We start from the raw sequence: 57,671 nt of genomic DNA, 5'->3' as shown, positions 1-57,671 counted from the left end.
AAAGGTGGCGTTGAAGTCATGACACGCTACCTTGCAAAAGAACTCGGCTCCCGCGGAATCCGTGCCAACGTCGTCGCGCCCGGTCCTATCGAAACCGATTTTGGAGGCGGACGCGTGCGCGATTCCAAAGAACTGAACGAGCAACTTTCGGGAATGACTGCTTTGGGTCGCGTCGGTTTGCCGGACGACATCGGAAGCGTGGTAGCCTTCCTGTGCTCGGACGACGCCAAATGGGTAAACGCCCAACGCATCGAAGTTTCCGGCGGATTGCTGATCTAATCAAGATTTAAACCTCAAAAAACCTCAAACCTCAAACTTTAAACCCTAAACTTTTAAACTTCAAACCTCGTTTTTCCAAATCAATTTGTTTGATTTTCATAACTTCGCATTATGAAGACAGCTGAAACACTGGAAGACTTTTACCGACAAAAACTCAACGGCCTTCCGGCGGATTACCAGCAAGGAATAGGACACTTCAACGTTTTCCGTACCGAAGATTGCTACAACAACGGGCAGGTCACCGTGCATTACAACCGACGCGATTTTTACAAGGTGGCGCTGGTTCGCGGCAACAACCGTTACCATTATGCCGACAGGAGCATCGACGTGGACGGCTCGACCTTGATGTTTTTCAATCCTCAGGTTCCTTATACGTATGAGCCGTTGTCCGAAACGAAAGATGGCGTTTTTTGCATTTTTACTGAATCTTTCTTCAAGGAAAAAATCAGGGGAAGTTTGTCGGACTGGCCGATGTTTGGGTTGAACGGAAAGCCTGGCTACGTGCTCTCCGCCGAGGAAGACGCCGAAGTCTCTGCGATTTTCGACAAGATGCTCAACGAAATCGCATCTGATTATACATACAAATTCGATCTGTTGCGCAACTATGTCCTCGAACTCGCCCATTTCGCGATGAAGCGGCAGCCTACGGAAAACCTCTATAAACATCCCGATGCCAACTCTCGTATCACGACGGTTTTCATGGAACTTCTCGAGCGTCAATTTCCCATCGAGAATCCCGCTCAGCGATTGTCAATGCGGTCCGCTAACGATTACGCCAGCCAACTTTCCGTACATGTGAATCATTTGAACAGGGCCGTCAAATCGACTACGGGAAAGACCACGACCGCCATCATCGCCGAGCGCCTTGCCACCGAGGCCCGTGCGTTGCTGAGGCACACGAACTGGAATGTTTCGGAGATCGGTTACAGTTTGGGATTCGAGGAAGCGAGCCATTTCAACAACTTCTTCCGAAAGCACACCACGCAAACGCCGACAATTTTCAGAAATGTTTGATTTTCGTAACTTTTAGTTTGAAGTGGGCTAATTATCCCGACAGCTGAAGGCGTAACTTTGCTTCATAATCCCACACATTATGAAAACAGAGCAATCAAAAGTTTGGTTCGTTACCGGAGGATCAAAAGGGCTTGGCCGTTCCCTGATCGTCAAATTACTGGATTACGGTTACAAGGTCGCGGCGACCTCGCGCGACGCTGCACAATTACAACAGGCCGTCGGGCGGACCGAAAATTTCCTGCCACTTACCGTCGACCTGGCCGACGAAGAAAGCGTAAAAAAGGCGATCGAAGCGACTATCGGGATGTTTGGCCGCCTCGATGTTATCGTGAACAACGCGGGTTATGGCATCGGCGGAAGCATTGAAGAATTGACGAATGCCGAAATCAAACAGGCGTTCGACATCAATATTTTCGGTACGATCAACGTTATCCGTGCGGCAATGCCCCAACTTCGCAAGCAACAGTCGGGTCACATCATCAATATTTCGTCAATAGCGGGATTCGCTCCTGCGACGGGATGGGCCGCTTATTCTGCGGCTAAAGCGGCTGTGATCGGGATGAGCGAAGTGCTTGCCGAAGACGTCAGGGAATTTGGAGTAAAAGTCACGGTCGTGATGCCAGGCGGCTTCCGAACCTCATTCCTCAAGCCGGAATCGCTCGTGCTTTCTGAGAACAAAATGCCGGAATATACCGCGGTCCGCTCCACCCATGAACGTTATAAAGGAATTGACGGCAGGCAGTCCGGCGATCCGGAAAAAGCGCCTGACGTGTTCATCGACCTTGCCGAAAACCCGAATCCGCCGGTGCGTTTCTTCATGGGAGGCGACGCCGTCAAACGCGCCTGGGAGAAGACCGAGGCGATACAGGAAAATATCAAGGATTGGAAGATAACCTCAAAGTCGACTGATTTTTGAAGTGGCCTTTAAACCTCAAAGGTCTTTTTTAACCCTTTGAGGTTTGAAAAATAAAAATTCAAAACCTCATCCCAATACGGAAATCCTGTAAAAATCCACAAAGTTCCGTCACGACACTCGGAACAATCAACGCTATCAAATAATCACGAAATGAAAAAAACCTGGTTTATTACCGGAGCTTCAAAAGGCTTCGGACTGGAGCTCGCACGCCAACTTTTGGCAAAAGGCGAGAATGTGGCCGCTACGAGCCGCAACAAGAACGAACTCGAAAACCAGATCGCGGCAAGCCCGAACTTTCTCGCGCTGCAATTGGATCTAACCGACGAAAACGATGTCCAACGCGCGATAACACAAACCATTGCGGAATTCGGAAGTCTTGACGTGGTCATCAACAACGCCGGATTTGGTTTATTGGGCGCGGTCGAGGAACTCAGTGACGCCGAAACGCGTCAAAACTTTGAAGTCAATGTATTCGGTTCGCTAAACGTGATCAGGAAAGCGTTGCCGCAAATGCGAAAGCAAAACGCCGGGCACATTCTCAACATTGCTTCGATTGGAGGTTACCTGGGCGACTTTCCCGGATTCGGGATTTATTGCGCCACAAAGTTCGCCGTAATAGGATTTACCGAGGCGCTCGCGATGGAAGTCAAAGATTTCAACATCAAGGCGACAGCCGTTTTGCCTGGTTATTTCCGGACGAACTTCCTGACGTCAGGTTCGTTGGTGACACCTAAAAACGAATTGGACGCATACGAATCGACGCGTGAGAGCCAAAAATTCCACCAGGAGCAGATGAACTTAAACCAACCCGGCGATCCCGTAAAAGGCGCGAAAGCGATCATCGACACGGTTTATGCCGAAAATCCGCCGGTGCATTTGTTTTTGGGCAGCGACGCTTATAAACTTGCGACCGAAAAGTCAAACGCCATGATGGACGAACTCGAACGTTGGAAAAGCGTAACCGTCTCAACGGATTTTTGAGTCAGTAGGGTTGGCGTTAGGGATAGCAGCGGCATCCTTTTGCAAAACGGGAACTTTCGCTTACCCGACAATGCGAGGCAAAAGATATAGCGGATAGCCCGGCGCCGGCGACAATTTAGGATTTGGGACAGGTTTCGATGCGGCGCAACGCCCAAAGAATTAAGATCATTTAAAGATTTAAGGACGTAAAACGCAAAGTGACGTGATCCGGACTCCCTTAATCGCTCAACGAAATACGTTACTCAAAAACCTCAAATTGTTCCCCGTCGAACGACGCGAAAACCATTTTAGGATGCGAATGCTGATGGAAGACATTCCCTTCGCTGTCAATCGCGATCGCACCCGCAAAACCGTCGAAAGGTAGAAGTTCGTCGAACGTTTTGGCGAATGCGTCGCTGAGCGAAAACCCATCTGTGACGCGCGTCACGATCTTGGCTGCGACCGCCCCGGAAACGATGTCCTCGCCTACTCCGGTGCAACTCACGCCGCAACGTTCGCTGGCGTAATTCCCGGCTACGGTAGCCGAATCGGAAATGCGCCCCGGAATTTCGAAACCTTTTCCGCCAGTAGAGGTTGCAACGGCGATTCGCCCGTGTTGGTCGAGCGCGACACAGCCTACGGTTCCGGTTCCGGTTGGTGTTCTTTTGGCCTCGTATTCGGCTCGTCTTTGCGGGATTTCGGTAGAGAATTCGTCGAAGCCGAGTTTTCGGGCGAAAGCAGTGGCGCCTTCGCCTCCGAGGACCTTGTCTTCTGAATCAAGCAATAATTGGGCGACCTGAACGGGATTTTTGACGTTTTCGATGTTGATCACGCCGCTCATTTTTTTGGAATCCCCGTCCATTATCGACGCGCTCATCCTGATTTTTCCGTCCGATTGGATCTGGGAACCGATTCCCGCGTTGAACAACTCGTCGTCCTCGAGCAAAGAGACGGCATGCACGACGGTTTCCAAAGCGGAATTGTGCGTGAGGAATTCAAATGATGCCTTTGCGATGCGTATCAGCGCTTGCTGTTTGGCGACTTTTGTTTCGTTGTTTGTCGAAGATTCGGAGAAAAAACCTCCGTGTATGATGATTTTCATGTGTGACATCGAATGAATCCAACTTTAAACCTTAAACTTTAAACCTTAAACTTTAAACCTTAAACCTAATCCGTCGGGATGCCCAAATCCTCCGCATATTGGGAAGACTTGATCAGCATTTTATGGGTTTTGAGGTTGTAGGTGTCGTATTGACTCATCACGTGCGTCACAAGATGGTTGATCGAGACGGGTTGGCCAAGTTCCACCTGGGTAAGATTGGTGTCTTTGATTTCGCGTCCGTCGACGAGGATCACAAGGCCCGAGCCGATCGCTTCCATTTCGGTTCCGTTCGTGATCAAGAGGCCCGTATCTTCGCCCAGTCCGATGCCCAAAACCCTCGGATTTCCTACCACGGCCTGGAACAAGCGCCCGATTCTTCCGCGTTGGACGAAGTGGGTGTCGATGGTCACGCCGTCGATGAATCCGAGACCGCTTGTGATTTTGACTTCTCCTTTCAGCAACGCTTCGGAACTGCTTCCCTGGTAAATCATAGAGTTCGAAGCGGCCGCGGCTCCTGCCGAAGTTCCCGAATAAATGAAATCCTCGTTGTGGTATTTCTCCAGCAAAAGGTCGTGAAACGGTGTTCCTCCCAAAATGGAAGTGAGCCGCAACTGGTCGCCTCCGGTGAACATGACGACATCTGCGGCTTTGATTCTTTCGAGCGTTTCGGGATCGGAAGCCAATTCGCGCTTCTCCAAATGAAGGACGCCGACGTTTTTCGCTCCGAGATAGTCCCATGCTTTAACGTATTCAGGCCCGATGATGCGCGGAATCTTTGACGCCGTAGTGACGATCTCGATACGGGATTTTTCGTTGTGCTTGGCCTCGTTGAGGATGCGCTTGAGGATGCCGGTCTCGAAAAAATTGATGTTTTTGCTGGCGCTGACGTCAATATCGTTCTCGGTAAAGCTGCCTTTGTCGACGGCCCCGCCTATGATGATGAGTTTTCCTTTTATTTCCATTATAATCCCATAAACTTGGAGGGCGTAAAAATAGGAATAAATGGACAAACGCCCGGTTTTTCTGACGGCAAAGACGGGATTGCACGCATTAATATTCTGATTTGAAAAGCGTTAACCGGATTCATGACTGCGTGAAAAATGCCGGTTTTTGAGGAAAATCCTCACGAAACGCAGCCCAAATCAAATGTTTAACATGAAAATAATTTTGTTTCGATATCGAAATCCGCTATTTTAGGCAATACTTTCACAGATTTAACGAAAATCCTGTGGGTTTTTCTTGAATTTTAAAACATCCATCAGCAGAATCCTAATCAAACAAACCAATGAAAATCTTGAAGATACAGGCATTGCGCGGCCCGAACATCTGGAGCGTGCAACGCAAGAAATTGATACAAATGCGCCTCGACCTCGAGGACATGGAGGAAAAACCGACAAACAAGATCCCGGGATTTCGCGAGCGCATCGAGCAATTACTCCCTACCTTATATGAACATCGCTGTTCGGAAGGCACGCCCGGCGGATTTTTTTCGCGAATCGACCGCGGCACCTGGATGGGTCACGTCATCGAACACATCGCGCTCGAAATCCAGACGCTCGCAGGGATGGAAACCGGTTTCGGACGCACGCGTGAGACTAAAACGCCCGGCACGTACAATGTCGTATTCAGCTATACAGAGGAAAACGTCGGTTTGTTCGCAGCCGAAAGTGCCGTCCGGATTGCAGAGGCCCTGATCGAAGGCGTCGAATACGATCTCGAGGCGGACATCCGGAAAATGCGTGAGATCCGCGAACGCGACCGTCTCGGGCCATCGACGGGAAGTATTGTCGAAGAGGCCGTGGCCCGCGATATCCCATGGATCCGATTGGGTACGAATTCGCTGGTGCAACTCGGTTACGGCGTGAACCAAATGCGCTTCCAGGCGACCATTACGTGCAAAACTTCAAACATCGCCGTCGATATCGCCTGTAACAAAGAAGAAACCAAGCGCATGCTCGACATGAACTCCGTGCCGGTTGCCAGCGGCAGCATTGTCGTGGACGAAGACGGCCTTAAGGAAGTCATCGAAAAAATCGGCTATCCGATCGTGTTGAAGCCGCTTGCCGGAAATCACGGAAAAGGTGCCTCGATCAACGTCAAGACTTGGGAAGATGCCGTGGCGGGCCTCGCATTTGCGCAAACCTACGGACGCCGTACGATTGTGGAAAAGTTCATCACGGGATTCGATTTCCGGGTTTTGGTCATCGACAACAAGCTCGTGGCGGCCGCAAAACGCGTTCCGGCCCATGTGGTCGGAAATGGGGCCGATTCCATCCAACACCTTATAGATGAAACGAATAACGATCCGCGCCGCGGTTACGGGCACGAGAATGTGCTGACCGAAATTTCGGTTGACCGCGATACAGAGGATTTGCTCGCCAAAATGGAGTACACGCTGGAAACCGTCCCGAAAAATGGCGAGATCGTGTATTTGAAATCGACCGCAAATCTTTCTACCGGCGGCACTTCCGTGGACGTTACCGACATGATGCATCCCGAGAATATCTTCCTTGCCGAACGCATCTCGCGCATCATCGGACTCGACGTTTGCGGCATCGACATCATGGCCGAAAATCTGACGCAACCTTTGAAGGAAAACGGCGGATGCATTCTCGAGGTAAATGCGGCTCCGGGCTTCCGGATGCACCTCGCGCCGAGCGAAGGCTTGCCGAGAAATGTCGCGGCTCCGGTCATCGACATGTTGTATCCGCCTGGAAAACCAAGCAGAATTCCGATCATCGCCGTTACCGGAACCAACGGAAAGACGACGACGACACGCCTTTTGGCACATATCGTCAAAAACAACGGCTTCCGTGTCGGTTTTACGACGTCCGACGGGATTTACGTGCAAAATCACATGATGGAAAAGGGCGATACGACGGGCCCGCTTTCGGCAGAATACATTTTGAAGGATCCGACCGTCGAATTTGCGGTTCTTGAAACGGCCCGTGGCGGCATCTTGCGCTCCGGACTTGGCTTCAGCCGATGCGACATTGCCGTGGTCACGAACATACAGGAAGATCATTTGGGCTTGTCCGACATTCATACTTTGGACGACTTGGCTCGCGTAAAGGCTACCGTTGTCAAGAGCGTCAAGAAAGACGGCTGGGCGATCCTGAACGCCGAAGACGAGCACTGCATGAACATCGCCAAAGACCTCAATTGCAATATCGCCTATTTTGCGATGGACGAAGATCATCCGAACGCGAAACGCCTGAGCAAGGAAGGTAAAATCGTCGCCGTTTACGAAAACGGGTTCATTACCGTCAAACGCGGCGAATGGAAAATACGCGTGGAACGGGCTACTCACGTCCCGTTGACGCTGGGCGGAAAGGCCAAATTCATGATCGCGAACGCGCTTGCGGCAACTTTGGCGGCTTACCTTTACGGATTCAAGACCGACGACATCAGCCTGTCGCTGCAAACCTTTATCCCGAGTGTGGCCCAAACACCGGGCCGCATGAACATTTTCGAGTTCAAGCGATTTAAGGTTCTCGTCGATTTCGCACACAATCCATCGGGCTATCTCGGTGTGGAAGATTACCTGCAAAGCGTCGAGGCGACCAAGAAGATCGGTATCATCGCCGGAGTGGGCGACCGACGGGACGAAGACATCAAAGAATGCGGCAAGATCGCCGGGCGCATGTTCGACCACATCATCATCCGACAGGAAAAACACCTGCGCGGACGCACCGAAGACGAAATCGTCAACCTGATTCTCGAGGGCATTTCAGGATCGGGCAAGAACGTGACCTACGAAATCATCACAAAAGAGGTCGATGCGATCAAGCACGCGATCAATTCCGCCGAGGAAGGCACTTACATTACCGCGCTAAGCGATGTCGTGACCAACGCGATCGATATCGTGCAGGAATATTTGGACAAGGAAAACGAGGAAGGGCATATTTAAAGTTTAAGGTTTAAGGTTTAAGGTTTAAGGTTGGAATTCGTTGGGTCACAAAAACCTTCCGATTCTACTTAGACCTTAAACTTTTTTTATCCGACACCTGATCAACCGAGGTTTGGTTTGTCCGACGACTTATAGCTTTGGCTCATACTATTTGCTCGCACCGACAAGGAATGCGCTACGGCTTCGACCATTTATATCCAGTTTAAAACCTTGACCAATTTACAAGGTTATTTAGCCATTAGGGAATCGAAGAAAATTAAACAACAAAAAAGATATTTCGCTACCGACGAAAAGTAGCCTCCAATTGCCGATAACGTTTTGAAAAATCATTGTGATTTTCCCCCAATTTTAAGCCTGAAACCTTCCTCCGCTATCAGGCTAAATGATTCTAAATTTTAACTTATCTGCAAAACTTATTTAATAGTTAAGCGAGTAAAAGCAGACGAAGTTTTCCTCCGCAACTCAACACTTTGAACTAATAAAGCCACAGACTCAAACCTTAAATGCCTAAACACACTCAAAAAAGCAAGTAAAATTGTCGCCGGCACTTTACAACTTTAAATCTCGAACTTTGAACGTTAAACCTTAAACTTCAAACCTTAAACTTCAAACCTACCTCGCGTAACGAATTCCTTGTTTCCTCGACCAACCTGCAAATCCTTACATTTGCAATCCAACTACATTCCCATGATCAAGAGAATAACACTGGCGGTAAGCCTTTTTGTGGCCGTTTCGACCTCGGCCCAAACCCAAAAATTGACTTTAGAGCAAGGCGTTTTGCAACAATTCGGACAGTTCCGCGCCGATGGCATGCGCGGTTTCCAATGGATTCCGAACACCGGCAATTATGTATTTTATGCCGATGGCGGACGCAAGCTCATGACGGCATCGGCAACGAACAAAACCGCGTTAGAACTCGTGGCGTTGGCCGACGTCAACAAAGCGACGGGAGCCGAATTCAAGTCGTTCGGCGGTGTCGCCTTTAAAAATTCAGACACTTTTATCCTCACTTCAGGTGGGAAATCCTACGAATTCAACTTTAAGACGAAGACCGGAAAATTGATTGCCGAATTGCCTTCTGAAGCTGAAAACACGACTTGGGACGAAGCCCGAAAAGTCGCCGCGTTCACACAGGCGAACAACCTGTATTTCTGGAAGGAAGGTTCGGTTAAGGCCGTCACCAACGAAACCAGTAAAGAAATCGTGTCGGGAGCCTCGATCGCGCGCAATGAGTTTGGGATTTCGGGCGGAATTTTCTGGTCGCCGAAAGCCAATTTGCTTGCGTTTTATCAAAAAGATGAATCGGAAGTTGCCGACTATCCGCTGCTCGACATAAATGAAACGCCAGGAAAACTCCAAAGCATCAAATATCCGATGATTGGACAAAAAAGTGAAAAGCCCAAAGTCGGGATTTACAATCTGACTTCCGGAAAATCGGTTTTTATTTCGCCAAAAGGCGCCTCGGACGATTACCTGACGAACCTCGCCTGGACGCCTGACGAAAAATATGTGTTGATCGCCGAGGTCAACCGTGCCCAAAACCACATGCACCTGAATCTGTACGACGCCAATTCGGGCGCTTTCATTCGGACGATCCTCGAAGAAAAATCGAATGCCTGGACAGAACCGGAACACCCTGCGTTTTTCCCGAACGCGAAGTCGAACAACTTCGTCTGGACCAGCGAACAGGACGGTTTCAACAATTTTTACTACTATAACCTCGAAGGCAAACTGCTCAAGAAATTGACGTCGAACAAGTTCATGGCGCGCGATATCATCGGAGCCAACCCATCGGGAACCGAGTTCTACTTTAAGGCGACAGGCCCGAATCCGACGAATATGTTGGCTTACAAAGTCGACCTCAAAGGAAAACAGACGCTGCTGACCAAAGATGAAGGCGTCCATAACGTGGCGATTTCCACCGACGGAAATTTCGTTTTCGACGAATATTCAAACCATTCGACTCCGGGCAAATCGCTGATCTGGAACAAATCCGGCAAGTCCGAGACGCTGATAGAAAGCCCGAATAAGTACAAAGATGTCGTCATGGGCTCATCCGAGATCAAGACAATCAAGGCCGCTGACGGAAAGACCGATTTGTACACCCGCCTGATCAAACCAAGCAACTTCGACCCGAGCAAAAAATATCCCGTTTTCGTCTACGTGTACGGCGGGCCGCATGCCCAACTCATCACGAATTCCTATCTCGACGGAGCCAATTTGTGGATGTATTGGATGGCGGAACAGGGCTACCTGGTCTTTACCGTCGACAATCGTGGATCGGACAACCGCGGCGTCGCATTTGAAAGCGTGATCCACGGACGCGTCGGCGTTCACGAAATCGACGACCAGATCAAAGGCGTGGAATACTTGAAATCACTGCCGTATGTCGATGCCAACCGCTTGGCCGTCCACGGATGGAGTTTCGGCGGATTTATGACGACTTCGCTGATGCTGCGCCAACCCGACGTTTTCAAAGTTGGAGTCGCAGGCGGCCCGGTCACCGACTGGAAATTTTACGAAATCATGTACGGCGAACGCTATATGGACACGCCGGCCGAAAACCAAAAAGGTTTCGACGAATCAAGTACGCTAAATTATGTAAAGAACCTCAAAGGAAAATTGCTCTTGATCCACGGGACGAGCGATGACGTCGTGGTCATGCAACAAAACTTCGCGCTTGTCAAAAAGTTCGTCGAAGCCCAAAAACAAGTTGACTTCTTCCCTTATCCGATGCACAAGCACAATGTTTCCGGTCGCGATCGCGTGCATTTGATGCAGAAAGTGCTCGATTACGTGATTGAAAACAACAAATAAACGATTCAAAAACAATTTGGAACGCCTGGGGAAACTCGGGCGTTTTTTTTGGAGCCGGGAACCTGCCCTCGCCGGTCGCTTTTTGAATCCTCAAAGGTTTTGAAAACCTTCGAGGTTTCAAAAGAGCTCCGACAACGGCTCGGTCAGGGCTAGGCCCCGGAATATGGGAACGTTTTGAGTACAGGGACAAAATCCGTTTCTTTGCCGAATGAGCAAACCGTCGTCCAAAGCCGCTTCCACGAGACTTGAAATCCTGAGCAAGGCTTTCGAACTGATTTACAAAAACGGCTACCAGACGACGAGCGTGGATGTCATCATCGCCGAAACCCGCGTAACCAAAGGCGCGTTTTATTACCATTTCAAAAATAAGGACGAAATGGGCCTAGCGCTGATCCGGGAAATCATGTCGCCGGGAATGATGGACACGATCGCAACGCCATTGCAAAATTCCCAAAACCCGACTGAGGATATTTACAAGGTTTTTGAATCCCTGCTGCTTACCAATCCTACTATCACACAGGAATCAGGATGCCCTGCGGCAAACCTTGCCCACGAAATGTCCGCTCACGTCTATTTCCGGAGCGCGCTTCACAACCTTACCAAAACCCTGGAGCACGTTATAGCGACAACGCTCGAATCTGGCAAAGCGATCGGCAAAATCAACCCGTCGGTAAATTCCAACGAGGTCGCAGCGTTCGTTATGGGCAGTTATTGGGGTGCCCGCAACCTTGGAAAGCTGGAAGAAGGCAAAAAAATATATCGCGCTTACCTGGCCCAACTTCGAAACTATTTGCGAACACTTAGCTAAACCGCGTCGCAAAATCACGGGACGGGCAAAAAAAATTCAGTCCAAAAACATACCAATTAGTATGTTTTAGTATATTTGCGCAAAATTACCGCTTATGTATGCGACTGGACTCTTCTTACATTCCATAACCCGATGGGCCGTCCTGATAGCGTTGCTATTGGCTATTTACAAATCGGCACGGGGCTATTTCAGGAAACGTGACTTCACGAAAAGCGATAACTCCATCCGGCACTGGACCGCCACGATAGGTCACATCCAATTGATGATCGGCATGTTCGTGTATACGCAAAGCCCGATGGTCGCTTATTTCTGGGCCAACAAAAAAGAAGCCGTTAAAAACGCGGACGCCTTATTCTTCGGAGCCGTCCATATCCTTTTGATGTTCGCGGCCGTGATCCTGATGACGATTGCATCGGCAAAAGCAAAACGAGAAGCGACATCGTCCGCAAAGTTCAAGACCATGCTCGTTTACTTTTCGATAGCACTTGTGATCATCTTTCTTGCAATTCCGTGGCCTTTCTCTCCTTTTGTCCAACGCCCTCTATTTCGATGAAATGAAAAACCATATTTCCAGACTTCGCCTTGCCGGTTGGCTCGAAGGACTTTCGCTGATCGCCCTTATTTTTATCGCCGTACCGCTAAAATATATTTGGGACGCACCTCAGTTCTCGAAAATTCTCGGTCCGGTACACGGCTGCCTGTTTCTGCTATTTGTATTTTCCGTGTTCCAAACTGCCGTGGAGCAGCGCTGGAAATTTACACAAACCACCTGGAAAGTGCTGTTGGCGTGCCTGATTCCGTTTGGGACGTTCTATGTGGACAGGAAAATCTTACGCAAACTAGACGCTCAAGACAATGGTACGCATTTTTAAAACAGACATCCGCGACACTTTTGCAGTGAATGCGGTCCGGGTCAAGCTCGACGAACTGCTGTGGTTCGCCAAATGGAATTTCGACCTCGAAGACCAGGATCGTATCCTGCGTGTTGAATATCCGGACGGCGTCGTATTTTCGATTGAGGAAGGTTTACAAAAGTTAGGACTTTCGTGTGTGGAGCTGCATTGATCGCCGAGCTCGAAACGCCCCGGACGGACAACAAAATCGATCTAAAAAAAGCGACCCGAAGATCGCCTTATGCCATATTCTCTTACGGATAGCAAGCAGAAACACAAAAAAAATCCCGAAGCAAGAGCCCCGGGACTTTTCGAAACATGGCAGTTTCCTTTCCAGAATTAATTTTTCCAAAAGTTCCAAAGTTTGCCCGAGAACCTGAAGTAGGCGGAATCCGGCGAAAGGCGCAACCGGTTTTCGACAGGGATCCGTCCTTTTAAAAATTCAAGCCGCGCCTCGGCCGTTCTCAGCGAAACCCATTGCTGCAATAGATTTTCGGCCGTGCCGGCAAGCTTTTGTCTTGAGTTTTCATACGATTGGTACTCGTTCTGCAATTCGTAGTCGTATTCGCCAATGACCGCAAATAACGGGTAATCGTATCTCAGGCTGAAATCGTGGGCCGAGCGCACTACCCCGAAACAGGTTGCCGTCCGCAAGAATCGTCTTGAGCGTATTCTCGAACTTGTACAAGGCGTATTCATCCGTGTCAAAATTCGAAAGCAATTGGGCGAATTCATAGCCGTTTTTGCTGCCGTAATTAAAGTTGTAGAACGCTTTCCAGAGCGCACTTTTTTTGAGGCCGTCGCTGTCGTCTAGCGAATAGAGCCATTTTTCGAATTCCTTTAGCGAGAGGTTCTTTTCGAGAACGTCGAAGAATTTTAGGGTTAGAGCTTTCATGATGATCGTATATTCGTTGCGTTGTTGTTGATATAATGATTTTAATCGTTCCTTTTGTTCATTCGAACCGGCGTTTCGTTTGCCCCCATACTTTGATTTGAAACGGGCGTCTCCCAACTTTAAACCTTGAACCTTAAACTTTAAACTTCAAACAAAAAAAAAAGCACCTGCTGTTGGCAAGTGCTTCGTATCTAAAGGGAAAGAACGTCATTTTCTTCGCGTTTGTCTACTTGTACACTTGCCCGTGCGGCCATTTCGGTCACACACATTGAAGAGCTCCACCTGTTTAGGTTGCTTCATCGTGCGGTTATGGATTGAAATAAGGTTCATCGCTTTTATTTTGTAAGTAGTACGGTTAGTTTGAACGTTGCAAAGAAACTAAGACTTTTTGGAATCTGCAAGAAAAAATAAAATTATTTTATTGAAAATCAACGAGTTATGAAATTGTCAGGCAATAGTTACCTTGTCCGCAACGTGTGCGGATACTCATATTCAGGATTCGGCATCAGCAGATGGTGATCCAAAAACTTAGCGGCAGTTGCGTTTACAATGTAGTTTCATTCCAATTGGTCATAAAAAAAGCGCCCCAAAAAGAGGCGCCTTGTGTGATATTCTTATCAATTACTGATTCAGATTATGGGTTTACACAAAACGCCCGCATGCCAAAACGGTTTCACGTCCTGACGGTTACAATTCGACATAATATGGTTTTGCGTTTTCATCTGTCGCGAAATTAGTGATTTAAGTCCGATATCCGATCGTTTAAAGTGAGGTTGGCGCAACTTTATCATTTTTTTAGGAAGCTCCTCCCGCTGTCCGCTTTTAGTCCTCTCGCCCCAACCCAATTTTTGCGGTAGCGTTTCCGGCTTCCTGAGGTCGCCGTCCCGCAACCCAAAAATCAGGGTTGGTGCGCTGCGGGCTAACCGCTCCCATCGGGGCTATGGCATCGGGTGGCAATATCCATCGGTGTTCTACGTTGAAATCTGAAATGAAGCATTTTCGATCGAACTGGAATCTCGGCTTTTACGGACTTTCCGTTATACCGATATTGTACACGGTTCTGTCGTGCTTCCTATATTTCAACGCATATTTGCTGCTTGGCCATTTTCCGAAACCGAGTCTTAATGATCCCGGGACCTTTGCACTTCCCGAATATTTAGGAAAAGTCGCATTGCTTTCCCTTTTTTGTCTGCCGTATTCTTTTGTAGCCTGGCTTTTGCTGTCGGCCGCTTACCTTTACCGCCACCGCAAACCGCTGAATGTCGTCGCACTCGTATTTTCGTTAACCGCTTATGCGATTGCGGCCGGGATCGTATTTTCGAACGTCACGGAATGGCTGCTGGACTGACTATTGTCGCGTCCCGAGTTCCCGCATCGTTCGTTTGAAACCTTCTACATTCTGAGCATGTGCTTCGTGCTTTCCATGCCTGACGACCCACTTTCCGGAAGCTATCGTGCCCAAAATGTTCGAAACATCCGCCGAATAGACAAACGTATTGCACAAGTTTTTTACCGATGCCGTCGCCGCGAGAGCCGAATCCGCATCCATCACGACCGCATCGAAAGCATCGCCGACCTTAAAAAAAGTTTCGTTCTGCGCGCCCATCGCCTTGCGTCCGGATTGCCATGCCGATCTTATCGCATTAAATCCGCTGTCGCCTTTTGCCGGTTCATAAAACGTAGTCCGCTTATGCGAGATCAGGCGTTGTCCGTAATCGAGGATTCGCAATTCCTCGAACGGATTGAGCCCGACATGGCTATCGGTACCGATCGACCATTTTCCGCCGAGGTTTTTATAATCTTCAAAACGAAACAACCCGTCCCCGAGATTTCCTTCCGTGCTCGGGCAAATCACGACGTTGGCGCCTGATTTTGCTATTTCGGCCACTTCCGCACCGTCGAGGTGCGTCGCGTGCACCAAATGGTAATTCGAATTCACGCCACAATTATCCAATAGCCACTGAACAGGTCGTTTTCCGTGAAACGCCAGACAATCCTCGATTTCCTTAAGTTGCTCCGAGACATGTATGTGGAACGGTTGGTTTTGATCCATCCCGTTTGTCAACCTCACCACGTCTTCGGGTTTTACCGCGCGAAGCGAATGGATTCCGGTTCCCCAGTTCGCCCCTTCGCAAGCCGCCACCGATCGTTTCGTCGCCTCGAGCAATTCGAGATAGTCTTCCAAAGTCGATGAAATAAAACGCTGTTGTTTCTCTACCGGAGGCTGCCCAAAACCGCCTTGCTGGTAAAACATCGGAACCAGCGTGATCTTTATTCCCGTCTTTTTCGCGGCGGCCACCAATCGCTCGCCCATCTCGGACAAATTTGCGAACGGCTTCCCGTCTTTATCGTGGTGCAAATAATGGAATTCCGCTACCGAAGTGTAACCGTGCCGGAGCATCTCGGCATATAACATCGCTGCGATATCCTCGAGCTGGTCGGGCGAAATGGTAAGGGCCAAATTGTACATGGCCGTGCGCCAGCTCCAAAAATCGTCGGGAACGCCGGTGCCTTCGTGCAGTTCGGCCAAACCGGCCATCGCATACTGGAACGCATGCGAATGGGCATTCTGGAAACCCGGCAACGCAAATCCGTTGACTTGTTCGCCCAACCTGTTTTGGGCAATCGATTCGATCTTCCCGTTTGCATCTATTGAAACCGCGGCATTCTCAAGCCATCCGTTTTCGGTAAGCAGTCCTTTAAAACAAAACGTCTTCATTTTTTTAGCACATCAATGATATTCGTAAACATGTCTTTGAGCAACGCACGCATTCCCTCTGCTCTTCCCTCGTGATATTCGGTTTCGGAATCGTCCATGTAATTTTTCTTGGCCATTTCGAGTTGGAGCGCGTGGATATTGTCTTGGCGCTGCCCGAAAAAACGCGTGATGTAACCGCCTTTGAACGGAATGTTGTGATTTACCTCGAACGGCCCTTTCTTCAACGCCTCGTAAGCTGCGGCAATGATCGCTGGCGAGGCCGACGTCAGGTCGTTGTCACCTAAGATCAGGTCGGGAAACGGAGTTTTTGAAATTCCCGGCACCGATTTCCGGATCGAATGCGCGTCAAACAACAACGCCACGCCATGTCTTTCGACCAATCCCGCGAGCATTTCCTCGACCTTTTTGTGATACGGAATAAAATATTCTTCGAGCCGTTGTTCGATTTCGGCATCGTCGGGCTTTTTCCCGTGGTAAAGCGCAAGTCCGTTAAAATCGGTTACCGGGCAAAGGCCTGTGATGACGCGCCCGTCGTAGTACAGCGGTTCGCGTTGCGGATAGCGGTTCAGGTCGATAACCCAACGGCAATAATTCGCCTCGATCATCCCGATTCCCATGGCGGGCGCGAAGTCGTATAATTTATCGATGAACCAGTCGGCGTCGTCCGGGCGCTCGGCCAATTCGGGTTTGATACGCGATTTTATCCCAGGCGGAAAATAGGTGCCGGAGTGAGGCGAACTGATGAGTATCGGGACCTCATCGGCGGTAGGTTGAGTAATTGTATAGAGTTCCATCGGATTCTTTTTTCAAATGTAGGTATTTAAGATAACAGACGAATGGAGAGCGGACGATAGATGCTCGAGCGAGCATGGATTTGCATTTTCGCTGATTTCGTATCATTAATGGGTTTGGCGTTTGGGAATGGCGAGTATCGCGAATTTGTTGGAATACGTGGGTGTAACTTTTTGGTTGTTTTCCAGTTGGTGTTTTGCGTTCGCAGATTTAAGATTTCATACAGTTTTTCTGGATGTTGGCGTGGGTGAAGCTGGGTAAATTTAGGGTGGGTGGCGGGGGCATTTTTTCCAGGCAAATTTTATTTTCCGACGTCAGCATTTAATCTGCGCCGGAAGTTTAAAATCTGACGCTGAGAGCAAACGCGACATTCCGCACAGAATCAACCTCGGGAAACGAACGCCGATCAACCGTTGAACTTAAAGGACGAACTGGTAGGGTTCAGTAGGGAAATGAAAACGTTCTCGTTATTTTTATCGAAACCAAATCCCCACACATGAAATTCCGCTTCATTCTGCTTTTTTTGCTTTTCGCCCTCACGCTTTTCGCCCAGACACGAAAAAAAACGGATTTCGATTTCGGGTGGAAATTCCAGTTCGGGCACGCCTCGAATCCGGAAAAAGATTTCAATTATTCGGTTGAGACTATTTTTTCCAAATCCGGCAGCGACGGTAAGACGGCGGTAAGTCCAGGTTTCAACGATTCCAATTGGACAACCCTCAACCTTCCGCACGATTGGGCCGTGGCGCTGCCGTTTCGATATATTGACCATTTCGGTGTGCAATCACACGGTTACAAGCCGGTCGGCGGGCATTTCCCTGAAACTTCGATCGGTTGGTACCGCAAACATTTCAAATTGGATGCATCCGACAAAAACCAGCGGTTCGAGCTACAGTTCGACGGGATTTACCGCGACGCCCAAGTGTGGGTCAACGGCTTTTACTGCGGACGCAACGAAAGCGGTTATCTCGGCGCCAATTACGATGTTACGGATTTTGTATCGTTTGAAACCGAAAACGTTGTGGTTGTCCGCGTCGACGCATCCCAATACGAAGGCTGGTTTTACGAAGGTGCGGGCATTTACCGCCACGTTTGGCTCAATCAGTACGACGACGTCCACATCGATACCGACGGGATTTTCGCCCATGCCAAAATTGCCGGTAAAAAGGCGAACCTGACCGTAGAGACGACGATCGCCAACGACGGGTTCGAAAATGCCGATGCTACCGTACAGTTTCTCGTGAAGGATCGGTTAGGGAAAGTGGTTGCGAGTTCGGCAAGTTCCAAAATCTCGCTGTCGGAAGGAAAGAAAACGACGATAAACCAACACGTCCCGGTCTCCAATTTGCGTTTGTGGTCGCTTGAAGATCCTTATCTCTACCGGATTTCGGTCCGCGTCAGCCAAAATGACAAATTGATCGATTCGGAGATCGTCCCATTCGGATTCCGCACAATTGAAATCAAAAACAACGGCGTTTTCGTCAACGGAAAAAAGCACAAAATAAAAGGCGTCAACAATCACCAGGACCACGCAGGAGTCGGCTCGGCAATTCCCGATCATTTGCACTACCACCGCGTGATGCTCGAAAAACAAATGGGCGTCAACGCCTGGCGCATGAGCCATAATGCTCCGGATCCGGTGCTCTTGATGGCTTGCGATTCCCTCGGAATGTTGGTCATGAATGAAAATCGCCTCGTCAATTCCGGAAAGGAATACGCCGGCCAGTTTCGGAAATTGCTAAAGCGCGACCGCAACCATCCTTCGATATTTATGTGGTCGATTGGGAATGAAGAAGGCCTGATCCAGAAAAACGACACCGGAAAACGCATCGCAAAGTCGCTGCTCTCGATCTTACGTCAATACGACCACACACGAACCGCTACGTATGCAGCTAATTTCGGGAACGAATTCGAAGGCATAAACGAAGTAATCCCCGTGCGTGGATTCAATTACAGCCATAAAGCGGTCGCCGATTACCACAAATCACACCCTGGCCAGCCTATCATCGGCACCGAAATGGGCAGCACCGTGACTACGAGAGGTGTCTATGAAAAAGACACGATCCGCGCTTACGTGCCTGACCAGGACATTTCGTTCCCGTCCTGGGCGAGCCGTGCAGAGGATTGGCAGAAATTGTCGGCCGAAAACGACTATTGGCTCGGCGGGTTCATCTGGACCGGATTCGACTATCGCGGTGAGCCGACGCCTTACACCTGGCCCAATATCGGTTCCCATTTCGGGATAATGGATAGCTGCGGTTTCCCGAAAAATCTCTACTATTATTATCAAAGCTGGTGGACCGATAAGGACGTCATGCACATTTCACCTCACTGGAACTGGCCGGAAAAGCGCCATTGGAACAAGCCTTCGGACGATGTCGAGGTTTGGGTGAATTCCAATGCGGATAATGTGGAATTGTTCCTCAACGGCAAATCACTCGGTAAAAAAGACATGCCGGGAAATGGCCACCTGAACTGGACCGTTCAGTACGAACCGGGAAAACTGGAAGCCATCGGATACAAAAGAGGCAAAAAAATCAGTGGATCGGTCGAAACTACGGGCGCGCCGGTCGAAGTGGTCGTCACGCCTTACAAAACCACGATGACCGCCGACGGAAAAGACGTGGCTATCGTCAACATTTCGGTAATCGACAAGGAAGGGCGAACCGTGCCTGATGCAGACAATATGATCCGATTTGAAATTAAGGGCGACGCCAAGATAATTGGTGTCGGGAACGGAGATCCTAGTTCACACGAACCGGACAAATGCTCGGACGGTGCCTGGCAACGCTCGCTGTTCAACGGTTTTGCGCAAGTCATCGTCCAGGCCGGGACGACATCCGACTTTATTCATTTCGATGCCAAAGCTGCGGGATTGACCACCGGAGCTACCGACTTCATCACCGTCGAACCTGCGAAAAAAAGGATTGTCACGTCCGATAAAAAATATGCGCTGTCAGGAGAAGCCGCCAAACCGCGTCCCGTCGACCAGATGCTCGGCGCCGACATTTCTTTTCTTCCCGAACTCGAAGCCCGCGGCATGAAATTTTTCGATAAGGGCGTTGAAAAAGATGCGATCGCCATCCTGAAAGACCACGGTTTCAACTACGTCCGGTTAAGGATTTTCAACGAGCCTGCCAACGAAAAAGGCTATTCGCCCGGCAAAGGTTTTTGTGATCTCGCCCACACCCTGGAAATGGCGAAACGCATAAAATCCGCGGGAATGAAATTGTTGCTCGATTTTCACTATTCCGATTATTGGGCCGATCCGGGCAAGCAGTACAAGCCAAAAGCCTGGGAAGGCCAATCGATGGAGCAACTCAAAAAATCGCTTTACGACTGGACGTTCAAAGTGATGTCCGAACTCAAAAACCAAAACACTTTGCCTGACATGGTTCAGGTGGGCAACGAGATCAACCACGGCTTGGTTTGGCCAGAGGGTTCAATCGCGAATCCCGACGGCATGGCGCAACTGTACAATGCAGGAGTCGCCGCCGTGAAAGCAGTGAATCCGAAAACACAGATGATGTTTCACCTTGCATTGGGCGGACAACATTTCGAATCTACCGAATGCCTTGACGAAATGGTCAAACGCAATGCGCATTTCGACGTGATCGGATTGTCCTATTATCCGAAATGGCACGGTACGATCAATGATTTGGAATACAATATTTTCGAATTGTCCGAGCGCTACGACAAAGATGTGATCGTGGTCGAATATTCACACAAGAAACAGGAAGTCAACAAGGCTGGTTTCGATTCGCCTAACGGACGCGCCAAAGGAACCGCAATCTGGGAGCCGCTTTCGACTTGGGAGAAATTCTTCGAGCGCGACGGAAAGTCGAATGCGTTGCTGCTCGAATACGATGACATCAGCGCAAAGTTCCTCAAAAAATAACGCGACCGCCATCCGAATCCGGCCAATTTGAGACTAGCCAATTTTAAAAAAACCAAATTGTTGCAAAACGTTTGTTACAAATTAAAATGTAATGAAACATTCGTGACAGCTGTTTGTTTGCAGAATTGGCGCGGCAAAAAAACCCAACAAATCCCGAACCGGAACTATCTTGGCGGCCCGTGTGTTTCGGGTTCTCCTGAAAGTCGCGAAATACATTTTTCCCTGAGCTTCCAAACCGCTTCGAAATCAAGCGGAATTTTTTCGGATGCGATCCACGTCCGAATAAAGTCTTTGTGAATTTTGATCTTATAATCCGCGACCTGGTCAGGTTCGATGGGCATTTCGCAAAGAATGTCGGGCAATATCGCGCCTACGTCCGACTGCGGATCCGTAAAATCGAAGCGATGCCCGTCGATAACCAAGTAACAATGCGCTTCGGGAATGAATTCCAAACCCGATGCTTCAAGTGTGTCGCCAATTCCTATTGTATTGACGCGATTCATTTTGTAAATCCCGAGCATCAACCCGACGTTTATCCTATTTTCGTTGGCGATCGATTTGAGCAACGCATGTTTGGAACTGCAGCTTCCCTTGCCTTCAGATAACACCAAGCCAAACTCATAACGGTTTTCATTTCTGCCATACGGAAGTTTCCGGACGTGCTCCACAACCGAGTTCCAATCGTGCAAACCAAGTGATGTGGCCATTTTGGAAAATTTCCCGTCCGATGTCAGCAATGGGGAGCGCAACGCCAGCGCAACCAAAAAACCTTCCGGATCGGGCAAAACCGTCGCGTTCGCGTTCCAATACGGATTTTTCGCCTGTACAGGAAGCACGCCGTCGCCCAACGCACGTTTTACGATCGCGTCGATTTCAGACTGCGTATCGAAATAAAACGCAAACAGGTCGTCTTCATCCGAAATATGTTTGGGTGCCTCGTCCGATATGGTAAACTCCAATTCCCAATCTGAGTCTGGCCATCCCAAAAAAACTCCGCTATAGGCGCCGTGCTGCTTGAATTGGCCCAAAACGCGAAGCCCGATGACTTCGGTGTAAAAACCGAGCATCGGGCTTAAATTTTTGGCATGTCGGGCGACGCGCAACCGCATCAGAAGATGTAGGTAATGACCTCGCCTGCCCCAAGTTTTCCTACAAAACTCATCGCATTGTGGTTGACCGAAAACTTTTTGGATTCTTTTGATGTGTTGACCACAACCAGGACGACTTTTCCGTCAGGTGTTAAAAATCCTACGTTGGGAAGGCCTTCGACTGCCGACGTCTTGATGCGCTTCGATCCCGGCCGTACGAATTTGGATGCGTGTGCCATGTGATAATACGCGACGTTTTTGACGTACTTCGACCCTGCTATCGTAACGGCGCCCATGCAGCTTGTACAACCGCCGCGATCGGTGTGGGGATCGTAATTCGGGTCTGACGCCAGATTCCATTGCAACACGGTTTTCGCCCAGTTTTGGGTAGCGCCGACCAACAGGTGTTCAACGTTCCATTTGAGGTCGTTGGGGAAATCGCCGGGACCGCCCGTCCATTGCTCGGTAAAATAAATATGCTTGTCCGGATGGGCATCGTGTACTTTGCTCATCGCATCGATCGTGCCTCCGTAAAGATGGAAAGCGGACCCGTCGACGAATTTCTTGGCTTGGGGATCGTTGAGGATTTCAATCGGATATTCCGGTTTGTCGCAATTGTGGTCGTAGACGATGATTTTGGTCTTGATCGCCGCTTTTTGGAATGCCGGACCCAGGAAATCGCGAACGAATACCGCCTGGTCTCTGGCTTCCATGTACATGCTCGGATTGTTGCCGGGATGCAGCGGTTCGTTTTGGATCGTGACGGCGTCGATGATGATGCCCTCAGCTTTCATGCCTTGGATATATTTCACGAAATAATCCGCGTAAGCGCCGTACCATTCCTTTTTTAGGCTACCGCCGCGGGTGTCGCCATTGTCTTTCATCCAGACGGGTGCCGACCAAGGCGAACCCATGATCTTGATTTTCGGATTGATCGCCAGGATCTTTTTGAGGATCGGGATCAAACCTGTTCGCTTGTCGTGTTCGAGGCTGAACTTTTCGAGCTTCGGATCGGTTTGTCCTGCCGGAAGATCGTTATACGAAAAAACGCGGTCGTCGAGATCTGAAGCACCTATGCTCAGGCGCAGGTAGCTGATGCCGATCGCATTGCCATCTGTAGAAAAAAGGTCTTTTAGGATCTCTGCCTGGTATTCGGGCTCCATGGCGGTAAGCAATTGGGCGCTGCCGCCGGTAAGGCAATAGCCAAACCCGTCTATTTCCTGGTATTTCTGGCTGGCGTCTATCGTAATACCGTTGCGGTTGCCCATGCCTGAGGCCGCGACGAAATTAAAATCCGGCTGCTTCTGGAACAATACGGATTTGTCGCCTTTGGTAAGCCAGGAGGTTACGTTCGATTGCTGTTTTTTTTGTGCCTGCGTCATAGCCGAACATAGCACGAACGCCGCAATTGTCGTTGTTTTTACAAAATTCATGTCTGGTTTTTTTGATTTCGGGATTCGCAATTCCCATTTTTCGAAGTTACGCATTTGGAGGCATTTGGAGGCATTTTTTTTTCGAAGCCCGTCGCACTGCGTCACCGCCAAAAAAAATCCCGTTGATGAGACGGGATAAAACTTTGCGATTGGTGAGTGATTGGATTGATTGATGACTTCGATTGGCTGATTTTTTTCCGCTGCGTTCCAAAAAGGTCGGCTGCGCTTGATGATTGTTCTTTAAAGAAGATCGGCTTTGCGATTTGTTACAGTGTTTTTGAAAAATTTCCAACTTTAACTTTTAAATGCGTGTAGGAGACATAAATGCTGCCGTTAGGAGCGGCTTTGATTTTTATGCCGGTCCCGTTGATCCCAAATGGATGCTGTCCCATCAACTCCGGTTGAAAATCAATGTCGCACGTCGCCGGACGTGAAAGTGGTGATTGTTAAATAAAACTTGAATTCGCCGATGCCGAAATCCCAAAAAACTATATTTGCGCGACAATTGCCTGACATGACATTCGACCTTATACAAAAAGACCCGCAAACCAAGGCGAGAGCGGGCAAAATCACAACAGATCACGGCGTCATCGAGACTCCTATTTTTATGCCCGTCGGCACGGTGGCGTCGGTGAAGGGCGTGCATCAGCGCGAGCTCAAGGAAGAGATCAATCCTGACATCATCCTCGGGAACACCTACCATCTATATTTGCGGCCCCAAACCCACATCCTTGAAAAAGCGGGTGGTTTGCACAAATTCATGGGTTGGGACAGAAATATCCTTACGGATTCCGGCGGCTACCAAGTCTATTCGTTATCTGCAAACCGGAAGATCAAGGAAGAAGGTGTAAAATTTAAGTCCCATATCGATGGTTCCTACCACGTTTTCACGCCTGAGAACGTCATGGAAATCCAACGCACGATAGGAGCCGACATCATTATGGCCTTTGACGAGTGTACGCCTTATCCTTGCGATTACCGTTACGCCCAACGTTCGATGCACATGACCCACCGCTGGCTCGACCGCTGCATCAGCCACCTGGGGAAAACGCCCGTGAAATACGGTTACGACCAGGCTTTTTTCCCAATCGTACAAGGAAGTACTTACAAAGACCTGCGCAGGCAGTCGGCGGAATATATTGCCAATTCGAACCAGGTCGGGAATGCCATCGGAGGACTTTCCGTGGGCGAGCCTGCCGAGGAAATGTACGCGATGACCGAGGTTGTCACCGAAATTCTTCCGGAAGACAAGCCGCGTTATCTGATGGGCGTCGGGACACCGATCAACATCCTGGAAAACATCGCGCTCGGCATCGACATGTTCGACTGCGTGATGCCGACGCGAAACGCCAGGAACGGCATGTTGTTTACGGCTCATGGAACCATCAACATCAAGAACCTCAAATGGGCCGACGATTTTTCCCCGATTGACGAGAACGGGACGACATTCGTGGATCGCGAATACACGAAAGCCTATCTGCGCCATCTTTTCGTCGCGGACGAATATTTAGGCAAACAAATCGCGACAATCCACAACCTCGGGTTTTACATGTGGTTGGTGCGTGAAGCCAGAAAACATATATTAGCGGGAGATTTCAGGCAGTGGAAGGAAATGATGGTGAAGCAGATGGATAAACGTTTGTGATTTGCCACCTGATTTTGTTCGTTTAGCTTACGTCTTAAGACATACCCAGTTATGAAAATCATCGACCTCTACATCCTCAAACGCTATCTCGCCACGTTCTCGGTGATGTTGCTGATGTTCATCCCGATCGGGATCGTGATCGACGTTTCCGAAAAGGTCAACAAGATGATAGAAAACAAGATCCCATTCGTGGAGATCGCGTTGTATTACCTGAATTTTACGATCTATTTCGCGAATTTGCTGTTTCCGATATTCCTCTTTCTATCGGTAATCTGGTTCACGTCCAAACTTGCCAACAATACAGAGATCATCGCCATCCTGAGTTCCGGGATTTCGTTCACGCGTTTTTTACGGCCTTATATTGTCGGTGCGACGATCGTTTCGCTTGTGGTTTTGCTGGCCGGATTTTTTATTGTCCCGAAAGCCAGCCAAGGTTTCAATGATTTCCGATACCAATATCTCAAAGGAGGCGGAAAGGAAAAGATGCGCAAAACTTCAGATGTCTTCCGCCAGATCAACGACGACGTGTTCATCCATGTGACCAATTACAACCAAAGCTCCAAAATGGGCTTTAATTTTACGCTCGAAAAATTCGACAAGCAAAAAAAATTGCAGTTCAAGATAACCGCAAGCCGCATCAAATTCAACGAAAAATCCAAGAAATACACGCTTTACAATTACACGCGACGCTCGGTCGGGCCTTTGAACGACAAGATCGTATCCGAGACCAAAAAAGACACGGTTTTTCCGTTCGAGCTCGAAGACCTCACGCCAACCGTTTACGTGGCCGAGACCTTGACGTTAGGCGAACTCAACGATTTTATCGAAAAGGAACGCAAGCGCGGGTCGGGCAATATCGACACCTATCTGGTCGTGCTGTACAAAAAATACAGTTTGCCGGTTTCCGCCTTTATCCTGACGATCATCGCCGTCTCCGTTTCGGCCATGAAGCGACGCGGCGGAATGGGAATGAACCTCGCCATCGGGATCGGGATCGCGTTCACGTTCGTCTTTTTCGACAAGATCTTCGGGACATTGGCCGAAAAGTCGAGCATTCCGCCGTTTCTGGCCGTCTGGCTCCCGAATGCCCTTTTCGGTATCTTAGCCGTTTATTTGTTGCGCAATGCCAAACGGTAAACTAAAAAGCTATCTCCTCTTACACCTCATCGTTTTCATTTGGGGATTCACGGGCGTGCTCGGCGGCCTCATTTCGATCAACGGGACGCAGCTCGTGTGGTATCGCATGTTGCTGGCATCGGGATTTTTGTTCGCATGGCTCGCATTGACCAAAACCTCGATGAAGCTGCCGCGCAAAGTCCTGCTGAAACTTACTTTCGTCGGGTTGCTCATCGCCATCCACTGGATTTTGTTTTTCACCGCGATAAAGGTTTCCAACGTTTCAATTACGCTGGCGATGTTTTCCATGGGCGCGTTTTTCGCCGCCGTTTTCGAGCCGCTGTTTTACAATAGAAAGATGCTGTGGTACGAAATTCTGTTCGGACTCGTCATCATCGGGGCATTAAGCCTGATCCTCAACGTGGAATTCCAGCACTTCAACGGAATGGTACTCGCGCTGATCTCGGTGTTTTTCGGTGTGATGTTCACGCTCATCAACGGAAAGCTCACGCTCGAATACGACCCGAAAGTCATCACATTGTATGAGTTCCTGACCGGGTTCGGGTTCGTGGCGATTTACCTGTTGCTTACCGGAGGCTACTCGGCTGAATTCTTTGTCCTGTCGGGATACGATTGGGCACTGATCCTGCTGCTCGCCTCGGTTTGCACAGCTTATGCCTTTACGGCTTCGGTCGAGGTAATGCGCCGGCTTACACCTTACACGGTCATGCTTACGACGAACCTCGAGCCGGTTTACGGCATCGTGCTCGCGTGGTTCCTCATTGGGGAGAACGAGCGCATGAGCACCGGATTTTATTTCGGGGCCGCCGTGATCATTGGCGTGGTCGTACTCAATTCGATTGTCAAGAACAGGTCCGACAACAAAAAACAGCTTGATTCCTAGGCCGTTGCCTTCGGCCAGGCTGTCCGCTTCCAGCTTTTTAGCCAAACGCGGTTTTTGAGCTATTTCGCATCGCTTCCGCCGGTCGCGTGCCAAAAAGCCAAAAATCCAGCGTTTGCCGGCAAAAGGCTGACCGCTTCCATCCTTAACGGAAGCGGGAACTAGAGATTGTTGTCCAAAAAAGCCATCACGGCCCCAAAGAATTCTTCGGGCTGCTCCACAGACGGCATATGCCCGCATTTGTTGATCCCGTGTATCTGCGCGTGCGGGATCGCCTTCTCAAACATACCCACGGTAATCGAGCCCACCGGATCCTGCCATCCGAAAATCACCAAAGCCGGATTCTTGTATTTTTGGGCAAGTGATTTCGATACGTTGAATTTACGATCCAGAAGATCGTCCCACATCAAATCGCCCATTTCTTCCGAATAGCTGCCATGACCGGCCTGTTCGAGCACTTTCTCGAGTTTGGACTGGTCAAACGTGAACGACTTCCAAGCCAGTCGTTTCCTGAAGGCGGCCGCTCTTTCAGGTTCGCGTTTGGCGTTTTTGGGATCGCGCCAATATTGTATTTCCGTCGAATCCGAAAGCTGTCGTCTTGCGCGGATATTTTGGCTTACCACTGGAGAAAACGCCATGTCGATCTCGCCCGCCCCGATCAGGATCAGGCTTTGGACGCGATCCGGATACTTGTCCGCGTAAGCGCTCGCAAGCATGGCGCCCCAGGAATGCCCGGAAATCGCAATTTTGTCCTGTTTGAGCTTTTGGCGCAACAGGTCGATGTCTTCGATCGCGACGTCAAGGTTGATCGTCTTTTTATTCATGGGTTTCGTCCAGGATTTTCCCGTTCCCCTTTGGTCGAAAAGCACGGCTTGGTGTTTCTTGCCGATTTCCCTGGCGAGGTCGTCCTCCTGTCCGGAAGCGACGCCCGGGCCTCCGCTGAGGATGATCACGGGTTTTCCTTTCCCATACGTATAATAATGTAAGACGGCGTCCTTGAGTACGATGGAATCGTGTGTTTGGGCATGGGCAACCGCAACGAAAAAGAAGCTTGCTACAAACAGTAAATATTTCATGACGAGGAGTTTGCATCAAATATAGCGGAAAAATTGTTCAGTCGTGATGCGTTAGGTCTGTGTGCGTGCGCCTGCCAAACCTCAAAGGTTTTGAGAACCGCTGAGGTTTCCCAACTCGATTTCAAAATCAACAAATCGGCAAATCGACAAATCAACAATCAAAGAATCTCCCTATCTTTGCGGTTCAACTAAACTAAAATCCCTTCAGATGGAATATTTAGATTTTGAGCTTCCTATAAAGGAGCTTGAAGACCAGCTTGACAAATGCCAGATCATCGGACAGGAATCGAACGTAGACGTGACCGACACCTGCAAGCAAATCGAAAAGAAGCTAGAAGAAACCAAAAAGAAGATATACAAAAACCTTACGGCCTGGCAACGTGTCCAGCTATCGCGCCATCCTAACCGTCCGTACACGATGGATTATGTGCGCGCCCTTTGCGGGGAAACCTTCCTCGAACTGTTCGGCGACCGCGCGTTTAAGGACGATAAGGCGATGATTGGCGGTCTTGGCAAGATCGGCGGTCAATCGTTCATGATCATCGGACAGCAAAAAGGATACAACACCAAAACGCGCCAATACCGCAATTTCGGCATGGCGAATCCCGAAGGCTACCGAAAGGCGCTGCGGCTGATGAAAATGGCCGAGAAATTTGGGATTCCCGTAGTTTCGTTCATCGACACGCCGGGAGCCTATCCAGGACTGGAAGCCGAAGAACGCGGACAAGGTGAAGCCATCGCGCGCAACATTCTCGAAATGATCCGTCTCAAAGTTCCCGTAATCGCGGTGATCGTCGGTGAAGGAGCTTCGGGTGGAGCACTCGGAATTGGCGTCGGCGACAAAGTGTACATGATGGAAAACACCTGGTATTCGGTTATATCGCCGGAATCCTGTTCGTCCATCCTTTGGAAAAGCTGGGATTATAAAGAACAGGCTGCCGAAGCGTTGAAACTGACCTCGACGGACATGAAAAAACAAAAACTCGTCGACGACGTGATCCCGGAGCCACTCGGAGGCGCTCATTTCGACCGCGAAACGGCATTCCGGAATGTAGAGCAATACATCCTCAAAGGTTTTAACGAGCTCAAGGATTTATCAACAGACAAGTTGGTAACCAGAAGAATGGACAAATACAGCAAAATGGGCGAATTCAAGGAATAATCGATTCCAAATCGATAATGAATCCGAAGCCCTGTGGTTTCGGATTTTTTTTGCTTTATAAACACTAGAAACACAGGTTATCAACATTCGTATCGGTAAAACTCCGGTTACGATTTTTTTAAAATTAGTTTACTTTCGCTTGATGGAAAATTTCAGGAGTATAAGTCCCGTAAAGGTGGACAAATCGGCCATAATAAGTCTTGAGAAAGGCAAGCTGCCGCCTCAGGCAACGGAACTTGAGGAAGCGGTTTTGGGCGCTATGATGATCGACAAGAAAGGTGTTGACGAGGTGATCGACATCCTCGCTGCCGACGCTTTCTACAAAGATGCCCACAAACACATCTTCGAGGCGATTTTCCAGTTGTTTACGGATTCCCAACCGATCGACCTGCTCACGGTTTCCGCCCAGCTAAAAAAAAGCGGAAAACTCGATCTCGCCGGCGGGGATTTCTACCTGATCCAGCTTACGCAGAAGATTTCGTCTTCGGCCCACATCGAATTCCACTCGCGTATCATTCTCCAAAAGTTCATCCAGCGCAGCCTGATCCGGATTTCGGCCGAGCTCATTGAGGAATGTTACGATGAGACCACCGACGTTTTCGATCTGCTCGACAAAGCCGAATCCCGATTATACGAGGTCACCCAGGGAAACATCAAGCGCTCGTCCGAAACGGCGCAAAGCTTGGTGTTACAAGCTAAAAAGCGCATTGAAGAGATTGCCGGACGCGAAGGACTTAGTGGTGTGGCGACAGGTTTCGAAAAGCTGGACGAGATCACATCGGGTTGGCAACCGAGTGACCTGATCATCATCGCGGCACGTCCGGGTATGGGTAAGACGGCATTCGTTTTGTCGATGGCGCGCAATATGGCCATCGACTTCAACCAGCCCGTCGCGTTGTTCTCGCTCGAGATGTCGTCGGTTCAGCTGATCACGCGTCTGATTTCATCCGAAACGGGATTGTCGTCCGAAAAGCTACGAACCGGAAAACTCGAAAAACACGAATGGGAACAGTTGTCGACAAAAGTAAAGGATCTTGAAAAAGCGCCGTTGTTCATAGACGACACGCCTTCCCTGTCCATATTCGATTTGCGCGCCAAGTGCCGACGGTTGTCCTCCCAATATGGAATCAAACTCATCATCGTCGATTACCTCCAGCTCATGACGGCAGGAGGATCTGGCAAAGGCGGTGGAAACCGCGAACAGGAAATCTCGACGATCTCGCGTAATCTCAAGGCACTTGCAAAGGAATTGAACGTTCCCGTTATCGCACTGTCGCAGTTGTCGCGTGCCGTCGAAACGCGTGGTTCGAGCAAGCGTCCGTTGTTGTCTGACCTTCGTGAATCGGGCGCGATCGAGCAGGATGCCGATATCGTGTCGTTCATTTACCGTCCTGAATACTACAAAATAGACGAATGGGATGACGACGAACACTCACCGACCGAAGGCCAGGCCGAGTTCATCATCGCCAAGCACCGTAACGGTTCGCTTGAAAACATCCGACTCAAGTTCATCGGACACCTCGGTAAATTTGACAACCTGGAAAATTACGGTGGAGGCGTTTTCGACGATCTTCCATCCAAAATGAACCATGACGACATGCCGTTTTCGCCTCGTTCGCTACCGTCGCCGAATGAAGCTTTCGGCAGCAGCGCAAACAATTTCGACGACGACAGCGACGTTCCGTTCTAACGGTTCATCATCGCCAAGCACCGCAACGGTTCGCTTGAAAACATCCGGCTCAAGTTCATCGGACACCTCGGTAAATTCGATAATCTTAGAAAATTACGGTGGAGGCGTTTTCGACGATCTTCCATCCACTTACCAATTCGCTAATTCGCTAATTGACTAATCGACTAATTGACTAACTCGCTAATTGACTAATTCGCTAATTCGCTAATTCGCTAATTGACTAATTCGCTAATTGCCCAATCGACTAAGCACTTCTCTCAAAAGCCGTGGGAATGTGGAAATAAACCGCGGCTCCTCTCTCAGGATTGTTCCTCGCAGCAATCTTTCCGCCTGCCTGACGGATGAGCTCGGCAGTGATCTGTAGCCCGATGCCGTAACCGCTTTCCAGGTTCGTTCCCTTACCAGAGGCGACGCTGTTCGCGAACAATTTTTCCAGTGTGTCGGATTGAATCCCGACGCCTTCGTCCCTTACGAACAAGCAGTCCTTGACCGGATCATAACCCAACGTGACGCGCCCATTGTCAAAACTGTATTTGATGGCATTGTTGACGAGATTGCGGTACACGATACGCAATTTATCGGGTTGGATATTGAGGTTGAGCGTGTCCGGAATGTGGTTTTCGATCAGCAGCTTTTTTTCGGCGGCGACCGTTTTTAGCTGACCGATGATCTCGTCCGAAACCAGCAACGGAGATGCGCTTTCGGCTTCTTCCCCTGTTCGGTTTCCAAACTCGGATTTTGCCCAGTTGAGCAAATTCTCAAGCACAAGATTGGCCTGGGAAGTTTGTTTCCCGATTGCGGTGGCGACATCCTTGAACGTCTCGGCGTCGAGATGGCCGTCTTCGACAAGCGCGATGATTCCCTGGAGATTGTGGAGCGGCCCTTTAAAATCGTGTGAAACCACCGAAAAAATCTTGCGGTTCAACAAGTTAAGACGGTCGACCTCGTTCTTTTGCCGCGAGATGACACGGTTTTTTTGCTTGAGCCGATGCACGGTAAGCACCGAAAGAATGAGCAACAATGCTGAAACCACTACGATCCAGGAAAGCAAATTGCTGCGGCTTTCCTGCGCCTTTGCCTCTATCTTGGACAATTCACTCTCCTGCTTACTGACCAATGCATTGTGACGGGCTTCGATGACCTCGGCATTCTGTCGCTGTAAGTCGAGATTCTTGACCTGGTTGAGACTGTCGCGACGATTCACATAACCGAGCATTTTGGAGGCGTTGTTCTGAAGCTTGTAAATATCGATAAGCTTGGAATAAGCCGCCAATACGTAATTCGATACGGAGCAACTGTCGGCCATGCTCTGCGCTTCGAGCGCATATTTTTCCGCTTTTCCGAGATTGTCCCTTTTAGCCTCAAGGTCTGCCAGCTTGAGCAATTGCAGCGGGATTTCACATTCCGATCCTTGCAGCCTGAACATCCGGTTGGCCTCGAGCAATGTCTTTTCGGCATCTTCGAAGCGATTGTTGTGCAGGTAGTAATATCCGATTATCGGCAAATTCGACAACCTGGTGTTGAACAGCCGCCTGGGATCGCTGTGTTTTTCGGCCATCTTGGTGGAATTCGTCGCGTACCAGTAAGCGGAATCGTATTGCTTTTTTTCATAAAAGATATTTGCGATCACATGGTAGGCCAACGCCCGCGCGCGACCTCCAGTGACTTCGTCGGTAAACGTTATGGCCAGGGCTTTGCGCGCATATTTCATGCCTTCATCCTGCGAAACCAATATGCGCTTGATGTCGCTGAGAAAGACGTAAAGCACCATTTGTTGCCGCTTGTCGCATTTGGGATTTTTGAGCAGCGCGTAAATCGCGGCTTGTGCCTCGTTGTATTTGTTGTCGTAAATAAGCTGCTGTATCCGATTGTTGGTGGCAACGAAATCGGACGTTTGTGCACGGAGTTGCGCGACGGCTAACAGGCCGAAGCACAGTATCATAAAACGTCTCATCAGATTTGGGGTCGATGTTTGCGGCTGCATAATTAGCGAATTTTTAAATTGTAGCGAACTATTTTTCAAGGATTAACGTTTATCTTTACCCAAAATGGATACAATGTTTTTGAGGAAGCTTATCGCACTTGTTTTTCTGACCTTTTCCACGGTTGCCAACGCGAACTTCATCCTGCTTCCGATGGATGAGACCACACAGCAAAATCACCTGAAAGCTTACGGCATAACCTATTGGGCGCTCGACAAGCAGTTCAAGGCGAGTTGGTTGCTCAATTATCGCGGCGGTTCGTTTCTATTGCCGGACGCCCCGGAAATCCGTAAAGAATGCCAGATTCGCGGCGTCAGTTTCGAAATACTTTCCGATTCCCAGGCCAATTCGATACTCGACGAAATTTCAAGCCCTTCCCAGAACATGGAAACCGTCGTGCTTGAGAAAGCGCCGAAAATCGCGGTTTACACACCCAAGGGCAAGCAACCGTGGGACGACGCGGTGACGTTGGTGCTTAAATTTGCGGAAATTCCGTACGTTGAAGTCTATGACGAAGAAGTGATGTCCGACCAGCTATTGCTTTACGACTGGCTTCACCTGCACCACGAAGATTTTACCGGACAATACGGAAAATTCTACGGCATGTACCGCAACGCGCCTTGGTATATCGAAGAAAAGCGCAATGCGGAAGCGCTCGCCAAAAAGCTTGGCTTTGAGAAAGTGTCTCAGGAAAAGCTTGCCGTCGCCAAGAAAGTAAGGGATTTTGTAATCGGTGGCGGGTTTATGTTCGCCATGTGTTCGGCAACCGACAGTTTCGACATCGCCCTTTCGGCGGAAGGCGTCGACATTTGCGAGGCCATGTTCGATGGAGACGCGAGCGAACCCAATTACCAATCCAAACTCGATTATTCCCGCAGTTTCGCCTTTAAGGATTTTACGCTCGAAAGGCGTCCGGAGCGCTATGAGTTTTCCGATATCGACATGACAGAAAAGCGCCGCATCCCGTTTGAGAAGGACTATTTTACTTTGATGGAATTTTCTGCCAAATGGGATGTCGTGCCCAGCATGCTTTGCCAAAACCACACCCAACTGGTCAAGGGTTTCATGGGCCAGAGCACGTCGTTTGAACGCAGTCTTGTAAAATCCAACATCCTTGTCCTGGGCGAAAACCAGGTCAATGGGGAAGCGCGCTATATCCACGGACAAAAAGGCAAGGGCATGTTCACGTTTTACGGCGGACACGATCCCGAGGACTACCAGCACCGCGTCGGAGACGAGCCAACCGTTCTAGACCTTCATCCCACTTCGCCCGGTTACCGCCTGATTCTCAACAACGTCTTGTTCCCTGCCGCGCGCAAGAAAAAGCAAAAAACCTGATTCACCTAACGTTACATTTCCATTTCCGCTGATGCAACCGCGATTTTTTCGCTGTTCACGATATAGAAATCCGCTGTGCCTTTTTTTGGCGCGGCTAACCAAAATACCTGATTATGACTGTCGAAATTTGCCCTTGCGAAGGCTTGAACCCGAAATGCGAAAAATGCTTTGGAAGTGGTTACATCGATTCCGGGTCAACTCCAAAATCGGCGCGCGATCAGGCAAAACCCAAGCCGGTTGAAAATGCAAAGGCGCGTGAATCCCTGCTTCCGGACGACATGGACGCGTTGTCGAGAAAAGAAATGGAAAATATCGCCATAAAACTCATAGACACGCTCGATGCGAAATCCAAGAAGCAAATGCAGCTGTTGAATTCGATTCCATTCAATACGACGACGTTCAGGATAGTGCTGAAAGACAAATTCAGGATGTTGCAGATCTTGGAAAGCGAAAAGAAGATCCTGAGAGCCGAACTAAGCGCGATCAACCAGGAAATCGCCTCAAAAAAGTACACCAGCCATTACAAATTCAGGCATTATCTGTCGGACAAGGAAATTGATGTGTCGTCCAACAGGCAACTCAAGGACTTGATCCGGGAATACAAAAAGCTAAAAAACAATGCCTCTTGATCCAAGATTGGGCGATTGACACTTGGCGTTTTGGATAATCTCTGCCCGGCAGCGATCGGAAAATAAACACAGCTGCAAAAATTTCACTTAAAACTTACTTCGACCGGACAGCTTTGGAGCTAATTTTTGGCTCGGACTTATCGGTTGCCTATCGCGAATTAGCCTATCTTTGGGTCAGTTTAATAAAACCAATTTAATGAAACGTAACACACAACAGTTAAACGCTTTAGCCGTCCAGGTTCGTCGCGACATCCTGCGTATGGTGCATGCGGTAAACTCGGGACATCCCGGCGGATCTTTAGGATGCACCGAATTTCTCGTCACGCTTTACCAAAACATCATGGATCGCAAGGAAGGTTTCGATATGGATGGTATCGGTGAGGATCTTTTTTTCCTGTCGAACGGACACATTTCACCTGTTTTCTACAGTGTTTTGGCTCGAAGCGGCTATTTTCCGGTTGAGGAACTCAAGACGTTCCGCCACATCAATTCCCGACTTCAGGGTCATCCGACAACTCACGAAGGCCTGCCCGGAGTTCGCGTCGCCTCAGGATCGTTGGGTCAGGGATTGTCTGTTGCCATTGGAGCCGCCCAAGCCAAAAAGCTCAACAACGACAATCATTTGATATTCAGCCTTCACGGTGACGGAGAGTTGCAGGAAGGCCAAAATTGGGAAGCGATCATGTATGCGGCGGCCAAAAAGGTTGACAATCTTATCGCAACAGTAGACCTGAACAGGCAGCAAATAGACGGGCCTACAGACGAAGTGCTGAACATGGGCAGCCTCAGTGCCAAATTCATCGCTTTCGGATGGGAGGTAGTCGAGATCGCAGCCGGAAACAATGTCGAAGCGATTATAGCAGGGCTTACCGACGCAAAATCCAGGACGGGACAAGGAAAGCCGATTTGCGTTCTGCTGCACACCGAAATGGGACACGGCGTCGATTTTATGATGCACACTCACGCCTGGCACGGGAAAGCGCCTAACGATGCCCAATTGGAGACCGCTTTGTTGCAAAACTACAGCGAAGACGAATCTGACTATTAAAATTGGATTGTCGGGTACGCGCTTGGTTACTTCCATTCCCCTATACGACAATTTGCTAATTTGCTTATCAAACATGAAAAAATACGAAAATACAGGTAGTAAAGACACGCGTTCCGGATTCGGGGCCGGCCTTACCGAACTTGGCCAAACCAATGAAAATGTAGTTGCCCTTTGCGCCGACCTGATCGGGTCGCTCAAAATGGACGATTTCAAAAAGAACCATCCGGACCGCTTTTTCCAGATCGGGATAGCCGAGGCGAACATGATCGGGATTGCCGCTGGACTGACGATAGGCGGGAAAATTCCATTCACTGGAACTTTCGCGAACTTTTCTACAGGGCGCGTCTACGACCAGATTCGCCAATCGGTAGCTTATTCTAATAAGAACGTCAAGATTTGTGCGTCGCATGCGGGATTGACGCTGGGCGAAGACGGGGCAACCCACCAAATCCTCGAAGACATCGGATTGATGAAAATGCTTCCGGGCATGACCGTTATCAATACGTGCGACTATAATCAGACAAAAGCTGCTACAATGGCGATCGCTGAGCACCACGGCCCGGTTTACCTGCGTTTCGGACGTCCGGTCGTGCCCAATTTCACACCGGCTGACGAGAAGTTCGAAATCGGGAAAGCCATCTTGTTAAACGAAGGAACAGATGTCACCATCGTCGCCACGGGCCATCTGGTCTGGGAAGCGCTTTTGGCAGCCGAAGCTTTGGAAGCAAAAGGAATTTCGGCGGAAGTGATCAATATCCACACGATAAAACCGCTTGATGAAAATGCGATCCTAAATTCCTTGAAAAAGACAGGTTGCATCGTAACAGCAGAAGAACACAACATCCTTGGCGGACTTGGCGAAAGCGTTTCCCGCGTACTGGCCTTGAACAATCCGGCGCCCCAGGAATTCGTTGCGGTGTTCGACAGTTTCGGTGAATCCGGAACGCCTGATCAGTTGATGGAAAAGTACAAACTCAATGCGTCGGCGATAGTGTCCGCATCTGAAAAAGCGATTTCCCGAAAGTAATTTTCAGATAGTCACAAAATAAAAATCCCGTTCGGTTGGAACGGGATTTTTTTATGGAAACACTTTACGTCAATTGCAAGGCGCGGGTGTCTGGCCGGCCGATACCCATCTGTTCACTTTCGTGCAGTTGGGATCGAGGTAATTGCGCAGTCGGGTCGGCTCCGTGAAATCTTCGAATGAACCGGTCGCGTTACACTGGGAGTCAGTTGGGCCATTGAGGCATCTCGGCGCGCCAAGCCTGTCGTCGTAAGGCGTGTTGGGATCATCGACCGCAGCTCCGTTGAACTTGTAATAATATTTCGTGTAATCGTATACTCCGGGACTGATTTCAACCTGAGGCCTTCTGAGCTCTTCAATAGTCAAAACATTGTCGCCGTCGTCATCCTGGTCGAGGTAATTCGGCGCACCGTCCCCATCTATGTCGTCAGGACGCGGATCTCCCGTTCCATCCTCGTTGAGAATGATGTACATATAACCGTCATTGTCGAGGTCTTCCAGATAATTCGGAATGCCGTCTCCATCCGTATCGGTACGCGTAACACTATACAATTTGAATGTAAAGATCAACGGAGCATACGCTGGGATCGAACCCAATGCCTGGTTGTAGTATCCTAGTGCGGAAGGGATGAACATTACTCCTGCTCCAAAATTGCCATAAGTTGTCGGCTGGCCATCAATCTGAGTAGCATCGCCGCCTTTGAATTGCGGAAAAATTTCGCCCCAGCCTTTAATCGTTTGCTGAAGATCGAGATTGGCCTGAGGAAATGGGTTGGATTCGAACTCAAAATACTTTAGGGAATCGACCGGAGTTCCATCCACTACTGTAGAAAGATGGAAAAGGTATTTTCCTGTGTAGGACGCCAAAATTTCATCGGTATTCGTTGGGGATGGCTTGTCGTTCAACGCGCCTCCGCCTGTCCTCAACCTCAGGAAATACATTTTGTAGTCGATATCCTTATCCTGGTTGCGATACGTTTTTACCGTTCGGGTCTCCAACGAGTCACTGAACCATATGGCGCGTGGGTCTCCATCCTGCACGGCGTGAAAGGTCACGTCCTGGTCGTTTTGCTGGCCGGGATTGTTGATTACCGTATAACGATGGGTTTTTAGGAATTGCTCAATGTCGGCAAGATCCTTGGCATATTGATCGGTATAGTCGCGTGCTTTGGTTGGCCCGATGTCGTCATCGCGTCGGCAGTTCACAAGCATAAGTGCCAATGCCAACAGGGACATAAGAGCAAAATTCTTTTTCATATTTGCAGTTTTTTAAAGCCCGCAAGATACAATATTGATTTATTTTTGTGAGTACTTTAACGCCCTTTTTACAATTATGAGAATAGACAAATTCCTTTGGTGCGTGCGCTATTACAAGACGCGGAACATGGTTACCGAAGCGGCCAAGAAGAACCATATCACCGTTAACGGAAACGTGGCCAAGCCGTCTAAGGAAGTGTTCCCGGGCGACAAGATCACATTCCGGAAAGACCAGATCACGCATATCGTCTCCGTGCTCGACTTACCGCTGAGTCGTGTCGGGGCGAAACTTGTCGATATCTACCGCAAAGACGAGACACCGGCCGAATCTTTTGCCCACCTTGAAATGATACGGCTTTCCAAGGAACATTACCGCAAGACCGGAGAAGGACGTCCGACCAAAAAAGACCGGCGCGACCTGGATGATTACGGAAAAGACGCCGGGCAATAGTTTGTTAGAAGTTTGAAGTTTAAAGTTTAATGTTTGAAGTTTCGGGATTCGTCCATCGACTTCTGCTTTCGACTTTCGACTTATTACCGTAAATTGCCGCTGCAAAACAACACCTCATGCCTAAGAACGTCATCCTGAATTCGGAAGAGATCGAGCACAAAATCAAACGAATCGCCTATCAGATCTACGAAACGTTTATTGACGAAGAAGAAATCGTGATTGCCGGGATTGCCTCAAACGGCTTTGTATTCGCGCAGAAACTCGTCGATGCGCTCAACGAGGTTTCCGACCTCAGGACTTTGTTGTGTGAAGTCAAGATCGACAAAAATAACCCGGATTCGGCAATCAGGACGTCTTTGGCGCCCGACGAATATGCCAACAAAGGCCTGGTGTTGGTCGATGACGTCCTAAATTCCGGGACGACGCTGATTTACGGCGTCCGGCATTTTCTTGACGTCCCGCTCAAAAAGTTCAAAACTGCCGTCCTTGTAGATCGCAATCATAAAAAATATCCCGTCAAAGCAGATTTCAAAGGTATTTCACTTTCAACCGGACTGATGGAACACGTTAAGGTCGTGTTTAAGGAAAATGCGAATTCGGCTTATCTAAGTTAATTTTTGGAGGATTTCCCGGGCCACTTCCGCTACTGATTTGCCGTCAATTGCTATCGCATGAGAAGACTGGTTGTAATAATACGATCGGTCGAACAGGTTCTTGGCGATATGCTCTTTCATTTCGCCATTCGCTTTTCCCGCGATCAGCGGACGATTTTCGCTCTCGCCTTTTAGCCTTTCGAATAACGTTTCTACACAAGCCCGAAGGTAGAACGATACGACGTTTTCGCCGTTTAGCATCAGATGATTGTTCGCGTAGGCCGGAGTGCCTCCCCCGAGCGACAAGACAAAACTTTCGTGTGACTCCATTGCAGATTTGAACGCTTCGTGCTCAATCTTCCTGAAGTATAACTCCCCTTTTTGTTTGAAAAGTTGCGATATCGGCATTCCTGTCATTTGTTCGACAATATCATCCAGGTCGCGGAACGGCAGCCCAGTCATTTGGGCTATTTTTTTGCCGATCGTGGATTTGCCGGATCCCATGTATCCGCAAAGCAGCACTTTTTTCATTTGCCAAAACCCTTATAAATAGGGCGTTAAGAGTCTGTTTTAAAAAAAGGTAAATTTAAAATAAAATTCGATTTGAAAATTTAATTTTAAGACTGTATATTTGCACCCGCATTGAAGAAATGTTAACGACTCGATAGCTCAGTTGGTAGAGCACAACACTTTTAATGTTGGGGTCCTGGGTTCGAGCCCCAGTCGGGTCACAAAGACCTAAAAAACATTTCTTCAGGCATTGACTCGATAGCTCAGTTGGTAGAGCACAACACTTTTAATGTTGGGGTCCTGGGTTCGAGCCCCAGTCGGGTCACAAAGTCGAACGCCTGTCGTTTGACTTTTTTTTGTTGAAGGCCTCGTGGAGAAACTGGTAGACTTGCCATCTTGAGGGGGTGGTGCTGAAAGGCGTATGGGTTCGAATCCCATCGAGGTCACGAATGGATGAATAATCCCATAAAAAAAAGCCCAAGCTCTGCTTGAGGCTTTTTTTTATGGGATTATTCATTCTCAAAGCGGAGCTTTGAGGGATGCCGCGCAGCGGAATCCCATTCGTGAACGAGATTGGCCGTCCCAAACCCAAAAACCATGCGATACCGCGCAGCGGGATCGCCTAAAACAAACATTCCAGACCCACCCTAGACACCGCGCAGCGGAATCGCATCCCACCTCCCGATACCGCGCAGCGGAATCGCCAAATACCGCGCAGCGGACACCCAACCTGAACTACCGCGCAGCGGGATCGCCTACAACAAACATTCCAGAACCACTTTAGACACCGCGCAGCGGAATCGCCAAATACCGCGCAGCGGAATCGCATCCCACCTCCCGATACCGCACAGCGGGATCGCCCACAACGTAACATCTCAGTCCAACCCTAGACACCGCACAGCGGAATCGCCAAACACCGCGCAGCCGAATCAGCCCGCGTCGCATCTTACCTCCCATTTTGTCGCAAATGCGTTATCGACGGAAGTTTTTAATTCCCGAACTTTATATTTCACAAAAGGATGTATGAGAAAAATAACCGTTTTGTCGATGATTACTTTAGACGGCGTCATGCAGGCCCCGGGCACTCCCGACGAAGATCGTTCCAATGGTTTTGAGTTTGGCGGATGGATCGCGCCATATGACGACGAAGTTTCGGCAGAAATCATGCAACGGCTACTGCAACCAGCCGACCTGCTGATTGGCCGCAAAACATTTGAAATATGGGAACGGTATTGGCCGCAACACACCGAAAATTGGCCCACGATCAACGAGGTGAACAAATTTGTGCTGTCGGGGACCAGACGTGATACCGATTGGAAGAACTGTATTTTCATAGACAGTGTAGCGGACGTAAAAAAACTCAAGCAATCGGACGGAGCCGACATCCAGGTTTGGGGCAGCGGCAAAATCGTCCAACTGTTGCTCCGGAATGACATGGTAGACGAGTTATGGCTGATGATCCATCCGCTGACGTTGGGCAACGGGAAAAAACTGTTTACCGACGGACCCATTCCGGCGGCATTCTCGCTTGCGGAAAGTGCCGTGACGACAAAAGGCGTGATCATCGCGCGATACGAGCGGGCCGGTGACGTGGAGACCGGTACCGTTGGAGGATAACGACCCTTAACTCCGCGGCCCAGCCCGGATGTCGCAGAAAGCCTTTTGAAAAAATACCGCTATTTTTCGCGTCTGAAACAGCGCCCGGAGGAAGCTCGTTTTGGGCGCTGAAAAATGCGGTATGTTGAAAAAAGCTTGACGCGGACAGCCGGATCAGCTGCATAAAAAATGTATTTTAGCTAAAAAGTAATCGTATATGATTTTTGGTCAAGTTCCCAATCCCGGTGAAGTGGATTTCACGCTACCGCCTGATGCCCCAGAGACCGCGCGTGTGCTTTCAGCCGCCAAAACAGATCAACCTTTTGAGGTTTACATCGGCTGCGCAAAGTGGAATAGAACCGAATTGAAGGGTTTTTATCCGAGAGGGACGAAAGATGAACTGAGTTATTATGCGACCCAGTTCAATTCGATAGAGCTCAACGCTACATTTTACGGAATGCCGACGTGGCAACAAGTTGAGATCTGGAAGAACAAGACTCCCGACAATTTCAAGTTCTTTCCCAAATTGACCAATACCATCTCTCATTTCAAGCGACTGATTGACGTAAAAGAGCCTGTCGATAATTTTTGCAACGCGGTGAGCAACTTTGGTGAAAAACTCGGTATGTGCTTTTTGCAGCTCCACGACAACTTCAAGCCGAAGGATTTCGCCCGGCTCGAGAAGACGTTGCGCGAATTCCCAAAAGGCGTTCCGCTCGGTCTTGAAGTGCGCAACAGCGAATGGTTTTCGGATGCAAAGGCCAAAACCGATTACGAGAATCTTCTCGAAGAACTCGGTATGGCCAACATCATTGTCGATACGGCCGGAAGGCGGGATATGTTGCATATGAGACTGACGAGTCCGGTGGCGTTCGTGCGTTTTGTGGGTGCGAACCATCCCAGCGATTACACCCGTCTCGACGATTGGACGCAGCGCATACAAAAGTGGCGCGATCAAGGGTTGCAAAAGCTGTATTTTTTCGTTCACCAGAACATAGAGCTCGAATCGCCTTTGCTGTCTGAACACTTTACTTTGGCTGCCAATAAGGCGTTCGATCTTGATTTGCCGATTCCTGCCAGGCAACCTGCACAGAAATCGATGCTGGACGGCGACTAGACCGCGACCCTGTTGATTTGGAAGACTTCCTGGAGGGTTTCCCCAAAGAATACGGTGTCAATTTTCCCGTAAAGTAATTTTTTGTCGACGGGCTTGGTGAGGTAATCATTGGCGCCTAGGGTAAAAACGCGTTCGCGTGTCTCCGGCGTGATATCTGCCGTCACGACGATGATCGGGATAGCTGAATTCAACGCTCCCGTCTCGCCGGCACGTATGGCTTGGGTTGCCTCGTAACCGTCCATGACCGGCATTTGGAGATCCATCAAGACCAAATCGAATTGCTGCTCTTTCATCATCTCAAGACATTCCGAGCCGTCATTGGCCACCGCGAAAGTGAGTCCTTTTAACCCTTTCAGGATCATCTTGATCACCATTTGGTTCATCGCGTTGTCTTCGACGATAAGCACGTTCTTGCCTTCGTATGCCTTTTCATTGCTTTCCGGAAGAGACGAAACCGGCTTCAACGCCTGGGACGCGATTTCGTAGTCGAGTTGCAATCTGCAGGTCGTACCTTTGTCGAGTTGGCTTTCAAGGCTGATCTTTCCGGAATGTAGGTCCACGAGCGATTTGACGATGCTCAGGCCGATGCCGAATCCGCCGAACTTGCGTTTATTGTCGAAGTTGCTTTGGGAGAAAAGCCCGAAAACGGATTCCAGTTTTTCTTTCGCAATGCCGATTCCGGTATCGGAAACACTGATTGAGAGCGACATCTTTTGACCTTCTATTTGGGCCTCTACGCCAAAATGGACGGAACCTTCCGCCGTAAATTTACAGGCGTTGACCAGCAGGTTGTACACCATTTGCTCAAGCCGGACGGGATCACCAAAAACCGACGTGCCCGCCTCAACATTACTTGAAAACGTAAACGAAAGTCCTTTGTCCTGGATTTGTTTGCGCATGGTTCCGCTGAGTTTTTCGAGGATGTCCTGGATTTCGAATTCGATCCGGTCAAGCCGAAGTTCCCCTTTCTCGATACGCGAAAAATCGAGGATGTCGTTTACCGAAGAAATCAGTCCGTAAGAAGCGTAGCGGATGACTTCGCAGTTAAAACGGATCTTGTCGTTGTCGGTCTCTTCATGCATTTCGCTTGCCAATCCCAGGATCGCGTTCAAAGGCGTGCGAAGTTCGTGGCTCATATTCGACAAGAAATAGGATTTGATGTCGTTCATCTCTTCTGACTTCTGGAGCGCAACCGCCTGGAGTTCTTCCTCTTTGGTCTTCAGCAGTTTTATTCGGTTGGCCATCGATAGCGAAAGTGCGATGATTTCAAGTGCAATCCCTGGTTTGGTAATGTTATCCATCGAAAAGTCCTGTGGAAACAATCCGAAATTCATGAGCACGGCCATCGCGATGCAAAGAAATAAAATGACGATCCCGCCGACGTAAAACCGGTCGATTGGCTGTCTCCTGAGCAATTTTACGATTACTGTCGCAAAAATCAGCAAGATTCCTACAAGTGTCAGCACGTTGATTATCGGATACGCCAACGGCAAAAACGACGGAAATGCGATAATCGCGATGAGCTCCACGGCCAATACCGCGAAAAGTGCCTGGTAACAGCGATATAACACCGGGTTTTGCTGTTTGATCGATAACGCCGTGACACTGTATTTTCCGAAGAAGTAACAACTCAGAATGGCGGAAAGGATCACGATATGACGATCGAGCCAGGAATGGCCCGCGCCTCCGTATTGATGGTAAAACCCGTCAAGCGCGAATTGGCACAGCGCCATAAAAAATACGTAAAGGGAATAGTGCAGGAACGAAATTTCCTTTAACGCGAAATAAAAAAACAGATAAGTGATCGCGATGACCAACAATATTCCAAAGAAAAGCCCGATGAGCAACTGGTCGTGATAGGTTTCCTCGAGTATTCTGGTCGGCTTGATAAGCTTTAGCGGAAGATTGTTTTTCTCACCATCGTTGCGAATCTCGAGAAACGCGCTTACTTTTTGGCCTTTGGCTAGCGAAATATCAAAAACGGATTTTCGGCTCTTTACGGCGCGTTGGCTGAAATCGAGATTGTCGCCGCTGCGTTGCACGGTTGCACGCCCGTTTTCGTCGACGAGATAAAGGTTGACATTGTCGGTAACAGGTTCAGCAGTTTCCAGGTAATATTGGAGCGGCACGTCGAGATTGTTTACCAAATCGAACTTTACCCAATACGTCGCGTCGGTAAAGCCCAAATTGCCCAATTTTCCCGAAAGTGGCTTGAACGCATGGCTGATTTTGCCGCTTTTTACCTGTTCGAGCGAAAGTGTTTGATGTCCGACATTGGCGATGTAAGCTTTGTCCAGGATCGATACTTCATCGGGAAGCGTGCCGTTTGAAAAAACGAATTGCGCCTTTACGGGCAGACCGAACATAAGAAGTACGGTCGCGAGGATCAGGGTTCTCACGGTAGTAGGTGTTTTTGGGTGGCGAAACTTAGCAAACTTTCCTAACAATAACAAAAAAAGTGTCAGAAAAACATCAATTAATGTCTCGGGAAGCCCAAATCAGGATATTTGTGAGTGAATTAAGGTCAAAACCGCCGATTCTGACCTTCGGAATGCCCGCGGCTTTTACCATTTTCGCTTAGTCTTACATCATTTTCAGATTAGAATCCGCGAACGAAATTTTGTAGTAACTTCAATCCAATTACTCAATTTATGGGCACAATTTCGACTAAATTCAGCATTCGCGACCTCGAAAATCTCTCTGGCGTCAAAGCGCATACCATCAGGATATGGGAAAAGCGTTATGGAATCCTCAATCCGATGCGCACCGATACCAATATCCGGTATTATGATTCAGAAAACCTGAAAAAGTTGCTGAATGTGGTACTGCTTCACAAACACGGCTACAAAATCTCGAAAATCGGGACTTTTGGGGAAGAACGGATCCCGCAAATGGTGCGCCAGATCATTTCGGAAAAAAGCGCTAAAAACCACGCGCTTAATGCGTTTAAACTGGCCATGATGAATTTTGACCAGCAAATGTTTTTTAACACCTACGACAGCCTGTTATCCGAAAAGCCATTCAACAAAGTGTTTTACGAAGTCTTCCTGCCTCTCTTGGACGAGATCGGATTGTTGTGGCAAAGCGGAACAGTCACGCCTGCCCACGAGCATTTCATCTGCAACCTCGTACGCCAAAAAGTGTTTTGCCAGACTGAAAAAGCGGAAAAAGAGATGGTCGTCAAAAGCGAACGGTGCTTCGTTTTGTTTCTTCCTCAACATGAGATGCACGAAATGGGGCTGCTGTATTTGCATTACGAACTTATTTCCCGCGGTTATCGCAGCATCTATCTAGGCGAAGGTATTCCGTTGTCGAGCCTGAGTGAGATGAAAAATACGTTTAAAGAAGTTACGTTTGCGACTTATTTCACGGTCGAGCCCAAACCCGATGAAGTCGAAAGTTACATCGATCAGGTGTACGCGCAAATTATGGGAACGAGTTCGGAACTATGGATTTTTGGCAAGAGAAGTGGCGCCATTGAGCGTTCTCGTCCGAGGCTTACCGTGTTCCAGTCGTTGAAATCTGCCGTGGAATTGTTATAAAAAAAGCGCCCCGAAGAGCGCTGATTTTCATTTATCGAACTTGGTTTTTACGGCTGTATGCCCGGCTGCATCAACTTTTGCAATGGCTTTAGCTGTTCCATGTCGAAGTTCGACGATTGAAGCAACGGAAGCATCTGCATTATGGAGTTCGGCGACATCTTATCCCCAAGCACCCTGACGACGGCGAAACCGTTCTCCTTGCGATTGGCAAATATCACGAATTCTTCGATATCGTCATCGGCGCCGACATAGCTGATGGAACCGCCGTCCTTTCCGGATCCGAAATGCATCAGTTCCTGGTATTTTTCGCTCTTGAGCATTTTTTTGACCTTTTCAGACTCCGCCTTGTATTCCGTAACATTCGAATCATTGGCCTGAAACGCCAGGACATTCACTTTTTCGAATGTTTTCAAAGCCTCGCGTTGTTCTTCTGTAAGAGCGTCTTGCTTAACCTGGAGAATGGACGATCCGATGTCAAGCGATACAAAATCCTTTTTCTCCTGGCTCTCCACGAAATATTTCTGGAGAGAAGGCTCCGAACTGCACGAAGCCAGTGCTGTAATGGCCAAAGCCAATGTCAAGAATCGTTTCATGTCGTTTTATTTTGCTCCTTTTGTGCCCTTTGATCCTTTGGTCGCGCTTTTTAGATTGTCACCTCCGGGCAGGTTCATTTTGTCTGTCAACAGGGAAATATCGTTAAGGTCGAAGTTGCCGGTAAGCGACATAAGAACTGTTTCGTTTTTACCTGCGCCTTCAATGAACATCAGCAATTCGCGCACATTCGTGTCGGTGGCTCCTGACTTTACCAGAATTTTGATATTTTGGCCTTTGTCGGTAACGCGCATCAGTTCTTCCAATCCGGCAGACTTGATATACTTTTCGGAAGTCGCCTTCATATCACTCGTCACCCTTGCACTTTGGGTGGTGAAAACGCGAAGGTTGTCAAGTTTCTTGATCAGGTTCAAATATTGCTGATTCTCTTTGCTTTTAACGTCTCCCATCATCTTGAACATCTTTTTGTTCACGACTACAGCGGTGACGTCGTCCTGACCGTCGAATTTATCGAAAGCGGTCTGAGCGAAAAACAGTGTTGGCATTAAAGCGAAAACTACTGTAAGTACTAGGGTTTTAATCGATTTCATGTTTTTGGATTTTACTTTTTGAAAACTAAGTCTTTTGATTGTTCGTATTCGTTGATGTAGGAAACGCTCTCGACACCTTTGTTGAAATGCCCTGACAGCAAATCGAGTGCTTTCTGCGTTTCTTTCATCGCAAGCTCGGGATTGTCATACGTGCCCAGATCACCCGGAGTCGTCTGGCTCCCCAAATTATCATAAGCGAATTTCCCGACGCCCAACAGGACAGCGACCGAAGCGGCTACCGAAAGCCAAGCCACGACTTTGCGTTTTCTGGGTTCTAAAGGCAAGGTGCCGTCAAATCGTTGTTCCTTTTCTTTGGCGAAGTAACCAAACATGGGGCGGTATTGTTCGAGATGCTGCGCAACATCCGGTGAAGTGAAATACTCCTGCAATTCGCGCTCCTGTGCCAAGGAGGTTTCCCCGTCAAAGTATTTATCGAGTAGTGATTCTATTTTATGCAATTCCATAATTTTCCGTTTTAGTCATTTTGTCCCTGAGTGCTTTCCTCGCTCTTGAAAGTGCGACGCGAATCGCCGTTTCGTTCATGTCGAGCATCGAAGCGATCTCCTCATATTCATATTGTTCAATGTCCCTGAGTTGTACGATGAGTTTCTGTTGTTCCGGCAGATCACCCATCGCTTTTTCCATCCAGGCCCATCGGTCGCGGTCCTCGACCTGCTTTTGTACCGAAGGCGAACGGTCGCTGTAATTGCTATGGACGAGTTGCAGGTTGCTGGCTCGCTTGCTCTTCAACTGGTCCAGGCAATAATTCTTCGTCATCGTCATTGCCAAAGCTTCGACGCTGTTGTAATTTGGCAGCGTCTCGTTTTTGGTCCACAGCTTGACCATGACTTCCTGTGTGGCGTCCTCGGCTTCTTCTACACTCACGAGCAAACGCTTGGCGAGGCGGAAGACTTTATCCTTGAACGGATTTACGATTTGTATGAACTCGTTTTGGTTCATTTTGGTTTGCTTATTTGGTCGGTTATAAAGTCCAGACGAGGGTTGTTTTTTTTTGTTACAAACGAAACTGAAAAAATTGTTTATTCGTTTATTTGTTTATTCGTTTATTTGATTTGGAACGACTTGCGTTGTCCGCTAATTTACATTCCCATGAAAAAGAATCTTGTCCTTTCACTATCGATGTTGCTTTTTGCGTTCGGATTTTGGTCGTGCCAACCCGACGATTCCAACCACGTCCCGAATGACGTGCGCATCACCGACTTCGTATGGAAAGGCATGAATCTTTATTATCTATGGCAACAAGAGGTTCCCGATCTCGACGACAATCGGTTCGCCAACCAGTCTGAACTCAATGCGTGGCTCGCCCAAAACAACGAACCGGTGGCATTGTTCAACCATTTGCGTGTCGATACGTCGATTGACCGTTTTAGTGTGATCTATTCGGATTACCGGATTCTCGAAGGCGTGCTTTCCGGAACTACGGGAAATAACGGTGTCGACTTCGCATTGCGCTATAAAACAGGAAGCACTACCGATATTTTCGGATGGGTGCGTTACATCCTGCCGAATTCCGATGCATCGACAAAAGACATTCACCGTGGCGATATTTTCTATGCCGTCAACGGAACGCCACTGACGTCCGACAATTACCAGCAATTGCTTTCCCAGCAAACCTATACGCTCAACCTGGCCGATTACGACAACGGCAACATCACGCCCAACGGAGAATCGGTTGCGCTGACAAAATCGGTTTATTCTGAGAATCCGGTTTACCAGCGCGAGGTTTTCAATATCGGTAACCACAAAATCGGCTATTTGATGTATAACGGTTTTTATCCGAATTACGACAATGCGCTCAACCAGGCGTTCGGCCAGCTGAAGTCGCAAAACATCACTGATTTGGTTCTCGACCTGCGTTACAATTCCGGCGGATCGATCCAGACCGCGACGTATCTCGCGAGCATGATCACGGGACAATTCAACGGACAGGTTTTTGCAAAAGAACAATGGAACGACAAGCTGATGGACTATTGGAGCGACCAAAATGCAGACGCGCTTGTGAACCGCTTCACCGACGAAATCAACAACGCATCCGCAAACAGTCTCGAACTCAACACCGTTTACATCCTCACTTCCAAAAGTACGGCCTCGGCAAGCGAATTGGTCATTTCTTGCCTTAAACCATACGTAAATGTCGTTCAGGTAGGCGATGTCACCACGGGAAAAAACGTAGGGTCGGTCACGCTTTACGATTCGCCCTCATTCCAAAAAAAAGGTGCGGATCGCTCGCATTATTACGCGATGCAGCCAATTGTTCTAAAAGTGGTAGACAAAAACGGTTTTGGAGACTATGCAAGTGGACTTGAGCCCAATTACGATTACATTGAAGATCTCGGAAATCTTGGCGTCATCGGAACTACAGACGAGCCGCTGTTGTCGACGGCCATCGGAATCATTACCGGAAACGGGCGGATGATACGGCAATCTCCGACAAAAACCTTCACGCCTTTCAAAGATTCCAAATCGCTCGACGGGCTGCGCGACCAAATGTATACGAGCAGAATTCCGCGGTGAGTTCAGCTGCGGTCGGTCAGACGGATGATCTTTCCATCCGAAAACTCAAAAATCGATTCGCCTGACAGCGAAAGCCGTTCCCCTTTTTTCATCCCATTCGGAAAATCCATGGCGAGTACGGCCGTGTATCGAATCCCGATCACGACCCTTTCGTTAGTCTGGGCTAACGATTCTATTAATTGCTCGCGTTCTGAAAAGAATGATTTGGAAAGTTCTGCCTGCTGACGGAAACTGTCGGCTCCGTTGAGAAGCAACGTGATGTTACCGTTTTCAAGATTCTCAAAAACAACGTTTTCGTACACATTTTCGAGCATACCGTCAATATCGAAACTATTGTAAGCCTCGACGTAATCCCGTACGATTTTTTCAAGTTCAGACATGTTACGATGGGTAGATTGCCAATTTAAACATTTCATTTCCAATTGTGGATATGTTCGTTCAAAACTCTTAAGTATGAGGGACATTCGGATTTTTTTTCGAACTATTTTGCAATTATTGTCGGATTTTCCGCGTTAACACAATAGCTCAATCCTCCCATATGAAAATTGCTCTCAAGATTGTATTGTCTTTCGCCGTACTTTCGGCATTCGCATTCAGCGTCAATCGACACGAAGAACCGAGAAAGATACAGGTCGTAATTGACGCGGGACACGGCGGAAACGATTCGGGAGCTTCTTTCGAAAACCTTACGGAGAAAGCGATCGTCGCCCAGATAAGTTCAAAAATCAAGTCGCTCAACAAAAACCAGAACATCGAAATCGTACTTACGCGCGCCTCGGACATTCCCGTAACGCTGCAAGAGCGCACCCAGGTTATCAATTCCATCAAACCGGATCTCGTGATTTCGCTGCACGTAAGCGCGAGCAAGGATTCCGCGAAATCGGGCATTGGGCTCTATATCGCCAAAGAAAATGCGTCCAAAGACAAAGCGCTCCAACTCGCCAGGAAAATGTCCGACCGCATCAAAAAAAACCATCATTTTGCTGTTTCGGAAATACAGGAAGCGCCGTTTTATGTGTTGAAAAAATCCGAGGCGCCGGCCATTATCGTCGAACTCGGCTATCTCACGAACGAGCTTGATCGCCATTACCTCACGGACGAAAAACAGCAGAACCGCATCGCGCGTACGATCCTCGAATGCGTCAACGACCTGAAACCATAACCAATAAATAAGCAGTATGAAAAAAACCTTAGGATTGTCAGCAATTGTCGCGGCCGCAATATCGTTCGCCTTCATCTCGCCGGATGCCGATAAGTTCGTCGTCGTAATCGATGCGGGACACGGCGGAAAAGATTATGGCGTCACTCACGAATCTGCGATGGAAAAATCGATTACCGAAACCGTTTCCCGAAAAATCAAAGCGTTGAATTCCGACAAGGAAATCGAGATTCACCTTACGCGAGATTCCGATGAATTCAAAGATTTGAGCGCCCGGACCGAATTTGTGAACTCGCTTGACGCAGATCTCGTGCTCTCGATACACGTCCAGGGAAACAAAAACGTCACCGCCTCCGGAATGGAAATTTACGTAGGAAAAGACCATGCGCAAAAAACCAGGTCAATGGATTTCGCGACCAAACTTTCGGAGAAACTCCAAAAAGAGAATTTCAAGTTGCGGCCCACCAAGGAAGCGCCGTTTTATGTGCTGAAGAATTCGAAATCACCAGCGGTCCTGCTCGAGTTGGGCTTTCTTACAAATGAAAGCGATCGCAATTATCTGACATCCGAACAACAACAGGACAGGATAGCCGCGACGATTCTCGAGTTTATCAGCGAATCGAAATAAGACGCCTTGCATCAGCGACTTTGTGAAAAACGAAAAAGCCGACACGTTGATGTCGGCTTTTTTATGACTGGTAAAATTAGTTGAAATAAAATCCGTTAGGCCCGAGCCCGACCGGAATTTCGTCTACGAGCGCTCCATTGTTCTCAGAATAGATAAAAATTTTCCCATCGGACACAAAATCATCGGCTCCTTCCGCGATGTAAATCCTGCCGTCGTTTACCGCGAACCCGTATCCGATGTAACTTGACTCAGACCCGGTATCGATGAGTGGCGTATCGGCAGCCAAAGCCAGGAACGGATCGACCTTATAGATTTTCGGCCCGGCCGTAAAATAGATAAAACCATCTTCGATATCAAGGTTTTGGGCGTTGACCATGGTTTCGGCGAACGCCATCTCGCCAAGTAGCGCGTTATCCGAAAGACGGATCCTCACAATCTTGCCCGGCCCGTTCCAGCTCGAACACAGCACGTACAAAATGCCGTCTTTTTCTTCGAGAGAGTTTGGAGCCGTTCCGACGTTTATCGCCGTGACCTGCTGATTCGAGGTATTGATCACGGACACCACGTTGCCGCTTCCGTAAAAGCCGCCCGAAACATAGAGTTTGCCGTTTTCCTCGATAATGCGCTCTGCCTGGTTGTTGACCGGAATGGGTGTCCCAGCGGTGAGCGTGTTCAGGTCGATGACCGCGATGAAGTCGTCTGTAGGGCTGGTGAACAAATTGGAGTTCGTCACATATGCCTTGCCGTTGTATACCACACCGTAGCGCGGAACGGTCAAGCCGCTCGTCACTTCTCCGACCTTCTCGAATGTGTAACGGTTTACCACCGTAATCCTGTTTGATCCGTTCGAAATGATGAACGCGCGATCTCCGGAAAAGAAAATCGATTGAGGGAACAAGCCTAATGTTACATCGTCACCGTTGACTGCCGTAAAAATGTCGTTTTGCACGGTTTGTAGGTCGTCCGAAATATACGTCACGCTCGCCCCGCCCGTCGATCCGCCTTCGTTGAGTACCAGTATTCCGTTGTCATAGCTACCCAAAGGCGCGTTCGAATCGTCATCTCCGTTACACGAGGCGAGCAAAACCGAGCCCGCGATCAGCGCAAAAATGCATTTGTTGATTTTCATTATAATTGTAGTGTTAGCGTTACATTGCAGTGTCGTCCGGGATACGGGCGGTTTTCCATGGTTTCATATTCGGAATCAAGGGCGTTGCGAAGCTGGAATCCGATGCGGTACACATCCGATTTTCCAAAATCATAGCAAATTCCGGCATTCACGACCGCATATGCCTCGAGATTATAGCGTTTGTTGTTGTCGCTCCTTGTAAAAACTTCCCCATTGAAAAGACTTTGGACGTGAGCCGAAAATTTCCGGAAGCCATACGACAAATTCGCCGTCGCTTTGTGGAAAGGCACGTAAATCAATTGCTTTTGCGTCTTCTCATTTTCGGAAACCGCATATGCGTAAGTCGCATTCAGAAGCAATTCATGTCGCCCGATATTCTGGCGCGATTCGAGCATTATCTCGGCTCCGTAACTTTCGACGCGATTCACATTGACTGGAAACCAAGTCGAGGTCGTGCCCGGCAACCACTGTATCATGTCGCGTATTTTCATGTAATATCCGGTCAGCGCAATTGTCGTCTTGCCGAATTTTAACTCATTGCCGATTTCGACCTGGTAAGACGATTCCGGTTTGAGGTTCGGGTTTCCGCCATCGCCCCAGTACAAATCGTTGAAAGTCGGGATACGGAAATTGCGCGAGCCATTCAATTTTACAGAATAGAACGAAAACGGACGGTATCGGATTCCCGCGGAATACAACAGCGGACTGTCGTAATTTTCGGTGATTTCCTGTCGGATGCCGGCTTCGTAATGGAATTTAGGCGATATTTTGTGGCGGAAAAGAAGCGCTCCCGAGCCGATTCCACGCGAATGGTTCGAAATATCGCTGCCACGCCCCGTAGCCGAAGTATAATCGACGATGGCATTGACCAGAATATCATCAGACACATTATACGCAAAATCGTACTTGCCGATAAGCGTCTCAACCGTCGCAAATCCCGTAGCCGGCGTGCCAAGATTCTCGAAATAACCGTATCGCTCATGTAGATAAGCAGCTTTCAGACGAGAAGTGAACCTGTTGCCGACGTTCGTCCATTCGACAAGATTGCGTGCATTGAAATCACGGTATTTTGTCTTGGTGTCCGATGAAGTAAGCAACGGAAAGTGCCGCTCCCCATCGTAAACTTCTCCGAAATATTTGATGAAGTTGCGATCTGAAATCTTGTAAGCCGATGCAACGTTGATTCCCGAATTGTAAAACTGTCCGTTGCGATTCTTTCGCGTAGAATTCGGGAAATCGTAATCGTTGTCCGATCGGTTGTGGTAAACAATAGCATTCACGGCAAACTTATCCGAACCAAAATTCGCCTTGTAGCGATAACGTTGGGTATTGAAACTTCCGTAAACGGCCTCGATCGTATTTCTTAGATGGTCGCCAAAAATCGGTTCGGACGACAAATGCACGCTCCCGCCGATGGCACTGCTTCCGTAAATCACGCTGCCACCGCCCGACCGCACCGAAATTTCATCGTAACCGGAAGTCGCGATCGTATTGAAATCCGTTTGGCCGTTCACCTGGGAATTTATGTTGATCCCATTCCAGACGACAGCCGTCTGTTGGGCCGTCGTACCGCGAAAAGAGGCAGAAGCCACGCCGGAGCCAAATCCGTTTTCCTTTAAATAGACAGAGGAATTGAATTGCAAAAGTGCCGCCAGCGAACCTTGGTTTCGGCCCAAAACGGAATCGTTGAGGACGATGATGTGTTGCGTATCGGAGAATTTTCGCAATTGTGCGTCACCCACAACGACTTCGCACAACGCAATCGAATCCTGTTGCGCCCAAAGCATCGGACCCAAAAACAAAAAGCAAATCGAAAGCAGTTTTTTCGCTGTCATACATGGAGGATTTTTTTCCCGAAAATCCTTTTGTGGCGAATCAAGGCAGGTCTCCTGGCTCGCGTCCCGTTCGTCGGCCTTCCCGCTTTTGCAGTGGCAGCAGATGACGACAGGCTAATAGCTTACAGTTGCGGGAACAGCCCGGACGTTGCATCCGATTCCCTTTTCATGCAAAAATTGCAACCTTGATTCGGGTGCAAATGTAGGAATAAAATCACGGTCGGACTCCCGTTCCAAAAAAAATTGAACAGCGCAAACGTTTCGCTTTATCTTTGCGCCAATCAATTTACAGACATGAAACAGTTCAGGATTTCGTTTTTTGCGATAGCGCTCAGTTTGCTTTTTATCGGATGCAAAAAATCGGAAACAATAAAGAAACAGGCCTCCGATGTCCGGAATTCCGTAAAGTACGCCAATGGCCTTTCGATTTTTGATTATGGAGATTACTCGGTTGTCAAGGTTAGCGACCCATGGCCGAACGCCAACAAAAACTACACTTACGTGCTCAGGGAAAAAGATGCGAAAGTACCTGACAGCCTGGCTTCGTTTACGACTGTGAACGTTCCCGTTAAGTCTATCATCGCCACTTCGACGACGCATATTCCGTCTCTCGAAATGCTGGGCGTTGAAAATTCGCTTATCGGATTTCCTCAACTCAATTACATTTCGTCCGAAAAAGTTCGGGCAAATATCGATGTCAAAAAAGTAAGGGAAATCGGGCAAAACCAAAGCCTGAATACCGAGGTCATCATCGATTTGCAGCCGGATGTCATCATCGGATACGGAATCGACAACAACAACCCGACGATCGACAACCTCGAGAAAAGCGGCCTCAAAGTCTTGCTCAACGGCGACTGGAACGAGACAACGGCTTTGGGAAAAGCAGAATGGATCAAACTTTTTGGGGCGCTTTACGGACTGGAGGACAAAGCCGACAAAATTTTTTCCGACATCGAAAAATCGTACAATGAAACCCTCGCACTTGCAAAATCGGCGAAGACGAAACCAACCGTCGTTGCTGGCGCCATGTTCGAAAACAAATGGTATCTGCCTCAGGGAAAAAGTTGGGGAGCCGAACTCATCGCGCAAGGCGGCGGCCAGTATATGTGGTCGGATTCGGAAGGAACCGGGAGTCTTTCACTTCCGTTCGAGACCGTATTGGAAAAAGCGAAAGATGCCGAATTCTGGATTGGGCCGGGAGAATTCACTTCGTTGACGGAAATGCAGTCGGCAAACGCCCACTACGCCCAATTCAAAGCGTTCCAAACCAAAAACGTCTATTCGTTCAGCTCCAAAAAAGGCAAGACGGGAGGCGTGATTTATTTTGAGCTGGCGCCAAACCGGCCCGATCTTGTGCTAAAAGACATCGTAAAAATCCTGCATCCGGAACTCTTGCCCAATTATGAACTTTTCTTTTTCGAGAAATTGAATTAATCCAAAAACACCCTTCCTGAAATGCCTGACCAAAAAAACAGCAGCTTCTTCCTCTTGCTATCGCTCCTGGCGGTTTTGCTGTTCGTTTTGGATTTGGCATACGGGCCGGTTTCCATTCCTGTGGAAGACGTTTTCCGGAGCATATCCGGAGGCAAGGCGTCCAAGGAAACCTGGGACTACATCATCGTTAATTATCGGTTGCCAAAAGCCATCACCGCGGTTTTGACCGGAATCGGGCTGGCAGTGAGCGGCTTGCTCATGCAGACGTTGTTCCGGAATCCGCTCGCCGGGCCGGACGTATTGGGCTTGAGTTCGGGTTCGAGCCTCGGCGTCGCATTCGTCGTCATGGGCGCGGGATTGATCCCGGGAATCCTCAGCGTCTGGATGTTGTCGTCATATGGAATTATTTTGGCTTCCTGCTTCGGCAGTTTTCTTGTTTTGCTCGCAATTCTGGCGGTCTCAAGACGACTTAGAGATACGATGGCCATCCTGATCGTAGGGCTGATGTTCGCGAGTTTCGCCAGTGCGATCGTTAGCATCCTGACCTATTTTTCAACTGCGGAACAATTGCAGAAATTTACGTTTTGGGCAATGGGAAATCTCGGCAACCTGTCGTGGCTTTCGATAACGATACTGGCGGTTTGCATTTCCACTGGACTCGCGATTGCCGTCCTTTGCATCAAGCCGTTAGATGCGCTCCTGCTCGGTGAGAATTACGCAAAAAGCCTCGGTCTCCATTACAAACGCGCCCAGTTCACGATCATCATCGCGACGAGTCTGTTGACGGGAAGCATCACAGCTTTCGCCGGACCTGTGGCTTTCGTCGGATTAGTCGTTCCCCACATGGCCAAATTGCTTTTTAGGACAAGCGATCACAAAGTGCTGTTTTTCGCCACCGTGCTTTTCGGGGCCATCATCGTATTGTTATGCGACATTTTGTGCCAGTTTCCGGGAAGCGACGTTACACTCCCTATAAATGCGATCACCTCACTGATTGGCGCACCTGTTGTAATCTGGTTGCTGATGCGCAAAAGAAAGACGTTCGACTGATGGAAAAACCACTATTGTTTACCCGGGATCTCAGCATCGGCTATCCAACCAAAAAACAGGTCTCGGTGATCGCTTCGGATGTGTCCATATCACTTCGCATGGGGAAATTGATTTCGTTGATCGGGGCCAACGGCATTGGGAAATCGACGCTGCTGCGGACGCTGACAGGGATCCAAAAACCGATCTCGGGCGAAGTCATGCTCAACGGCAGAATCGTATCGGATTATCCGCCTTCCCAAATGTCACAAAAACTCGCGCTGGTGCTTACCGAAAAACTGCCGCCGAGCAACCTAACCGTTTTCGAACTCGTCTCGCTCGGACGCCAACCTTACACGAACTGGGTCGGCAAACTGACAGCCGACGACATCGCAAAAGTCAACCAAGCCCTGCATCTGACCGCCACCACGCACCTATCGGCGAAACGGCATTTCCAATTGTCGGACGGCCAACTCCAAAACGTGCTCATCGCGCGCGCACTTGCCCAGGACACTCCGTTTATCGTGCTTGACGAGCCGACTACTCATCTCGATCTTCAACATAAGGCCGCGCTGTTCCGCC

The 57,671-nt window shown here is 48.9% G+C and carries 51 protein-coding genes, 3 tRNA genes and 1 riboswitch (2 of these 55 only partly in view); of the genes, 35 read left to right on the top strand and 19 right to left on the bottom strand.

Going from position 1 to position 57,671, the window contains the following annotated elements; all coding sequences use genetic code 11:
• The 4 genes from HC229_RS10180 to HC229_RS10165 form a co-directional block, all read left to right on the top strand.
• Positions 1-279: the end of an SDR family NAD(P)-dependent oxidoreductase gene (locus HC229_RS10180; RefSeq protein WP_191020375.1), read on the top strand. The gene continues 483 nt to the left of window position 1, outside the view; the window shows 279 of its 762 coding nt (coding positions 484-762); the start codon falls outside the window, past its left edge; its stop codon occupies positions 277-279.
• A 111-nt stretch (positions 280-390) separates the two neighbouring features.
• Positions 391-1,293, top strand: coding sequence for a helix-turn-helix domain-containing protein (locus tag HC229_RS10175; RefSeq protein ID WP_191020374.1), 903 nt, complete (start codon positions 391-393; stop codon positions 1,291-1,293).
• A 79-nt stretch (positions 1,294-1,372) separates the two neighbouring features.
• Positions 1,373-2,209, top strand: coding sequence for an SDR family oxidoreductase (locus tag HC229_RS10170; RefSeq protein ID WP_191020373.1), 837 nt, complete (start codon positions 1,373-1,375; stop codon positions 2,207-2,209).
• Positions 2,210-2,359: 150 nt separating this feature from the next.
• Positions 2,360-3,190, top strand: a complete 831-nt coding sequence (locus tag HC229_RS10165; RefSeq protein ID WP_191020372.1) for an oxidoreductase — start codon at positions 2,360-2,362, stop codon at positions 3,188-3,190.
• A gap of 238 nt (positions 3,191-3,428) precedes the next feature.
• Here HC229_RS10165 and HC229_RS10160 read toward each other — a convergent pair whose 3' ends face one another.
• Positions 3,429-4,271, bottom strand: coding sequence for an isoaspartyl peptidase/L-asparaginase (locus tag HC229_RS10160; RefSeq protein ID WP_191020371.1), 843 nt, complete (start codon positions 4,269-4,271; stop codon positions 3,429-3,431).
• Between the two features lie 65 nt (positions 4,272-4,336).
• Positions 4,337-5,233: a cyanophycinase gene (locus HC229_RS10155; RefSeq protein ID WP_191020370.1), complete on the bottom strand. Its 897-nt coding sequence runs from the start codon at positions 5,231-5,233 to the stop codon at positions 4,337-4,339.
• A 323-nt stretch (positions 5,234-5,556) separates the two neighbouring features.
• On the opposite strand from HC229_RS10155, the gene cphA reads away from it, so the two are divergent.
• From cphA to HC229_RS10125, 6 genes are all read left to right on the top strand, one after another.
• Complete coding sequence (gene cphA / locus HC229_RS10150) at positions 5,557-8,181, top strand: cyanophycin synthetase (protein ID WP_191020369.1); 2,625 nt, start codon at positions 5,557-5,559, stop codon at positions 8,179-8,181.
• A gap of 687 nt (positions 8,182-8,868) precedes the next feature.
• The gene (locus tag HC229_RS10145) at positions 8,869-10,998 is read left to right on the top strand and encodes a S9 family peptidase (protein ID WP_191020368.1); all 2,130 of its coding nucleotides are present in this window, start codon (positions 8,869-8,871) and stop codon (positions 10,996-10,998) included.
• A gap of 208 nt (positions 10,999-11,206) precedes the next feature.
• A complete protein-coding gene (locus tag HC229_RS10140) occupies positions 11,207-11,806 on the top strand; it encodes a TetR/AcrR family transcriptional regulator (RefSeq protein ID WP_191020367.1) in 600 nt (199 codons plus the stop codon).
• Between the two features lie 94 nt (positions 11,807-11,900).
• Positions 11,901-12,359, top strand: a complete 459-nt coding sequence (locus HC229_RS10135) for a hypothetical protein (protein WP_191020366.1) — start codon at positions 11,901-11,903, stop codon at positions 12,357-12,359.
• Between the two features lies 1 nt (position 12,360).
• Positions 12,361-12,678 carry a DUF3817 domain-containing protein gene (locus HC229_RS10130; RefSeq protein ID WP_191020365.1) on the top strand — a complete coding sequence of 106 codons (318 nt, stop codon included), beginning with the start codon at positions 12,361-12,363 and terminating at the stop codon, positions 12,676-12,678.
• Positions 12,662-12,871, top strand: a complete 210-nt coding sequence (locus tag HC229_RS10125) for a hypothetical protein (protein ID WP_191020364.1) — start codon at positions 12,662-12,664, stop codon at positions 12,869-12,871. The genes HC229_RS10130 and HC229_RS10125 overlap by 17 nt, the downstream gene beginning before the upstream one ends.
• 354 nt (positions 12,872-13,225) lie before the next feature.
• Here the strand turns inward: HC229_RS10125 and HC229_RS10120 are convergent, their stop codons facing one another.
• The gene (locus HC229_RS10120; protein WP_191020363.1) at positions 13,226-13,594 is read right to left on the bottom strand and encodes a hypothetical protein; all 369 of its coding nucleotides are present in this window, start codon (positions 13,592-13,594) and stop codon (positions 13,226-13,228) included.
• A 988-nt stretch (positions 13,595-14,582) separates the two neighbouring features.
• Here HC229_RS10120 and HC229_RS10115 point away from each other — a divergent pair.
• Complete coding sequence (locus HC229_RS10115; RefSeq protein WP_191020362.1) at positions 14,583-14,942, top strand: hypothetical protein; 360 nt, start codon at positions 14,583-14,585, stop codon at positions 14,940-14,942.
• Here HC229_RS10115 and hutF read toward each other — a convergent pair whose 3' ends face one another.
• Both hutF and HC229_RS10105 read right to left on the bottom strand, forming a co-directional pair.
• Positions 14,943-16,313, bottom strand: a complete 1,371-nt coding sequence (gene hutF, locus HC229_RS10110; protein WP_191020361.1) for a formimidoylglutamate deiminase — start codon at positions 16,311-16,313, stop codon at positions 14,943-14,945.
• Complete coding sequence (locus HC229_RS10105; RefSeq protein ID WP_191020360.1) at positions 16,310-17,107, bottom strand: N-formylglutamate amidohydrolase; 798 nt, start codon at positions 17,105-17,107, stop codon at positions 16,310-16,312. Before HC229_RS10105 ends, hutF begins: the two co-directional genes overlap by 4 nt.
• 494 nt (positions 17,108-17,601) lie before the next feature.
• On the opposite strand from HC229_RS10105, the gene galA reads away from it, so the two are divergent.
• Positions 17,602-21,003, top strand: a complete 3,402-nt coding sequence (gene galA, locus HC229_RS10100) for a beta-galactosidase GalA (protein WP_191020359.1) — start codon at positions 17,602-17,604, stop codon at positions 21,001-21,003.
• A gap of 164 nt (positions 21,004-21,167) precedes the next feature.
• Here the strand turns inward: galA and HC229_RS16605 are convergent, their stop codons facing one another.
• Together HC229_RS16605 and HC229_RS10090 are read right to left on the bottom strand one after the other, a co-directional pair.
• Positions 21,168-22,112, bottom strand: a complete 945-nt coding sequence (locus tag HC229_RS16605) for a VOC family protein (protein WP_332871642.1) — start codon at positions 22,110-22,112, stop codon at positions 21,168-21,170.
• Entirely contained in the window at positions 22,112-23,524 is a 1,413-nt protein-coding gene (locus HC229_RS10090) for a glycoside hydrolase family 30 protein (protein WP_191020358.1), read from the bottom strand. Before HC229_RS10090 ends, HC229_RS16605 begins: the two co-directional genes overlap by 1 nt.
• Positions 23,525-24,038: 514 nt before the next feature.
• Between HC229_RS10090 and tgt the strand changes: the two genes are divergently transcribed.
• From tgt to HC229_RS10075, 3 genes are read left to right on the top strand one after another with little or no spacing between them, the layout of a single operon-like run.
• Entirely contained in the window at positions 24,039-25,169 is a 1,131-nt protein-coding gene (gene tgt, locus HC229_RS10085; RefSeq protein WP_191020357.1) for a tRNA guanosine(34) transglycosylase Tgt, read from the top strand.
• 51 nt (positions 25,170-25,220) lie between these two features.
• Positions 25,221-26,306 (top strand): LptF/LptG family permease, encoded by a 1,086-nt coding sequence (locus HC229_RS10080; RefSeq protein ID WP_191020356.1) that lies wholly within the window; start codon positions 25,221-25,223, stop codon positions 26,304-26,306.
• Positions 26,293-27,189 carry a DMT family transporter gene (locus HC229_RS10075; protein WP_191020355.1) on the top strand — a complete coding sequence of 299 codons (897 nt, stop codon included), beginning with the start codon at positions 26,293-26,295 and terminating at the stop codon, positions 27,187-27,189. Before HC229_RS10080 ends, HC229_RS10075 begins: the two co-directional genes overlap by 14 nt.
• A gap of 158 nt (positions 27,190-27,347) precedes the next feature.
• On the opposite strand, the gene HC229_RS10070 is transcribed toward HC229_RS10075, so the two are convergent.
• Complete coding sequence (locus HC229_RS10070; protein ID WP_191020354.1) at positions 27,348-28,262, bottom strand: alpha/beta fold hydrolase; 915 nt, start codon at positions 28,260-28,262, stop codon at positions 27,348-27,350.
• 208 nt (positions 28,263-28,470) lie between these two features.
• Between HC229_RS10070 and HC229_RS10065 the strand changes: the two genes are divergently transcribed.
• Entirely contained in the window at positions 28,471-29,424 is a 954-nt protein-coding gene (locus HC229_RS10065; protein WP_191020353.1) for an acetyl-CoA carboxylase carboxyltransferase subunit alpha, read from the top strand.
• A 142-nt stretch (positions 29,425-29,566) separates the two neighbouring features.
• Complete coding sequence (gene dnaB / locus HC229_RS10060; protein WP_191020352.1) at positions 29,567-31,114, top strand: replicative DNA helicase; 1,548 nt, start codon at positions 29,567-29,569, stop codon at positions 31,112-31,114.
• A gap of 244 nt (positions 31,115-31,358) precedes the next feature.
• Here the strand turns inward: dnaB and HC229_RS10055 are convergent, their stop codons facing one another.
• Positions 31,359-33,056 carry a sensor histidine kinase gene (locus tag HC229_RS10055; protein WP_191020351.1) on the bottom strand — a complete coding sequence of 566 codons (1,698 nt, stop codon included), beginning with the start codon at positions 33,054-33,056 and terminating at the stop codon, positions 31,359-31,361.
• Between the two features lie 115 nt (positions 33,057-33,171).
• On the opposite strand from HC229_RS10055, the gene HC229_RS10050 reads away from it, so the two are divergent.
• The 4 genes from HC229_RS10050 to HC229_RS10035 all read left to right on the top strand — a co-directional run bounded on the left by HC229_RS10050 (position 33,172) and on the right by HC229_RS10035 (position 37,138).
• The gene (locus HC229_RS10050) at positions 33,172-34,434 is read left to right on the top strand and encodes an asparagine synthetase B (protein ID WP_191020350.1); all 1,263 of its coding nucleotides are present in this window, start codon (positions 33,172-33,174) and stop codon (positions 34,432-34,434) included.
• Positions 34,435-34,547: 113 nt separating this feature from the next.
• Positions 34,548-35,063 carry a hypothetical protein gene (locus tag HC229_RS10045; protein WP_191020349.1) on the top strand — a complete coding sequence of 172 codons (516 nt, stop codon included), beginning with the start codon at positions 34,548-34,550 and terminating at the stop codon, positions 35,061-35,063.
• Positions 35,064-35,259: 196 nt separating this feature from the next.
• Positions 35,260-36,111: a transketolase gene (locus HC229_RS10040; RefSeq protein ID WP_191020348.1), complete on the top strand. Its 852-nt coding sequence runs from the start codon at positions 35,260-35,262 to the stop codon at positions 36,109-36,111.
• Between the two features lie 73 nt (positions 36,112-36,184).
• Positions 36,185-37,138 (top strand): transketolase family protein, encoded by a 954-nt coding sequence (locus HC229_RS10035; RefSeq protein WP_191020347.1) that lies wholly within the window; start codon positions 36,185-36,187, stop codon positions 37,136-37,138.
• A 69-nt stretch (positions 37,139-37,207) separates the two neighbouring features.
• On the opposite strand, the gene HC229_RS10030 is transcribed toward HC229_RS10035, so the two are convergent.
• On the bottom strand, positions 37,208-38,392 hold the full coding sequence (locus HC229_RS10030; RefSeq protein ID WP_191020346.1) for an FKBP-type peptidyl-prolyl cis-trans isomerase: 1,185 nt from the start codon (positions 38,390-38,392) through the stop codon (positions 37,208-37,210).
• A gap of 76 nt (positions 38,393-38,468) precedes the next feature.
• On the opposite strand from HC229_RS10030, the gene HC229_RS10025 reads away from it, so the two are divergent.
• Both HC229_RS10025 and HC229_RS10020 read left to right on the top strand, forming a co-directional pair.
• Positions 38,469-38,843 (top strand): RNA-binding S4 domain-containing protein, encoded by a 375-nt coding sequence (locus HC229_RS10025; protein ID WP_191020345.1) that lies wholly within the window; start codon positions 38,469-38,471, stop codon positions 38,841-38,843.
• Positions 38,844-38,959: 116 nt separating this feature from the next.
• Entirely contained in the window at positions 38,960-39,457 is a 498-nt protein-coding gene (locus HC229_RS10020) for a phosphoribosyltransferase family protein (RefSeq protein ID WP_191020344.1), read from the top strand.
• Here the strand turns inward: HC229_RS10020 and HC229_RS10015 are convergent.
• Entirely contained in the window at positions 39,449-39,967 is a 519-nt protein-coding gene (locus tag HC229_RS10015) for a shikimate kinase (RefSeq protein ID WP_191020343.1), read from the bottom strand. The genes HC229_RS10020 and HC229_RS10015 overlap by 9 nt on opposite strands.
• A gap of 127 nt (positions 39,968-40,094) precedes the next feature.
• On the opposite strand from HC229_RS10015, the gene HC229_RS10010 reads away from it, so the two are divergent.
• From HC229_RS10010 to HC229_RS09990, 5 genes are all read left to right on the top strand, one after another.
• Positions 40,095-40,167, top strand: a tRNA-Lys gene (locus HC229_RS10010).
• A 31-nt stretch (positions 40,168-40,198) separates the two neighbouring features.
• Positions 40,199-40,271: transfer RNA gene (locus tag HC229_RS10005), tRNA-Lys, on the top strand.
• Positions 40,272-40,310: 39 nt separating this feature from the next.
• Positions 40,311-40,392, top strand: a tRNA-Leu gene (locus HC229_RS10000).
• Between the two features lie 577 nt (positions 40,393-40,969).
• The gene (locus tag HC229_RS09995) at positions 40,970-41,563 is read left to right on the top strand and encodes a dihydrofolate reductase family protein (protein ID WP_191020342.1); all 594 of its coding nucleotides are present in this window, start codon (positions 40,970-40,972) and stop codon (positions 41,561-41,563) included.
• A gap of 196 nt (positions 41,564-41,759) precedes the next feature.
• Positions 41,760-42,659 (top strand): DUF72 domain-containing protein, encoded by a 900-nt coding sequence (locus HC229_RS09990; RefSeq protein WP_191020341.1) that lies wholly within the window; start codon positions 41,760-41,762, stop codon positions 42,657-42,659.
• Here the strand turns inward: HC229_RS09990 and HC229_RS09985 are convergent.
• The gene (locus HC229_RS09985) at positions 42,656-45,058 is read right to left on the bottom strand and encodes a hybrid sensor histidine kinase/response regulator (RefSeq protein ID WP_191020340.1); all 2,403 of its coding nucleotides are present in this window, start codon (positions 45,056-45,058) and stop codon (positions 42,656-42,658) included. The genes HC229_RS09990 and HC229_RS09985 overlap by 4 nt on opposite strands.
• Before the next feature lie 252 nt (positions 45,059-45,310).
• Here HC229_RS09985 and HC229_RS09980 point away from each other — a divergent pair, with 252 nt between their 5' ends.
• Positions 45,311-46,201 carry a MerR family transcriptional regulator gene (locus HC229_RS09980; RefSeq protein WP_191020339.1) on the top strand — a complete coding sequence of 297 codons (891 nt, stop codon included), beginning with the start codon at positions 45,311-45,313 and terminating at the stop codon, positions 46,199-46,201.
• Positions 46,202-46,248: 47 nt separating this feature from the next.
• Here HC229_RS09980 and HC229_RS09975 read toward each other — a convergent pair whose 3' ends face one another.
• Genes HC229_RS09975 through HC229_RS09960 form a run of 4 tightly spaced genes read right to left on the bottom strand, consistent with a single transcriptional unit; the run spans position 46,249 to position 48,303 of the window.
• A complete protein-coding gene (locus HC229_RS09975; RefSeq protein WP_191020338.1) occupies positions 46,249-46,794 on the bottom strand; it encodes a DUF4252 domain-containing protein in 546 nt (181 codons plus the stop codon).
• Between the two features lie 6 nt (positions 46,795-46,800).
• On the bottom strand, positions 46,801-47,334 hold the full coding sequence (locus HC229_RS09970) for a DUF4252 domain-containing protein (protein ID WP_191020396.1): 534 nt from the start codon (positions 47,332-47,334) through the stop codon (positions 46,801-46,803).
• A gap of 20 nt (positions 47,335-47,354) precedes the next feature.
• Positions 47,355-47,807 carry a hypothetical protein gene (locus tag HC229_RS09965; RefSeq protein WP_191020337.1) on the bottom strand — a complete coding sequence of 151 codons (453 nt, stop codon included), beginning with the start codon at positions 47,805-47,807 and terminating at the stop codon, positions 47,355-47,357.
• Positions 47,794-48,303 (bottom strand): RNA polymerase sigma factor, encoded by a 510-nt coding sequence (locus HC229_RS09960; RefSeq protein WP_191020336.1) that lies wholly within the window; start codon positions 48,301-48,303, stop codon positions 47,794-47,796. Before HC229_RS09960 ends, HC229_RS09965 begins: the two co-directional genes overlap by 14 nt.
• A 150-nt stretch (positions 48,304-48,453) precedes the next feature.
• Here HC229_RS09960 and HC229_RS09955 point away from each other — a divergent pair, with 150 nt between their 5' ends.
• The gene (locus HC229_RS09955) at positions 48,454-49,878 is read left to right on the top strand and encodes a S41 family peptidase (protein ID WP_191020335.1); all 1,425 of its coding nucleotides are present in this window, start codon (positions 48,454-48,456) and stop codon (positions 49,876-49,878) included.
• A 2-nt stretch (positions 49,879-49,880) separates the two neighbouring features.
• On the opposite strand, the gene HC229_RS09950 is transcribed toward HC229_RS09955, so the two are convergent.
• Entirely contained in the window at positions 49,881-50,258 is a 378-nt protein-coding gene (locus tag HC229_RS09950) for a nuclear transport factor 2 family protein (protein WP_191020334.1), read from the bottom strand.
• Positions 50,259-50,416: 158 nt separating this feature from the next.
• Between HC229_RS09950 and HC229_RS09945 the strand changes: the two genes are divergently transcribed.
• Together HC229_RS09945 and HC229_RS09940 are read left to right on the top strand one after the other, a co-directional pair.
• On the top strand, positions 50,417-51,040 hold the full coding sequence (locus tag HC229_RS09945; RefSeq protein WP_191020333.1) for an N-acetylmuramoyl-L-alanine amidase family protein: 624 nt from the start codon (positions 50,417-50,419) through the stop codon (positions 51,038-51,040).
• A gap of 16 nt (positions 51,041-51,056) precedes the next feature.
• A complete protein-coding gene (locus HC229_RS09940; protein ID WP_191020332.1) occupies positions 51,057-51,665 on the top strand; it encodes an N-acetylmuramoyl-L-alanine amidase family protein in 609 nt (202 codons plus the stop codon).
• Between the two features lie 76 nt (positions 51,666-51,741).
• Here HC229_RS09940 and HC229_RS09935 read toward each other — a convergent pair whose 3' ends face one another.
• Complete coding sequence (locus HC229_RS09935; protein ID WP_191020331.1) at positions 51,742-52,794, bottom strand: YncE family protein; 1,053 nt, start codon at positions 52,792-52,794, stop codon at positions 51,742-51,744.
• Positions 52,794-54,629 carry a TonB-dependent receptor plug domain-containing protein gene (locus HC229_RS09930; RefSeq protein WP_191020330.1) on the bottom strand — a complete coding sequence of 612 codons (1,836 nt, stop codon included), beginning with the start codon at positions 54,627-54,629 and terminating at the stop codon, positions 52,794-52,796. Before HC229_RS09930 ends, HC229_RS09935 begins: the two co-directional genes overlap by 1 nt.
• A gap of 27 nt (positions 54,630-54,656) precedes the next feature.
• A riboswitch (cobalamin riboswitch) is annotated at positions 54,657-54,832 on the bottom strand.
• A gap of 91 nt (positions 54,833-54,923) precedes the next feature.
• On the opposite strand from HC229_RS09930, the gene HC229_RS09925 reads away from it, so the two are divergent.
• The 3 genes in view from HC229_RS09925 to HC229_RS09915 are tightly spaced (at most 21 nt apart) and all read left to right on the top strand, a layout consistent with a single transcriptional unit that may run on beyond the window.
• The gene (locus tag HC229_RS09925; RefSeq protein ID WP_191020329.1) at positions 54,924-56,063 is read left to right on the top strand and encodes an ABC transporter substrate-binding protein; all 1,140 of its coding nucleotides are present in this window, start codon (positions 54,924-54,926) and stop codon (positions 56,061-56,063) included.
• Between the two features lie 21 nt (positions 56,064-56,084).
• The gene (locus HC229_RS09920; RefSeq protein WP_191020328.1) at positions 56,085-57,113 is read left to right on the top strand and encodes an iron ABC transporter permease; all 1,029 of its coding nucleotides are present in this window, start codon (positions 56,085-56,087) and stop codon (positions 57,111-57,113) included.
• Positions 57,113-57,671: the 5' portion of an ABC transporter ATP-binding protein gene (locus tag HC229_RS09915; RefSeq protein ID WP_191020327.1), read on the top strand. The gene runs 227 nt beyond the window's last position; 559 of the gene's 786 nt are visible here — the first part of the coding sequence; the start codon lies at positions 57,113-57,115; its stop codon lies beyond the right edge, outside the window. Before HC229_RS09920 ends, HC229_RS09915 begins: the two co-directional genes overlap by 1 nt.

The sequence above is a fragment of the Flavobacterium selenitireducens genome, from assembly GCF_014748335.1.
GTDB lineage: Bacteria > Bacteroidota > Bacteroidia > Flavobacteriales > Flavobacteriaceae > Flavobacterium > Flavobacterium selenitireducens.
Note: the sequence above shows the minus strand (reverse complement) of the source record. Positions and strands in the feature narration are given on the sequence as shown.

Bases quoted from the DNA above. Each gene is read 5' to 3' on its own strand.
- HC229_RS10175 (WP_191020374.1), top strand. From the start codon at position 391: ATGAAGACAGCTGAAACACTGGAAGACTTTTACCGACAAAAACTCAAC.
- HC229_RS10170 (WP_191020373.1), top strand. From the start codon at position 1,373: ATGAAAACAGAGCAATCAAAAGTTTGGTTCGTTACCGGAGGATCAAAA.
- HC229_RS10165 (WP_191020372.1), top strand. From the start codon at position 2,360: ATGAAAAAAACCTGGTTTATTACCGGAGCTTCAAAAGGCTTCGGACTG.
- HC229_RS10160 (WP_191020371.1), bottom strand. From the start codon at position 4,271: ATGAAAATCATCATACACGGAGGTTTTTTCTCCGAATCTTCGACAAAC.
- HC229_RS10155 (WP_191020370.1), bottom strand. From the start codon at position 5,233: ATGGAAATAAAAGGAAAACTCATCATCATAGGCGGGGCCGTCGACAAA.
- cphA (WP_191020369.1), top strand. From the start codon at position 5,557: ATGAAAATCTTGAAGATACAGGCATTGCGCGGCCCGAACATCTGGAGC.
- HC229_RS10145 (WP_191020368.1), top strand. From the start codon at position 8,869: ATGATCAAGAGAATAACACTGGCGGTAAGCCTTTTTGTGGCCGTTTCG.
- HC229_RS10140 (WP_191020367.1), top strand. From the start codon at position 11,207: ATGAGCAAACCGTCGTCCAAAGCCGCTTCCACGAGACTTGAAATCCTG.
- HC229_RS10135 (WP_191020366.1), top strand. From the start codon at position 11,901: ATGTATGCGACTGGACTCTTCTTACATTCCATAACCCGATGGGCCGTC.
- HC229_RS10130 (WP_191020365.1), top strand. From the start codon at position 12,361: ATGAAAAACCATATTTCCAGACTTCGCCTTGCCGGTTGGCTCGAAGGA.
- HC229_RS10125 (WP_191020364.1), top strand. From the start codon at position 12,662: ATGGTACGCATTTTTAAAACAGACATCCGCGACACTTTTGCAGTGAAT.
- HC229_RS10120 (WP_191020363.1), bottom strand. From the start codon at position 13,594: ATGAAAGCTCTAACCCTAAAATTCTTCGACGTTCTCGAAAAGAACCTC.
- HC229_RS10115 (WP_191020362.1), top strand. From the start codon at position 14,583: ATGAAGCATTTTCGATCGAACTGGAATCTCGGCTTTTACGGACTTTCC.
- hutF (WP_191020361.1), bottom strand. From the start codon at position 16,313: ATGAAGACGTTTTGTTTTAAAGGACTGCTTACCGAAAACGGATGGCTT.
- HC229_RS10105 (WP_191020360.1), bottom strand. From the start codon at position 17,107: ATGGAACTCTATACAATTACTCAACCTACCGCCGATGAGGTCCCGATA.
- galA (WP_191020359.1), top strand. From the start codon at position 17,602: ATGAAATTCCGCTTCATTCTGCTTTTTTTGCTTTTCGCCCTCACGCTT.
- HC229_RS16605 (WP_332871642.1), bottom strand. From the start codon at position 22,112: ATGCGGTTGCGCGTCGCCCGACATGCCAAAAATTTAAGCCCGATGCTC.
- HC229_RS10090 (WP_191020358.1), bottom strand. From the start codon at position 23,524: ATGAATTTTGTAAAAACAACGACAATTGCGGCGTTCGTGCTATGTTCG.
- tgt (WP_191020357.1), top strand. From the start codon at position 24,039: ATGACATTCGACCTTATACAAAAAGACCCGCAAACCAAGGCGAGAGCG.
- HC229_RS10080 (WP_191020356.1), top strand. From the start codon at position 25,221: ATGAAAATCATCGACCTCTACATCCTCAAACGCTATCTCGCCACGTTC.
- HC229_RS10075 (WP_191020355.1), top strand. From the start codon at position 26,293: ATGCCAAACGGTAAACTAAAAAGCTATCTCCTCTTACACCTCATCGTT.
- HC229_RS10070 (WP_191020354.1), bottom strand. From the start codon at position 28,262: ATGAAATATTTACTGTTTGTAGCAAGCTTCTTTTTCGTTGCGGTTGCC.
- HC229_RS10065 (WP_191020353.1), top strand. From the start codon at position 28,471: ATGGAATATTTAGATTTTGAGCTTCCTATAAAGGAGCTTGAAGACCAG.
- dnaB (WP_191020352.1), top strand. From the start codon at position 29,567: ATGGAAAATTTCAGGAGTATAAGTCCCGTAAAGGTGGACAAATCGGCC.
- HC229_RS10055 (WP_191020351.1), bottom strand. From the start codon at position 33,056: ATGATACTGTGCTTCGGCCTGTTAGCCGTCGCGCAACTCCGTGCACAA.
- HC229_RS10050 (WP_191020350.1), top strand. From the start codon at position 33,172: ATGTTTTTGAGGAAGCTTATCGCACTTGTTTTTCTGACCTTTTCCACG.
- HC229_RS10045 (WP_191020349.1), top strand. From the start codon at position 34,548: ATGACTGTCGAAATTTGCCCTTGCGAAGGCTTGAACCCGAAATGCGAA.
- HC229_RS10040 (WP_191020348.1), top strand. From the start codon at position 35,260: ATGAAACGTAACACACAACAGTTAAACGCTTTAGCCGTCCAGGTTCGT.
- HC229_RS10035 (WP_191020347.1), top strand. From the start codon at position 36,185: ATGAAAAAATACGAAAATACAGGTAGTAAAGACACGCGTTCCGGATTC.
- HC229_RS10030 (WP_191020346.1), bottom strand. From the start codon at position 38,392: ATGAAAAAGAATTTTGCTCTTATGTCCCTGTTGGCATTGGCACTTATG.
- HC229_RS10025 (WP_191020345.1), top strand. From the start codon at position 38,469: ATGAGAATAGACAAATTCCTTTGGTGCGTGCGCTATTACAAGACGCGG.
- HC229_RS10020 (WP_191020344.1), top strand. From the start codon at position 38,960: ATGCCTAAGAACGTCATCCTGAATTCGGAAGAGATCGAGCACAAAATC.
- HC229_RS10015 (WP_191020343.1), bottom strand. From the start codon at position 39,967: ATGAAAAAAGTGCTGCTTTGCGGATACATGGGATCCGGCAAATCCACG.
- HC229_RS09995 (WP_191020342.1), top strand. From the start codon at position 40,970: ATGAGAAAAATAACCGTTTTGTCGATGATTACTTTAGACGGCGTCATG.
- HC229_RS09990 (WP_191020341.1), top strand. From the start codon at position 41,760: ATGATTTTTGGTCAAGTTCCCAATCCCGGTGAAGTGGATTTCACGCTA.
- HC229_RS09980 (WP_191020339.1), top strand. From the start codon at position 45,311: ATGGGCACAATTTCGACTAAATTCAGCATTCGCGACCTCGAAAATCTC.
- HC229_RS09975 (WP_191020338.1), bottom strand. From the start codon at position 46,794: ATGAAACGATTCTTGACATTGGCTTTGGCCATTACAGCACTGGCTTCG.
- HC229_RS09965 (WP_191020337.1), bottom strand. From the start codon at position 47,807: ATGGAATTGCATAAAATAGAATCACTACTCGATAAATACTTTGACGGG.
- HC229_RS09960 (WP_191020336.1), bottom strand. From the start codon at position 48,303: ATGAACCAAAACGAGTTCATACAAATCGTAAATCCGTTCAAGGATAAA.
- HC229_RS09955 (WP_191020335.1), top strand. From the start codon at position 48,454: ATGAAAAAGAATCTTGTCCTTTCACTATCGATGTTGCTTTTTGCGTTC.
- HC229_RS09950 (WP_191020334.1), bottom strand. From the start codon at position 50,258: ATGTCTGAACTTGAAAAAATCGTACGGGATTACGTCGAGGCTTACAAT.
- HC229_RS09945 (WP_191020333.1), top strand. From the start codon at position 50,417: ATGAAAATTGCTCTCAAGATTGTATTGTCTTTCGCCGTACTTTCGGCA.
- HC229_RS09940 (WP_191020332.1), top strand. From the start codon at position 51,057: ATGAAAAAAACCTTAGGATTGTCAGCAATTGTCGCGGCCGCAATATCG.
- HC229_RS09935 (WP_191020331.1), bottom strand. From the start codon at position 52,794: ATGAAAATCAACAAATGCATTTTTGCGCTGATCGCGGGCTCGGTTTTG.
- HC229_RS09930 (WP_191020330.1), bottom strand. From the start codon at position 54,629: ATGACAGCGAAAAAACTGCTTTCGATTTGCTTTTTGTTTTTGGGTCCG.
- HC229_RS09925 (WP_191020329.1), top strand. From the start codon at position 54,924: ATGAAACAGTTCAGGATTTCGTTTTTTGCGATAGCGCTCAGTTTGCTT.
- HC229_RS09920 (WP_191020328.1), top strand. From the start codon at position 56,085: ATGCCTGACCAAAAAAACAGCAGCTTCTTCCTCTTGCTATCGCTCCTG.